Below are 57,671 nucleotides of genomic sequence, written 5' to 3'. Positions count from 1 at the left end.
CAACGCCGATACCCGAACCTGCTGCAATTTGTTTAGCTGTAGATGGTAGTGTTTTATTTGGATCGACTGGCTTTTTTGCTCCCATAAACATGGTATAAGCCACCCAAAGTAAAAATACACCGACAATCATTTGCAGATGTAAACCTGACAGCCAGCCTGCAATCCCTGCGCCTGCAAAACAGCCAATCGCCATAGACGGAGCTAAATTTTTAAATACAGGCCAAATCACAGCACCATTTTTATTGTGCGCCATCAAGGAGCTGATCGATGTCACAACAATCGTAGCCAAAGATGTGCCGAGCGCCAAATGCATAATCACATCGGGACTATAGCCCATTTGGCTAAAAACAATATAGAGCAAAGGCACAATGATAGTACCGCCGCCAACGCCAAACAGCCCCGCAGCAAAACCAGCAAATGCACCAATAATTAAGAAAGTAATGAGTTCCACAATATACCGATTTAAAATGAAGAGAAATCTTGTATAAATCAAATATGTACTATCATTCGGTGAATAATGAATGTTCCCTCTCTTTTTTAAAGGATGAGGAACATGCTCCTCATCACAAAGGGAGAAGCAACTTTTAGTTACTCATTTAAAATCACATTCTGAATGTTTTTTGACTTTGGCAAGAAATCTAATATTGATTATAAATAATTTACGAAGTGATTAAGCCAACTCCACTTGACCCACAGCATGATAAGCACGGTTGAAATACACCAAGCTTTCCTCCTGCTGACTTTGCTTGATTGCGACCACACGGCACATAAACACGCTGTGCGTACCCACTTCTTGAATCTGTTCAATCTGACAGTCAAAACTGACCAAAGCATCTTTTAATATTGGTGAACCTGTTTCTAATGTGGTCCAAGAACCCAATTTAAACCGCTCTTCCGAATTGAATTTGCTTGAAGCAAAAGCATTGGAAATCTGCTCATGCTGTGCGCCCAAAACATTGACAGACAGAACTTTATTTTCAAGAAAATGCGCATGAGAACGAGATGATTGATTCATACAAACCAGCAAAGTTGGCGGTGTATCTGTCACACTGCATACTGCTGATGCTGTAAATCCATGCATGCCTGCTTCGCCCTCAGTCGTAATCACGTTGACTGCAGTCGTCAATAAAGACATTGCATTTCTAAAATCAGTTGCTTCAATCATCTCTTCAATCTCAATGGTCTATATGGCTTATCTCTTTCTCAGGTTTGGACAATAGCAAATTTAATTTCCTTATTGCCCTTACATGAAATTGAGTCAGCTCGAATTTATGCGGTCAATTCTTGGCGAATAATGGCAGCGCCTGCGCTTAGCGCATTTAGTTTGCCTTGCGCCACGTGGCGAGGTAAAGGCGCCATACCGCAGTTTGTTGAAGGATATAGCTTGTCGGCATCTACAAATTGCAATGCTTTGCGTAATGTATTAGCTACTTCTTCTGCTGTTTCAACTTGATTGGTTGCAACATCAATTGCGCCAACCATGACTTTTTTACCGCGGATGAGTTCGATTAAATCCATTGGTACACGAGAGTTTTGGCATTCAAGTGAGATGATATCGAGCTTCGATTGTTGCAGTTTCGGGAATGATTCTTCGTATTGGCGCCATTCATTACCCAAAGTCTGTTTCCAATCGGTATTGGCTTTAATGCCATAACCATAGCAAATATGAACGGCTGTTTCGCATTTCAAACCTTCAAGCGCACGCTCTAATGTCGCAATACCCCAGTCATTGACTTCATCAAAAAATACGTTAAATGCAGGCTCATCAAATTGAATGATGTCCACGCCTGCCGCTTCAAGCTCTAGCGCTTCTTGATTGAGGATTTTAGCAAATTCCCAAGCTAATTTTTCACGGCTTTTGTAGTGACCATCATACAAAGTATCAATCATCGTCATTGGGCCAGGCAAAGCCCATTTGATCGGCTGATTGGTTTGGCTGCGTAAGAATTTTGCATCATCAACAAACACTGCTTTCTTACGCGATACTTCGCCCACCACAGACGGTACACTTGCATCGTAACGATTACGAATACGCATCGTTTCACGCTTTTCGAAATCTACACCTTCAAGATGTTCAATAAATGTGGTTACAAAATGCTGACGGGTTTGTTCACCATCACTGACAATATCAATGCCTGCATGGATTTGTTCATGCAAAGATAATTTCAACGCATCACGTTTTGCATCTAATAATTCTTCGCCTTCAAGCTTCCATGCTGACCACAGTTTTTCAGGTTCAGCCAGCCAAGATGGTTTAGGTAAGCTGCCAGCAGTTGAAGTTGGGAGTAAAATGGCCATATTCGATCTTCTATCTCTATATTCTAAATTTTGCAAAAACCAAAAAGTTATCAATTGATTATTAAATTCATATTGAAAGTCCCTTCTCCCTATGGGATGAGGAGCATGCTCCGCAAGAGGATGAGGGAATATTTCATATATATCCTCTCCCTAACCCTCTCCTTAAAAGGAGAGGGAAATTTCTTTACGAAATAAATATTGATCACAAATTAACTGATGCATGAAACATATTCTTTAAAACAGGTGCTTTAAATCACAAGTGATTTAAAATTAAGCTGCGGCTGCATTTTCAATACTAAAATTAGCCGCCCACTCATTCAGAATGTCTTTATATGGCTGGATAAAGTTCTTTTCTGTCCATTTGCCCTGTTTAACCGCCAACTGACCACGTTCAACACGGTCATACACAATACGGGTTAATGAATAATCACCGAAGCTTAAGCTTGGTTGATACACTAAACCTGCTGTCGCATTGGTATTGTAAATTTCAGGACGGTAGATTTTTTGGAAACTTTCCATGGTGCTGATCGCGCTGATCAGTTCGAAATCTGTATAGTCGCTGAGCAAGTTATTTGCCGAATAGAATGCCAATGGTGCAGTTGCATTTTCAGGTTTAAAGTAACGAACGCTTAAGCCCATTTTTGCAAAATAATCATCTGTACGGGAGTAATCATCATTAGTGTATTCCACACCTAAGATCGGATGCACATTTGCAGTACGGTAATAGGTTTTTGTCGTTGAAACACTTAAACAGATGACAGGCTGTTTTTTAAATTCAGCTTTGAATACATCTGAATTGATCAAATGTTGATATAGCTTGCCATGTAAATCACCAAAATCTTCAGGTTTTTCATTGAACTTACAGCCGAGTGCTGGTAATACCACGCTGAAGTCATAGTCACGTACATACGATGAAAAACTGTTGCCGATCATGCCTTCAATGCGTTCATTGGTTTCATGGTCGATGATGGTGCTCTTTAAAGTTTCAATAAATGGGAAAGTTTGACCATTGCCTTCCACATCGAGTTCAGCCGAAATGATGTCAATTTCAAGTGAATAACGATCTGCATTTGGGTTGTCACAAGTAGCTAAACTATTGAAACGGTTATTAATCATTGCCAAAGTACGGCGCAGATTCTCTTCACGGTGTTCACCACGTGCCAAATTGGCAAAGTTCGTTGTTAAACGTGTATTGTCAGCTGGTTTATAGTTTTCATCAAAGCGGATACGTTTGATTGAACATGCAAATTTATGACTCATGGAGATTCACTACCCTAAAATTAAAAATAATCAAAATTTCTGTATGAAGTAATTTATACGTGAAACTTAAGATGAATAAAAATGATTTAACCTCAACTAAAAGTGAGATAAATTCATGTTTAAGATTTAAATACAATGAATTTTCTTCAACTATGCATCATTCAACTGGCGATAAAAAAACTGCCACCCAGGTAGCATTTAAATTTTATTTAATGTAAATAAGGGCTTAAAAAAAATTCAATGAAAATTTTTTCATTCAAACACACATCTGAAATGTGTCGAATCGTACAGATTGGCTCAATATCTCAACTCTCAAAATTTAGCGATTTATTCATTAGGGTGAATTTTTCTAACTTTAAAATGAAAAAAGATCAAATCACTAATTGTTTTAATATTGAATCTGTAACACTAATATACTTTTGTCCTGAGCTATAAAGTTCTTAAACCTTGCCATAAATAGATAAACAAAATATGAAATAAGCATATATTCATGTCGTTTCAGCTTTTTAGTCAATATACTGAATATGACTCAACTTGTACTTAGAAAAAATCAGCATATTCGAGCTTTGATATGTCCATGAATCGCTAAAATATAAAGTTTATACTTATAGCTTATGATTATGTCTAACAAACTTGACCGTCAGAAACTGACGCTCCCAACAGGTCATGACAAGCTTTTATTGCATTCTTGCTGTGCGCCCTGTTCTGGCGAAGTCATGGAAACTTTAATTGAATCTGGTATTGATTTTTCGATCTTTTTTTACAATCCCAATATTCATCCAGTAAAAGAATATGAAATCCGTAAAGAGGAAAATATCCGCTTTGCAGAAAAACACAATATTCCGTTTATTGACTCTGACTATGACACAGACAATTGGTTTGCTCGCGCTAAAGCTATGAAAATGAGCCTGAAAAAGGCATTCGTTGCACGATGTGTTTTGATATGCGCTTCGAGCGTACTGCACTTTATGCGGCAGAACATGGTTTTAGCTTAATTAGTAGCTCACTGGGAATTTCACGCTGGAAAAATATAAAGCAGATTAATGACTGTGGTCATCGCTCCGCTTCATATTATGAAGGCATAAGTTATTGGGACATTAAATTGATGTTGTTAGCCCTGAAATTTTTACATCATTCAGGGCTTTTTTTAGCTATATTTCAACTTATTTCAGTTCTTCAACCAACGTTGGATAGATTGATCCATCGACATCCATTTCGGTTTTATAAATGCCATTGGCAACATTAAATTTGTTCACGTGATAACTCGAGCCATAAAGTGAATCAAATCCTGTACCTTTTTTAAAGACTTGTTTATTGGCAGCTAAATCCAGTAAATGTGTCCCTCCAATAAACTGTTCATATTGTGCAGGATCAACGCCAACACGGGTCGACATGATTTTCACTGCATCGGCATGCGTTGCAGGGTCGTTGATGTATTTAACCGTTTTATCCCAAACTTGAATGATTTTTTTCCATTCTTCTTTGTTGGCAGATAAATGCGTCATGTTGACGGTTAATGTGTCGTAAATCAGACCGGGTTTATCTTTCGATGTATAAATAATTTTAGAGCCAGCAACAGCTTTCAAAGCTTGATTTGCGACCGGTTGCCACACGGCAATCGCTGCAATATCAGGACTTGCAAATACTTGTGGCAGCTCATTGGTCATGGTGTTGACCAACTTCACTTCAGAAGCTTGAATTTTTGCATCATCCAAAGCCGTCGCTAAAAGCAAATGATCAACCAAGCCTTTTTCAGTCGCGACACTTTTTCCTTTTAAATCGGCAAGGCTATTGACGCCATCTTTAGCAATGATGACATCATTACCCGCAGAATAGTCCGTCGCCATAATCATGACGCCTTTCGTGCCGCCAGAACCCGTGACTAAGTTGTCGCCATTAGTGACCAAAACAGCATCCAACTGATTAGCCGCAAATGCAGATAATGAAGCTGAATAATCAAACCATTTAAAGTCCACATTGACACCGGCTTCTTTCAACCAGCCTTTTTCAATAGCAACTTGCCATGCGACAAAACCAGGCCAGTCGCTATAGCCAATTGTGATGGCTTTTGTATTGACTGTGCCTTCTGCTTGCGCGTTTGGTTCAGGTGTTTTGGCTGTATTGTCACAACCACCCAGTAAGATGGCGGTCAAAACGGATGCAGATAAGCAGGCTTTTTTGATCATAGTGCGATTTCCCCGATGGCATTACAGTTAAATTTGGTATTGGTGTACAAAAACGATGGTGTATTCGGATTACTGACTGATTTAGCATTGTGCTTTGCACGATTTGGTCTATGGTTGGCTGCAATAGCATGTGCTTGCTGTTTATTTGTGATTTGGTCTTTATGACCTTGTGATCGATATAATTGGCCCATTTTAAAACTCCTTAATTCTTTGCATTTTGCGGAATTGGCGGCATCACAGCGTCCATCAACTCCAAATGTCCTTTAATCACACTCTTAAGTGCTGAAAAATGCTGACTGATAACTTTGAGCTCTGAACTGACGCCTTGCAGAATCATGACTTCTAAAATTTTGTGGTCATCGAGTTGAATATGCAGCGAGCTCACTACTTGTTCTAAAAACTGCTGCTGTAAATCTAAAAGCTGAATACGTAGCGCCGTACTACTTGCGTCATAAAGTAAGGTAAATGTGCCGACCATCACTTCATTTCGTTGCTCCTGATCGGCAATCAGATGCTTATTGATCATGTCGACAATGGCCTGAGAACGGCTTTCATAATGCTGATCGGCAATTTTTTGATCCAAAGCATCGACTGTTTTTTCAGGTACTGTAATACTGATACGCGCCAGCTTTTGTTTAGGCACTGTTGTTCCTTATTTTTTTTGCTGAATATAGAAACCCGCACGGGCGCTCAGTAGCTCAATAAAAAATTGCTTTAATTGATGCAGAAATGTTGCAGATTGATGGCGGTTCATATGCATCTCCTGTTTAAGTAATACGAAATATTTATTTCGTAATATCGATAGAAATGCAGAAACTGTGCCAAGTGAGGAACATGAAAAATGATCGTTTTTTGGGACTCTTAACTTTCTTTTAGATTTTATTGTTCATTATTTGTGCGATAAACGCACTCCTACCGCCCCATTTGCACTAATACTGCGATGTATTATTTGATGAAGGACCATTTATTAAGGTCGTTGTTCTTAAACAAGAGCATTGACCGACATGTAACAAACTCGAAGTTCAATTTATTTCATCAACATTGAACATCATTTATACTGATTGATCATTCTATTCATCACTCAACGCCTATGAAATATTTCAGCTGCGCGGTATGTTCTAACCAAATCTTTTTTGCCAATTCACACTGTGTCAATTGTCAGACTGCGCTGGGTTATATTGCCTCTGAAAAGCAAATGGGCTGTTTTGAAAAGCACAGCACTACGCTGTGGCTTGCGTTAAATCCTGAAATAAAGGGAAAACGCTTTAAACCTTGTCATAATTATCAGCATCATCAGATATGTAACTGGATGGTGCCTGCTGACAGTGAGGAAATTTATTGTGAGTCTTGCCTGCTCACGCACACCATTCCCAACTTAGATAACCCAGACCATATTGTGTACTGGGCACGATTGGAACATGCTAAACGGCGTTTTTTGTATTTAATGCAGCAGCTCAATACCATGCCGCGTCCTAAACGCAGCCAAGATGACCGTTTTGGACTTCGTTTTGATTTTCTGATGCCAACAGAAAATACACCTGTTATGACCGGTCATGCCAATGGAATTATTACCTTGAATGCCAGTGAAGCAGATGTGATTTACCGCGAAACAACGCGTATAAAAATGGGTGAAAACTACCGTACACTTCTAGGTCATTTTAGACATGAAAGTGGTCATTATTATTTTGATTTGATTAAACATTTACACCCAGAGCTGATTGATGAATTTCGAGAACTGTTTGGTGATGAACGACAAGATTATAGTGAAGCTTTGAAACGTCATTATAATGACGGTGCTCCGCAAAATTGGGCGGATTACTATGTTAGTTCCTATGCCAGTACGCATCCTTGGGAAGATTGGGCGGAAACATGGGCGCATTATTTGCACATGATGGACACTCTTGAAACCGCCTACTATGCAGGATTAGTGGTCAAAACCAATAAGTCAGATTTGAATAATTTAGAACTGAAAGAGAACCCGATTGGCGCTCAGAATTTTGACCTCTTGCTGCAACATTGGATGACGTTGACCTTTAATTTAAATGCATTGAACCGCAGCATGGGCTTAGATGATGCATATCCATTTACATTGTCGAATCCAGTATTGGATAAATTACGATTCATTCACCACAAACTGCTCAACATGACCTTAAAAAACCAGCAGCACAATTAGATTAAATTTAATACGTGATATTGTTTGAACCTCAGATCAACTTTTCTGTATTACAGCATTCGTACATTAGCTTATAGAAAGGATGTATACGTAGTAATTTTCTTGGATTGAGCGCTGTAACACCTGCCCTATTTTTACTATTTTATAAAGGTTAAAATAACAATAAATAGATGCCTGTGACCTTTCCAATGATGCCTTTCACGCATTTACCCGCTCGTTTTATGTGTATCATCAGCCTGAGTTTGCTCAGTGGATGCCAATTGGTCAAATTACAAAAAAATCAACTCAGTGCGTCACTAAATAATAAAACAGACAGCATATTAACCCATCAAAAGCTCAGTACATTTAGCCATCAAATCCTGTTAATGGTGAATGAAAGCGACCAATCTTGTTTAAATGCGCTTGAAAGTTGTATTCACAAAATGCGTAACAATGAAACTTTAGATATTGCTCAAGTCTATGCATCAGCAAGTGAGCTGTACATGGCACGTGCTTTAAGCGCCGATCAAAATCCACAATGCAAAAAAAGCTTAAAACAACACAGCGGAAAATTAGCTTCAAGCAAAATTAAAATGTGTATGGATCAGCAGCTTGCAGACTTTGATTTCAGTCTGCGTTACAGCTATGTCTATCTATTTAAATCCGCTCAAGCCCCAGAAGAACGCTTATTTGATTTGCGTCAGGGACAAGTCCGCACCTTTTATAATGTGGCTTTATCACGTCTGATCACCTCATCATTCACCCGCTTTGACTATCAGCAAATGCCTGAAAGTTTAATGTTGGGTTCATCGCTTTATCATTTTAACTATGAACATTATCCTGAAATCAAAAATGCGGACATTGATAAATTACTGTCGAGCTATAATTTTAATTTTTCAGGCTTAAAAACCATTAACCGTCAGGAAGGCATTGGTTCTGAATTTGTCTTAGTCAAAAAAGCTACGGATCTGTCTGCTGCGCAGCCTTTTATACTAGATCCTGAACAGTATTATTCAAATAAACCCAACCCGAATATCCATACTGCACGCTATTTATCTGTTAGTGCGATCGCCGAGCCTGCCAAGACCAATAGCAGCATTAGTGAAATTTTGTCGCCGCAATCAGACTTTAAGGTTGAATTATTTAATCCCTATCAATTTAAAAAGGCAAAAATTGAATCTCAGTCCTATACCCTAACGGCCAATTATTCTGTGCCTTATGGACTTTGGTTAGCCGAAAATAAATTAGGACAATCTGGCTATTGGACACTTCTGAATAAGGAAGAACATTTGCGCATGCCACATGTGTTTATGTTAGAGCCTTATCAACCCAATAAAAAGATTATTGTCATGGCTCACGGATTAGCCAGCAGTCCTGAAACGTGGATCGGCCTGACCAATAACATTATGGGGGATCAAAAACTACGTGATCATTACCAAGTTTGGCAAGTGTTTTACTCAACCAATATGCCAATATTTGAGAGTCGTTTTCAAATCAATGCTTTACTCAAACAGGCATTTGCAACTGTTCAGCCCAATACGCCTTCGGCTCAAGATGCTGTCATTATCGGACATAGTATGGGCGGCATCATCAGTCGTTTATTGGTTAGTGATGCAGATATTTCCGCTCAAGCTATTCCACTCATGAACTATGAACAAAATACACAGTTACAACGTCATCCAATTATCCGCGATCGTTTTGTCTTTAAACCATTGAAGCCAGTTAGTCGTGCAATTTTCATTGCCGCACCGCATCATGGTACTGACTATGCAGACCGCTGGTTTACCAATTTGGCGAAAAAAATCGTGGTATTGCCTTTAAGTTTTTTAAATGATGTCAATGTTGAAATCCCAAATGCAAAAAATTCAACTATGGGTCTGATTAAGTCTGGGCCAGCAGATTTAAGTCAAAAATCACGTTTTATGCTGTTGTCTGCTGACATCATGCCAAATAAAGATATTCCCTATCATTCTATTATGGGGAATCAGACGCAAAGTACTGAACCGAGCAAAATGTCGGATGGCATTGTTCCCTATACAAGTTCTCATTTAGATGGCGCGGTGTCTGAAAAGATTTTCTATGGTGGACATTCAATTCATGAGTCTGCGGATGCCATTTTAGAGTTACGACGCATTTTGAGAGTGCATATGGACAATGAAGCGTTGAATCAATAACGATAAAATTGCTTTATGTATTTATAAATTATCTTTTAAAAGCAGTGTTTTATTGCTAAATTAGCTCCTATATTTGGGGGCTATATGACAGAAAAATTATATTATTGGGCAGAAAATTTAGAAGGCTATAATTCCGATATTGACAACGATTTTCCTTATTCAATTGAGATAAAAAGGCTCAATTTTTTTATTGGTAAAAACAATGCCGGTAAAAGCCGTTTCTTAAGAAACTTGTTCATAAATAGTACACATACGATACCAGACTTTTCTTTTCCTAATTTATCTAATTATTTTACTGAATTAAAATCCATCATTGAATCAAGTCAAGGTACTATTTGGCTTGGGGCGATGAGCTCAGGCGAAAATCGAACTACACTATTTAAATTGATAAATGATGCCATAGACTGTCCTATTTTTCCTAGAAATAGATATAAAGAGAATTATCAGCGTACAATAGATCAATTAAGTAAAGTGAGAATTGAATATACACAAGAATTTACATATAAAGTTTCTGAAATTCAGAAATATGTTAATGATTTTGAAAATAATATAGTTTATGAAAAATCAAAATCTTATATCCCTATCCTACGCGGTATGCGTCCTGTCACAGAACAAGAGAATACACAGCCTTATATTAAACGAGCCCAAAAAGATTATTTTTCAGATACGAATAAATTTAACTCTAATAATATTATTACTGGTGAATGCTTATACAATGAACTTAAAATTCATCTTTTAGGTGAACCTGAACAACGTGAACTAATTAAAGATTATGAAGAAAAATTAAGTCAATATTTTTTTGATAATGAGACTGTTTCACTTATCCCTAAGCATGATCAAGATGTTGTAAATATTAAAATTGGTAACGATCAACAATTCCCTATTTCACAGTTGGGTGATGGCTTACAACAAGCGATAATCTTAACTTATGAAGCTTATATAAAAAGTAAAGACAAAGAAGGCAAACCAGAAACGCATGCCTTTTCATAGAAGAACCAGAACTGCACATGCATGCAGGTATGGTTCGTCAATTGATGAACTTTTATCTTAATGAAACACCGCATTATTATTTTTTTACTACTCACTCCAACCATTTACTAGATATGGCAGATGAATCTGACCAAGTCATGATTCAAAAGTTCGTAAAGCAACCTAAAGAAGAAGATCCTACGAAATTTGATTTTAAAATTTACCGTTGTGACAGAGATCGAGACTTACTTGCTTCATTAGGCGTACGTCCATCTTCTGTCTATTTAGCAAATTGCACCATTTGGGTAGAGGGCATTACAGATCGGCTTTATATCACTAAATATATGGAAAAATATTTAGCTGAACTAGAGTCAGCTGATATGGAGCTTTATAAAAAATTCCGTAGATTTATGCCGAACTATCACTATACGTTTGTGGAATATGCAGGCAGCAATTTATCTCATTGGTCTTTTGATGATGATTATCCTAAAACACGGGAAGAAAGAATCGAATTTTTAAAGCAAGACCGTGGTCAAAGTGCAACTGCAGTTGCAAGTGACATGCTATTAATTGCTGATGGCGACATACAAAAAAATTCTGAAAAAATAAAGTTATTAAGAAAGGAATTAAATAAAGAAAATTTAATTATTTTGGACTGTAAAGAAACAGAAAATACTTTACCTAAAGATTCTATTCTTTATGTAGCTCAGAAAAAGTTCAGTAATATGAAAAGGAAGACCTCTCAAGGATTTAATATCGAAAAGCTAGAGGGAATTAATTCATTAGATTATTTTGATCATAAAGATTATGGCATAGGAAAATTATTGGATGATCAAATACGAAATCCAAGAACTTCTGCTGAAAAAACTGCTTTTGCCGATGGTACAGGTGTAGGAACCATTAAATATAAACTAGATTTTTGTCGTGAAATCATCAAATATTTTGATGAAAATCCTGATTGGGAACTGACACCAAAAGCAAAGGATCTATGCATCCGAATTTTCAAACATATTGAAAAGTGTAATTCTTAAATCTCCCCTAACCCATCTTTAATAAAGAGGGGAAATTCCCTCCTTTGAAAAAGGAGGGTTAGGGAGGATTTTTTAAGACACTGGCGCTAACGTAAACAACACTTGCCCCGTTTTCACCGTTTGCCCTTTTTCAATGGTAATCGCATCTACACGCATACGTTCAGGTGCAATAATTGGAATCTCGATCTTCATTGCTTCAATCACTGCAAGCGTAGCACCTTCTTCCACAATATCACCTGATGCACATTCAATTTTCCAAATACTGCCCGGCATGTGAGACTCTACCGCACAGCCACCATCAGGTATTTGAATATCACTATCATCGGTTACAGCATCTAAACTTTCAGACACATATTCTGCAAGCCCAGCTTCATGCCAACGACGACGTTCTTCATCAAAATTGGCTTGTTGGATGGATTTAAATGCTGAGATTGATTCTGCATTTTCAGTCAAGAAGTCATTGTATTCTTTTAGGTTGAGTACACCTTCTTCTACACGCAGTTTTAAACGACCTGCTTTGAAGTCCTCACGCATTTGCATAAGTTCAGTTTCAGACACTTCATAAAACTTAATTTGGTCAAAGAAGCGTAATAACCACGGCATACCTTGCTCAAAGTCAGGGTTTTTACGATAACGAGACCACATTTGCGTAGTACGACCCACGAACTGATAGCCTCCCGGACCTTCCATACCATAGACACACATATATGCACCGCCAATACCGACAGCATTTTCAGGCGTCCATGTCCGTGCAGGGTTATATTTGGTGGTCACTAAACGTTGACGCGGATCTAATGGTGTTGCCACAGGTGCACCTAAATACACATCGCCCAAACCCATGACCAAATAACTCGCGTCATAAACCACATCTTTGACCGCTTGTTTGTCTTTTAAACCATTAATACGACGGATAAACTCAATATTGTCAGGACACCATGGCGCATCTGGACGTACGGTTTGCATATAACGCTCTGTCGCTAGCTGGGTTTGTGTATCCTCCCAAGCAAGTGGTAAATACACAGTCCGTGACGGTACTTGCATTTGGGTCACATCAGGCAGTTCAGCTTCAGCGATTTGTAGCAAACGCAATAAATCCAATTGATCAAGCTTGATCGAATCAAAATGGATTTGTAACGAACGAATGCCCGGTGTGAGATCAATAATCCCTGTGATATTTTGCTTTTCAACCCATTGCATGAGTGCATGAATACGGAAACGTAAGTTCAGATCTAAAACCAACTCACCATATTCCACCAACATGTAGTTGTTGCCAGCAGGACGATACACCACATCCGGCAAGCCATTCTGACCTTTTAAAGTGTCAAGCACCGCATTTTTTAAGGTGGAAAGTTCAGGATAGAACGATTCGTCAAAAGCTACAGCCTGCGTATCAGATGCTTCTAATTGTGCATGATATTTTTCATTTAAAAGTTTCGCTTGATGATAACTCACAGGTATAAATCTGACTTTGTCTCCTGCTTTCAATTGACCAAGTTTCCAAAGCTCAGAATTAATCACCACGGCAGGACAAACAAAGCCTCCTAAACTTGGACCATCTGGACCCAAAATAATCGGCATATCACCCGTAAAGTCGATAGCACCAATGGCATAAGCATTGTCATGAATATTCGATGGATGCAAACCGGCTTCACCACCATCCTCACGTGCCCATTCAGGTTTTGGACCAATCAAACGAATACCTGTACGGCTTGAGTTAAAGTGAATCTCAAAAGTATTGGCAAAGAAGGTATCAATGTCTTTTTTAGTAAAGAAGTCTGGTGCACCATGCGGGCCGTACATCACCGCAATTTCCCATTCATGACTAAACGTTGGCACTTGTTCAGGCGCAAGCGCTGTCACTTGTTCAGATGTAAATGCCATGATTGGCAACATATCTCCAATCAATAAATTACGACCAGCATGACCACCAAACTGACCAAGGGTAAAGGTTGCTTGTGAGCCTAAATATTCAGGTACATTCAAACCGCCTTTAATGCCGATATAGGTACGGCAACCTGTGGCGATTTTTCCACATTTTAAAATCTGACCTTTACGCACATTCACGGTTTGCCACATTGGTACAGACATACCATCAAGCGTTGATGGCATATCACCACCCGCCAATACAATTTGGCTATCACAGTGGAATTTTAAACTTGGGCCTTGCAAAGTGCATTCAAGCCCTGCCGTGTTATATGCATTGCCTAACAATTGATTCGCAACATTAAGTGACAGTGGATCAATGGCACCTGATGGTGGTACACCCACATCCCAATAGCCCAAACGACCTGTGACGTCTTGCACGGCAGTTTGAATACCCGCTTGCAACACTTCAACCTTTTGAGTTTTCCACTCAAAGGTATTTAAGAAGCGTGTGGTTTGCGTGCCGGCTTTAAACACATCGCAGTCGATGATGTTTTGTAGATATTCAAGATTGGTTTCAATCCCTGCAACTGAAGTTTTCGACAAAGTGTCAAGCATGGCTTGAATCGCAGAAGCACGATCATCTGCAGTGACAATGATTTTGGCAATCATCGGGTCATAAAATGACGATACATTGGAACCTGTTTCCACCCAAGTTTCATTACGGGCATTACTATCAAACTCAACATGCGTCAGTAAACCAGCACTGGGTTGGAAGTTCTTGATCGGGTCTTCGGCATATAAACGCACTTGAATCGAATGACCTTTCGATTCAAGTTGTTCTGTTGGTGCAATCCAATCGCCACTACCGAGAGTGACCATCCATTCCACAAGGTCTACACCAAACACTTGCTCCGTTACGCCATGTTCCACTTGTAGACGGGTATTCACTTCTAAGAAATAGAATTCTTGTGTGTCGGTATCCATCACAAATTCTACTGTGCCTGCCGAACGGTAATTCACCGACTGCATCAACCCAATCGCAACCGATTGAATATAGGCACGTTGATCATCATTGATATGCGGTGCTGGGGTTTCTTCCACGACTTTTTGGTTACGACGTTGTACCGAACAATCACGCTCACCGAGTGCTAAAACTAAGCCATTGCCATCACCAAAAATCTGCACTTCGATATGACGGGCATTTTGTACGAATTTTTCGAGGTACAAGCCTGCATCTTTAAAGTTGGCTTGGGCAAGATATGAAACCGTAGAATAAGCATCTTTCAACTCTTCTTCATTCCACACCAAACGCATACCAATACCGCCACCGCCTGCGGTACTTTTCAGCATCACAGGATAACCAATACGTTTAGCTTCCGTTAAGGCTTCGGCTTCATCTGCCAAAAGCTGACTGCCCGGAAGAAGTGGTACATTGGCTTGAATTGCAAGTTCACGTGCAATATGTTTTAAGCCAAATGATTTCATTTGTGCCGAATTTGGCCCTAAAAATACTATGCCTTGAGCTTCACAGAGATCACAAAATTCTGCATTTTCAGACAAGAAACCATAGCCCGGATGAATCGCTTCTGCACCTGTTTGTTTTGCGACTTCTAAAATTTTATCGACATTTAAATAGCTTTGGCTGGCAGGACTATCACCAATAAATACTGCTTCATCAGCTAAGGTCACATGCAAAGAATCACGGTCTGCTTCGGAATACACAGCAACAGATTGAATGCCTAATTTTTTGAGTGTACGGATCACTCGACACGCGATTGCACCACGGTTGGCAATGAGGACTTTATTGAACATGGTATTACTCCTCACCGTCACGGATGATCAATTGAATTTTTGTTGGGTTATAGGCATTACATGGGTTATTCAGTTGCGGACAATTGGAAATGAGGACGATTAAATCCATTTCCGCTTTCACTTCGACATATTTACCTGGTGCAGAAATACCATCATCAAACTTTAAATGACCCTCGCTTGTCACAGGAACATTCATAAAGAAATTAATATTTGGGCCGATATGGCGCACGTTTAAGCCATGTTTTTTTGCAATCGGATGTTGTGACAACGCAATCATGAAATTATTACGGCAACTGTGCATTGGAAATTTGTCATGTGCATAGCGAACAGTGTTGCTTTCACATGAACATGCACCGCCTAAGGTGTCATGACGGCCACAATTATCGTCATGGATGGTAGCAATTTTTTTGCCAAAGTTAGTGTATAGCGCCGTGCCTTTTTCTAAATAAATCTGTTGGTTAATCGCTAAAGTATCCGTCGCGCTATAACGCTCTTCAGGGTTTTGGCTAGAGATAAATAGCGTATCCACCGCTTGATTGCCTTCGAGGTCAACGATACGGAAATATTGCCCTTTTTTGACTTCGCACATCCAAGCTTCGCCGGCAGGACATACTTCGCTTAACACTGATTTTTCAAAATTTTGTGTTGGATTTACTAATGCAGTCATGATCATTCCCCTCAAGCCGTTAAAGCGTAATAGCGTTTATTATTTTGAAAAGCACGTTGATTTTGCGGGCAAGAATCACGGCAAACATCGGTGTCTGCCAAAGGCAACGCCTTAAATAAACTTAGTTGTACATCAGCAGGGTTATATTCTTCTGCTTGAGATAATCCATGTGGTGCACTAGATAAAAAGACCAAACAATCCATTTCAAAGCGCAGTTCAATGACTTGATTTGTATTGTCCGATGCAACATAACTTAAGTTGCCATTGTCATCAGGTTGAACTTTAGAGAATAAATTTAAGGTACTGCTGAGGTCAGTTGCAGATAAGCCAAACTTGGTCATTTCAAGCAGTAAGCTATCCTTACCACTGCGGTACATATTATTACGGGCATCTTGGAAAGTTTTTGAACCAAATTGTTTTTCGATTTGTTGTGCTGTACTTGGTGCACAAAATGCATCGTTCCAATCGTGATCGTCTTTGACTATCGAGATCATGGCACGACCTAAATCCGACGCCAAAATATGCCCTGTACTTAAATACGCCGTGTGCTGCCCCTTAAGACTATCTGGCATGTTGTAACGTTCAAGCTTATCTTCACTATTTACACAGTACAGCGACACATTGGCATTTTGCCCTAGCGATTTAAGCTGTAATACTGCGCCACGCTGAATACGCGCTGACCAGTGGTGTCCACCCGGTAAAAGTTCAGTCCATAGTGCTTTATCGTCATGATAATGTGTTGTGCTCATTGCAGCCTCTGCCTAAATCTTAACTATTTACCTCCCGGGCTTTTATCCCTCCGTGCAGCTTTGCTTTGAATTAAAACGAAGCCGTGAACTCTCGGTCGCGGTCATACATGAAGATGTATCGGAACCCTAGATCACTTTATGATGTATGTAGAAATGCAAAGGCTGTGCCAATTTAGTATTACCAATTTATATAAAAGTAATACTGCTATTTATTAGACTTTTTTATAGTATTGAGCTATAGCATGACCAAATCGGGTGCAGCCCATGCACAAAATTGCTGCAAAAATTGCAAAAAAAAAAGCCCAAAATCATTTTTGGGCTTTATGTAATGCATAAAAATTATTTTACCAATATCTCATGGAACATATGACGTAGCCATTGATGGCTGGTTTTATGATGGCAAGACATATGCCAATATTGCTTCACGCCATAGGTTGGAAATGCAATCGGTGCGTCAAATATTTTTAAGTTGCCGCGCGAAAGCAATACTTCACTCAAGTAATACGGCACAGTAGCAATCGCATCAGTGTCTTGCACGACTAAGCCTACACCTAAATAACTAGGTAAACGCATCAAAATATCACGTTTTAAATCAAGGTTAAGCAGCTCATTTTCAATATGGTAGTGCCCCATCCCTGCATCAATATCAATGTGCGACTCTGATAAATATTGCTCAGTTGTAATGGTGTCACCCGTTAATCGTGGATGGTCCTTGGCTGCAATCACCACATAATATTGCTCAAACAGTTTTTGCTGATAAAAGCCGCTTTCCAAATGCGGTAAAAACCCCAGTGCTAAATCAATTTCACCATTCGCCATCTGATAACTGGTTTCAGTGGTAATCGGGCGTACATTCAGACGTATTTGTGGCGCGTGTTTTTTTAGATATTGGCTGATTTTAGGCAATAAAACCAAATGCGAAACATCGGTCATGGCCAAAGTAAATTGTTGATCTGAAATAGCTTGATCAAAATTAATCGTAAAATTATTAATGGCTTCAACTTTACTCAAGGCTTCGCTGACTAAAGGAAATAATTGACGCGATAACTCCGTAGGCACCATTTCATTGCCGATACGTAAAAATAAGGGGTCGTTATAATGCTGTCGTATTTTATTTAAAATATTACTGACTGTAGGCTGACTCATTTGCAAGTGTTCAGCAGCTTGCGACACATTTTTGTACTTATAAACATGAAAAAAAATGCTAAGAAGTTTACAGTCCAATTCAAACACGAAAGATTTAGTCCCTAATTAAATATTGCAAGTTATGCTGTGCATCATCTGCTGAATTATACAAAAAGCCAATAACGAAATATTACTTTTATTGCAGATGAAACGCCAGTTTAGCCTGCTCAGTTGAGTTCAGCTTTTCAACACTCCAATCAGTCCGCATAATAGACATAGCTCGAATTTGGATATCAACATGCTTCAAGGAAAAAAACTGGTTTGTTTTGATTTAGATGGCACACTTATCGATTCTGTTGGCGTGTGGAATCAGGTCGATGCAGATTTGATTCAACAGTTAACTGGACAAACCATCCAATTGGATTTCATTCAACGTGAACGTGACATTCAGCTGCAATTATTTAAAAACACCGCAGACCCTTACTTAATGTACTGTAACTATCTAAAAGATACTTATAAAATTGAACAACACACGGCTGATCAAATCAAACAGCAACGATATGCCATTTCACAGCATTTTTTAGAACATATCATCTTGCTTAAACCACATGCAGCGTTATTTGTTCAACAGCTCATTCAGCAAGGTATTCAGGTGGCAATTACCACCACGACCAGCTTGCAAAATATTTATCGATATCAAAAAAATATCAACATTTATCCAAAGCTGCATTTTGAAAATACTTTTGATCTGATCCTGACCCGTGAAAGTGTCAAAAATATTAAGCCGCATCCTGAAGTCTATTTACAGGCGATTGAACATTTTGCAGTAAAACCTGAAGAATGTTTAATTTTTGAAGATTCGCTCATTGGTGTAGAAGCCGCAAATGCCGCAGGCATTGAAGTCGTTGCCGTGTATGACGCATATTCAGAGCACGAAATTGAGCAAATCAAAAATAAAGCGGATTACTTTATCCATGATTTCTCTTCTGTCTTAAACTAATGACTAGTAATCAATCATTCGCTTTAGAGTTAAAAAAAGCAGCCCAATTTAGAGGCTGCTTTTGATATTTTTGCATCAATAGATAATTGATCTATTTTACTTTTTTATAAATTGATCCAGATCCGACTAAATTTCCAGTTTTTTCGTCAATTGCAAATTCAACAGCACCTGTCCCAGAGTTTAAAGCGAGTAAACCAGATTCAGCGACAGATGCAGGTACAGGATTTTTCTTTTCAGATTTACCACTTTGTTTATCTTTTAAAGTATTGGTAATGAAATAGTTTTCACCATTTTTACTAATAATCAACGCATTTTCAAGTTGCGGATCTACTGCGGTATTTTGCCATGTTCCAGCATAATCAGGCGCTGGACTTTGTTTACATGCAGTGAGGAGAACTGCGAACAACATCGCAAAAAAAAATTGAATCTTTTTCAAAATACTGACCTTCTTTGTCAATGAATTTTGCATTATAGAAAGCCTTGAACAGAACTTAAGACCGTTCGTGTTGTGCAAAAGTTTCAAACCAAGTGCTGCTGTTTTTCTTTTGTCATGTTTTGAAACATTTGTAGTCTTTCATAAAAAATAAGCCCACTTGATCATGGGCTTATTTAAAAATTTTCAATCTTTAGATTTATACGATTTGACGCATTGAACCAGTTTCTTCAAAAGTGGCATGCCAAGATAAAGCCTCTTTTAAAATATGCGGCGTTTGACCACCACGCTCACATGCGCGTTCAAAGTAGCTCAACAATGCTGCGCGATAATCTGGATGCGCACAGATTTCAATGACTTTACGTGCACGCTCACGTGGTGAAAGACCACGTAAATCTGCCAAGCCCTGCTCTGTAACCACGATATCAACGTCATGGTCAGTATGGTCGGTATGACTCACCATTGGGACTACAGATGAAATCGCACCGCCTTTTGCAATCGACTTGGTTACGAAAATGGCAATGTGCGCATGACGAGTAAAGTCTCCAGAACCACCAATACCATTCATCATTTTGGTACCCGTCACATGGGTCGAATTTACGTTTCCGTAAATATCAAACTCAAGCGCCGTATTAATCGCGATAATGCCTAAACGTCGAATGATTTCAGGGTTATTGGATAGCTCTTGTGGACGTAACACAATTTTGTCTTTGTACTGATCAAAATTGTTCATCACGCGCTGTGCGCAAGGCTCAGACAACGTCATTGAACAGCCTGAAGCAAATTTCATTTTTCCAGAATCAATTAGCTGGAAAGTACAGTCTTGTAGTACTTCTGAATACATTTCCAAATCATGAAAATTCGAATGCTCAAAACCGGCAAATACAGCGTTGGCAATCGAACCCACACCTGACTGTAGCGGGCCTAAATTTTCAGGCAAACGCCCTGCTGCGACTTCACCTTCAAAGAAATCAATCAGATGCTGAGCAATCGCTAGGGTTTCAGCATCAGGTTCATCCATTTTAAACTGGGTATCTGGCAGATCATTCAACACAATAGCTGAAATCTTATCGGGGCTGACATTGATCCCAATCGTACCGATACGTTCACCGACCTGAGTCAGTGGAATTGGCCCACGGTTTGGTCGCGCTTTCGGCACATAAATATCATGTACACCTTCTAGCACTGGGTTAATCGTATTATCAATTTCAATAATCACATGATCTGCCATTTCAATGAAATTGGCTGAGTTACCACATGAACCTGTCGGAATAATTTGACCATCTTCGGTAATTGCAGTCGCTGCAATAACGGCCACATTAATGCGCGGTAAATTATGATGACGAATATTGTCAGCCATTTCAGACAAGTGTTGGTCAATATACATGACCTCGCCAGCGTTAATGGCTTTACGTAAACCAGGATCTGCCTGATACGGATAACGACGTTCTATCGCATGTGCCGCATTGAGACGACCATCGATACTATTTCCTAAACTAGCACCCGTTGCCAAAGTGATACGAAGAGGATGTGAAACTGCATGATCTGCAAGCGCCAAAGGAACCGTCTTTGCCTCACCTGCACCACCAAAACCACTTAAACCAACCACTGAACCATCTTGAATTAACTCAATCGCTTTTTCAGCAGACATCACTTTGTCGCGAAGGGAGAGTAAGCGAATGCGATCTAAACCATTCATAATTAAATCTCAAAAAATAAATATCTCAAAATAAACATCTTTTTTCGCCATCCCAGCGAACTGAGATAGCGTTTGTTATTGCTTATCTAAAAACGTACTTATCTAAAAGCTTACTTATATAAATTGAGGCAAATTAAATCAGTTCAACCGCAATTGCAGTTGCTTCACCGCCACCAATACACAGTGCTGCGACACCTTTTTTACCGCCAGTGCGTTTTAAGGCATGAATCAGCGTCACAATAATACGTGAACCTGATGAACCTAGTGGGTGACCAAGTGAGCAAGCACCACCATGAATGTTCACTTTTGCTTCATCTAAGTTAAATCCATCAATCGCCAGCATTGTAACCATAGCAAATGCTTCATTGACTTCCCACAGGTCAACCTCTTGTGCATCCCAACCCGCTTGTGCAAGCACTTTCTCAATAGCACCGACTGGAGCAATCGTGAACTCTGACGGATGCTGTGAATTTGTGGCATAAGCAACGACTTTTGCTAGTGGTTTTAAACCACGTGCTTGAGCCGTTTCTTCTGATGTAACCACCAAAGCAGATGCACCGTCAGAAATTGAGCTGGCATTGGCAGCTGTGATCGTGCCGTCTTTTTTGAATGCAGGACGCAGTGTTGGGATTTTTTCAGGCTTAGCACTTAATGGCTGTTCATCTGTGTCAACAACGACGTCACCTTTACGGCTTTTAACAGTAACTGGCACGATTTCATTTTTGAAGAAACCGCCTTGAATCGCGGCAACGGCTTTATTGAGTGAGTTGATGGCAAAAGCATCTTGCTGTTCACGGGTATAGCCTTTTTTATCTGCCATATCTTGTGCCAGAATACCCATCGATAAACCTGTCTCAGCATCTTCTAAGCCTTCTTGGAACATGTGATCTGTGGTTTTACCATGACCCATACGATAGCCTGAACGCGCTTTTTCAAGTAAATATGGCGCATTTGACATCGACTCCATACCACCAGCAACCACAATATTAGCAGAACCGGCTTTAATCGCATCAGCTGCTTGCATCACCGCCTTCATGCCTGAACCACAAATTTTATTAATCGTGGTGGCACCCGTTGTATCTGGTAAGCCTGCTTGACGCATCGCTTGGCGTGCAGGACCTTGTTTAAGACCAGCCGGTAATACACAGCCAAAAATAACTTCGTCAATATCTGTAGGTTCTAAACCTGCACGTGCAACAACAGCCTGAATCGCTGCAGCACCTAAGTCTGGGGCTGTACAAGATGAAAGTGAACCCTGAAAACCACCCATCGCTGTACGTACGCCATCTACAATTACAATCATTTCTTATTTCATCCTGTTTTAAATCTTTTAACCCCAAGGAACCATGACTGGTTCCTCAGATTTTCCATCTTAATGTTTTTCACAGTGGTTTCGATGAAACCTTAAGATTGAGCGGTGAAGTATTCTTCAGATAGCTGCATGATAAGTTCAGAACCTGCTTTAATGCGTTGAGCACGGGCAGCAAGGTCAGGTAGAACTTTCTCAACATAGAAATCTGCGAGTACCAGTTTGTTTTGGAAGAAGCTCTCTGGTTTTGCAGCAGCAGCTTTGCTAATACGCGCAAACATATACACAAAGCTGAGTAAACCAACAGCGTGCAGGTAATCGACTGCCACCGAACTGCTAAAGTCTGGGGTGGTCTTAGATTGTTCAATAATGAATTGCGTTAATGCTTCAACTTCGTCAGAAACTTGCAATGCTGCAGATTTAACTTTTGAATCAGCCATGGTTGCAGCAAAGTCACGAATTTCAGCAATGTAATCGGCAATAAATGCACCATTACATTTCGTAGTTTTGCGTCCAATTAAATCAATCGCTTGTACGCCATTTGTGCCTTCGTAAATCTGTGAAATACGTAAGTCACGAATGCATTGCTCCATACCCCATTCACGGATATAGCCATGACCACCAAAGCACATTTGCGCTTCTAAAGTAGCTTGTAGGGCTGTATCTGTTAGGTAGGCTTTTGCAATAGGTGTCAATAAAGCCACGCGGTCATTGGCTTTTTTCACAGCAGCTTCATCAGTTGAATATTTTGTAATATCCAGTTGCTGACCAACATACACAGCAAATGCACGAGATGCTTCGTTGTTGGCGCGTACATTCAACAACATACGACGTACATCACCATGTACCAAAATAGAGTCTGCTGGTTTTTCAGGAGATTTCACACCTGTCGCAGAACGACCTTGTAGACGATCAGTCGCATACTGTGCAGCATTTTGGTAAGCAAATTCTGCAGCACCAATCCCTTGGATACCCATCGATAAACGTTCATAGTTCATCATGACAAACATCGCCGAAAGACCTTCGTTTTCTTTACCAACGATATAACCTTTGGCGCCATCAAAGTTCATGACACACGTTGCAGAACCTTTAATACCCATCTTGTGTTCAATTGAACCCGCTGAAACAGCATTGCGTTCACCGACTGAGCCATCGGCATTGACATGGAATTTTGGAACGATAAACAATGAAATACCACGTGAACCCGCAGGTGCATTTGGCGTTTTTGCTAACACAAGATGGATGATGTTTTCACACAGATCATGTTCACCACTGGTGATGAAAATTTTCGTGCCTGTAATGTTAAATGAACCATCTTCATTCGGCTCTGCTTTGGTTTTAATGATCCCCAAATCAGTCCCTGAATGTGGTTCAGTTAAACACATAGTGCCTGACCATTCACCCGTATAAAATTTTGGAAGATAGGTTTCTTTTTGCTCTTGCGAAGCACGGTCATTAATCGCCATACCTGCACCCACAGTCAGTAGTGGATACAACATAAATGATGGATTGGTACTCCAAATCATTTCGTCAGCAAGTACCGTCAACATTTTCGGCATGTTTTGGCCGCCCCATTCTTCAGAAGCGCCTAAACCAACCCAACCACCTTCGGCGAATTGTTTAAAAGCGTCTTTAAACCCTGTAGGCGTAGTAACAATACCATTACTAAACTGCGCACCACCTTCTTCATCGGCTGTACGGTTCAAGTCTAGAATAACGTTTTTAGAAAACTTAGCCATTTCTTCTAAAATAGCATTTGCAGTCGCCATATCAATATGAGCTAAGTTTTCATTTGACTGCCAGAACTCATCTGCATTGAATACATCATTTAAGATGAAGTCCATGTCCTTTAACGGCGCATTGTATATTGGCATTGTACTTTCCTTTTCTACAGGCTTTGTCAGCGTCTTTGACAAAGTACTTTTTTAAAGTTGCACGCTCCCGCACAAAATCATCAAATCAATTTTGTGTGGATTTTTTTAAAGATCTGTTTTTTCAGATAGATATCTAAAAAGAATATAGATAATGTGTTTTTACCGACAAGTGAAAAATAACCACCTGATATTTTGAGCAGCATTATTTTATTACACTTAAATAAATTTATTGAGTTGACTAAATTTATAATTGGTAATTGATTAAAACCAAACATAATAGTACCCATAATCATGTTTAATTTAGGTTGTATTAATAACATAACAACCAAGACCGTTTTGTTAAATGCTGCTTTTGTTGTAAAAGCGAAAAGACAATAAATTAAAAAAAATAAAAATGGAATTTTATTTCAAAAAAATGACCTCAAGGGTTCAGTTTTATTGACATTAATTTTATGCTATGAATTCTATATGTTTTACGCACTCTACTAATGTGTTTATTTTTAAACCAATTTATGTAATATTTGAGACCATAGTGGAATGTAAGATTCACAAGATTTAGCTTAAGCTAGGCTTGTTCACCCTCAAGATGTTTATGGAACAGTTATCATGAGTTCAGTACGCCAACAAAATTTTATCCTTCGCAAGGAAAAAATTTTAGCCATGGCAGAAACCCTGCTATTAGATAATAATCAAGACATCACCTTAAGTGAGTTAGCTTGTGAACTAGATATTGCCAAAGGCACGATTTATAAACATTTTAAAAGTAAAAACCAATTATATTTAGAACTGATTATCTTAAATGAAAAACGATTATTAGAAATTTCAAAAAAATATAATCATGATATTAAAACTTATGTTTCACAATATATGCTTTATAATATGTTGAATTCTAATAGAACTATATTATTACATGTCATTGAAGAACGCTTAACCAATAATGAACGTAAATTAAAAGAGTTATTTGAAGAGCTCTATCGTGTTCGTGAAGAACGTATTATTGAAATTAAGGATATGACCAGTGATTATCTAAAATCACTTGAAAGCGCAATGTCGATACGTGATTATTTATCTTATATTTGGACGGTCACTTATGGTGCATCCCTACTCCTCAATTCAACGCATTATCAAAAATCAATCGGTTCACGTGAACGCTTAATCAAGCTATATATTAATCAGGCGCTGATGACGCCAGATAAAATTTCAGCCGTATAGAATTGATTTATAAATAAAAAAGCCGAACAATTGTTCGGCTTTTTTTTTTCATTAAACAATATCTAGGTTATGCAATCACAGGTGGGAAGCCATCTTCGGTTAAAGCGCTAATCAATTGCTCTGCGCTAGCACTAGATTCAACGTCAACTAATTTTGTTGCTACATCAATAGTAACCGTTGCATTTTCATCTAAGTCTTTAATCGTTGCTGTCACGCTACGTGCGCAACCACCACATGTCATATTATCAATACGAAATTTCATGCTGTTCATCCTTATTTTCTAATATCAATACTATAAACCTTGCCACGATTGTAAGGTCAAGCGAGTTTAATTCTTCGATGTATGACAACACTCAGCCATGCCTGTTTCGATTTGATTTAAAATCGTACAATCGGCTTGATCATTACCCGCACAGCCATCGACAGATTGTTGCAAGAGCTCAACCATGGCCTGTAAGTCTGCGATTTTTTGATTTAAGGTCTGGATATGTTTTAACGCCAATGCTTTAACTTCTACACTTTGCCGACTTTGATTTTTCCAAAGCCCAAGTAAATCTTTCATTTGTTCAGAAGAAAAACCTAAATCACGCGCATGTCTTAAGAAACTCAAGGTTTTAATATCGGCTTCCGAGTAAATTCGATAGCCTGCATCGGTGCGCTTTGCATTATTTAACAGCCCAATCGATTCATAATAACGGATCATTTTTGCAGAAATGCCCGAAGCTTTCGCTGCTTGTCCAATATTCATCTCAAGACTCCTGAAAAACTGGCCCTTTAAATGCTTTTAAACGCAAGGCATTTGACACAACAAACACCGATGAAAGTGCCATTGCACCAGCTGCGAACATAGGTGAAAGCAATATGCCAAAGAATGGATATAACACACCTGCAGCGACAGGAATCAATGCTGCATTGTAAATAAATGCCCAAAATAGGTTTTGGCGAATATTATTCATCGTCGCTGTGCTCAGTGCGATTGCTGTCGGCACCATTTGTAAATTACCCGACATAAGCACAACGTCCGCGGCCTCTATCGCCACATCTGTCCCTGTACCAATCGCCATGCCCACATCTGCTTGAGCAAGTGCAGGCGCATCATTAATACCATCGCCCACAAAACAAACAACACCATGTTCTTTTTGCAATTGTTGTACAGATTGCACTTTTTGATCTGGCATCACTTCAGCGATCACATGATCAATTTTCAACTGTCGTGCTATGGCAGAAGCAGTATGTCGGTTGTCGCCTGTAATCATCGCCACTTTCAGTCCTAAATCATGCAAAGCTTGAATGGCTGTAAAGGTTGTGGTTTTGATCGGGTCGGCAACAGCAACAATGGCAGCAAGCTGTTGATCGATCGATACATAGAGCGGGGTTTTCCCTTCATTGCCCATGCGTTCCGCCAGTGATGAAAAGATTTGTGTATCTAAACCAAGTTTATGCATCAAATGATCTGCACCGATAAAAATGCTTTGTCCTTCAACAACGGCCTGAATCCCAGCACCAGTCACGGAATCAAAATGCTCAACCTCTAAAAGTTGCACTTGCATCTCTTTTGCAGCTTGAACAATGGCATAGGCAATCGGATGCTCAGATTTTTGCTCTACAGAGACCAATAACTGAAATACGCGATCTTTATCAAAAGCTTCAGTGACTTCAAAATCTGTCAGTTTCGGTTTACCTTCCGTCAATGTCCCTGTTTTATCGACTGCAACCACTTGAGTATTTTTGAGTTGTTGTAAGGCTTCACCTTTACGGAACAATACTCCAAGCTCTGCACCTCGCCCTGTACCGACCATAATAGACGTTGGTGTTGCCAAACCCATTGCACATGGACATGCGATGATCAGTACTGCTACAGCATTGACTAAGGCATAGGTTAAACTCGGTTCAGGTCCAACTACATACCAAACTAAAAAGGTGATCAACGCCAACGCCATTACCACCGGTACAAACCATAACGTGACTTTATCCACCAAAGCTTGAATCGGTAATTTTGAACCCTGAGCCTGTTCAACCATATGGATAATTTGTGCCAAAACAGAATCTTGACCTACCGCAGTGGCTTGTATTTTCAAGGCCCCATTTTGGTTAATCGTTCCACCGACAACTTGATCACCGGCTTTTTTCTCGACAGGAATTGGCTCGCCACTGATCATGGATTCATCAATATAACTGTTCCCAGACACTACAGCACCATCGACTGGGCAACGTTCACCAGGCCGTATTTCAATCAACATACCTGTTTCAACATCACTAATCGGCAAATCTATATAGCTACCAGATTGCTCAACACGTGCTGTTTTGGGTTGCATGCCGACTAAGTATTGAATAGCTTGCGAGGTTTTACCTTTGGCTTTCGCCTCCATAAAACGACCCAAAAGAATCAACGCCACAATTACTGCGGCTGCTTCAAAGTACACATGAACCGTACCTTGCGGTAATAATTGCGGAGCAAATGTTGCAACACAAGAAAAACTATAAGCAGATAAAGTCCCGACTGCAACCAAAGAATTCATATCTGGGGCAAGTCGCGCAAGTGCTGGTATGCCGTGCTGATAAAAGCGTCTTCCGGGTAGGATTAATACCAAAGTGGTTAATATAAACTGAATATACCAACTATTTTGTGTCCCTAAATTATGCGCAATAAAATGATGAAAAGCTGGAATCATGTGTGATCCCATCTCCAAGATAAAAACAGGAACAGCGAGTACCAATGCGATGATTAAATCACGTTTGAGTAACCGAGCTTCGTCGGCTTTTTTTTCTGCCATTGTCGGTTGTTGCTGCGTAGCAATGCTAGCACTGTATCCCGCTTTTTTAACTGCCGCGATCAATTCTTGTGTTTTTGAAGCGGGAGCCTGAACAAAGGCTTTTTCACTGGCTAAATTTACCGTTGCTTTATTGACACCGTCTACAGCGTTTAAGGCTTTTTCAACCCGTGCCACACATGAAGCACAGGTCATTCCATCAATATTTAATTCAATATTGGGCTGTGCAATATGAAAACCTGCTTTTTCTACAGACTTCGCCAATGCAGAATTTTCAACAGATGCCAATGCCGTAATCGTGGCTTTTTCAGTTGCCAAATTCACTTTTGCATCGATGACTTCTGGAACTATCTTTAAGGCTTTTTCAACACGTGCAACACACGATGCGCAAGTCATCCCTTCAATTTCAAGTTCAAGCTGCTTTTGTGCAACGCCAAAACCTGCCTTTTCAACGGCCTGAATTACAGCAGGATAATCCACATTTTTATCACTCTGAACATGTGCTGTTTCAGTGGCTAAATTCACTTGAGCATCAGTGATGCCATCGACTTTTTTTAAGGCTTTTTCCACCCGTGCCACACAAGAAGCACAGGTCATCCCTTCAATAGCAAGTGTGCCGTCAAAAAGTTTGCGTTCTGTCGAATCTGTCATGGCAACATCCCAATCATATGTGCTTGTTTTAGGCTATAGCTTAAACTTTACCACAATGGGAAGGTCAAGTTTTTCTGACTCACAGCAAGGCTTTTCTTTAAGGTATAAAGAATTGCGAAGATTTAAAAACATAATCAATAATATTGAATAATGATTATTCAATTAGTTTATTTTTCTGATATTAAAACTACACATTTCCTCATTATTCAGTAAGATAAAGATTCGTGACCACCAAACGAATTACTCTCTTTCGCATGTACAAACTGTCGAACATTTGCTTTAACTGCGCATATTTGTGTGCTTTTTTATTTTTAATTTTAAGTTGGAGTCTAGATCATATTGATGTTTGGCTCACTCAAGTGGTTATCCCTGCTGTCACGATATGCATACTCTTAGGCTTCCTGTTTAAATACATCGCTCGAAAGTTAGGACATGAACCGCCTAAACGAAAAATTAAACAACAAAATCCCAAAAACGATGATCAAGACGCGGCTTAAGACACGTACAAATAGCAAAATCATCAATAAAAAAGCCCATTCAAATGAATGGGCTTTTTTTCATGTCAAACCTATTAGTCAGCACTAATATCTTCAAATAAAACTGACGAAAGATAACGTTCACCACCATCCGGTAAAATGACCACAATGGTTTTGCCTGCATTCTCAGGACGTGCAGCAAGTTTTGCCGCAGCTGCCATTGCCGCGCCACTAGAGATACCCACTAAAATACCGTCATGAGTAGCCGTTTTACGCGCCCACTCAATTGCTTCAGCACTTTCAATACCGATCACTTCATCAACAAGGTCTAGATCTAAGTTACCCGGAATAAAGTTAGCGCCAATCCCCTGAATTTTATGCGGCCCAGGAGTCAGTGTTTCGCCTTTTTTCGCTTGGGCGATAATCGGGGATTCAGCCGGTTCTACCGCAACAGAATAAAGCGGCTGATTTTTCACTTTTTCAAAATAACTTGAAATGCCAGAAATCGTACCACCTGTACCTACACCCGATACTAAAATATCCACTTTACCACCAGTTGCTTCCCAAATTTCTGGGCCAGTGGTCAATTCATGAATTTTAGGGTTTGCAGGGTTTTCAAACTGTTGTGGTAAATAATACGTTTCAGGATGTTCGGCAACGAGGCGCTGTGCTTCTTCGACCGCACCTTTCATGCCTTTAGCAGGTTCAGTCAATACGAGATTTGCACCAAAAGACTTCAACACCTTACGGCGTTCGATACTCATACTTGCTGGCATGGTTAATGTAATTGCATAACCTTTCGCAGCTGCAACAAATGCCAAAGCAATCCCTGTATTACCACTTGTAGGTTCTACAATATGCATACCCGGTTTTAATAAACCTTTTTCTTCTGCATCAGCAATCAGAGCTGCACCTACACGACATTTCACTGAAAATGCTGGGTTACGGCTTTCAACTTTAGCCAAGACCGTTGCATCTGACTGAATCGCACGATTAATACGAACTAAAGGTGTATTACCAATCGCTTCAGCGTTATTACTATATACTGCGATACCTAAATTACTCGTTGCTGGAAAAGCTGAATCTGTTGTCATGACTATTTATCCCTTGTGTATTTATTGAATACGATCTTTAGATGATACAATTATTTTCAAAGTGTGCATGATTTTTTAAGCTAATGTCTTATATTTATGTGCATTTTGTGAAAGCTTGCACTAAAATCAAGCAATAAATTTAACTGATTAACTAAATTTAAACTTATAAAAATTAATGATATTTGATTTCATAAAAAACCATAGAAATTGTCTTATTTATTCAATGTATTAAGCCGTGATATCCGTATACTTGAGCTGTTGTTAATCGTATGGACATATCCAATGAATACCGATCTGGAAATCACTACTATGCGTGATTCTGCCGAATTAGTCGTGGGCGTTTTAAAGTCGCTGGCAAATACGGATCGTCTACTAATTTTATGTCATCTAGCACAGCAAGAATTGAATGTGTCTCAGATTGAAGAAATCACTGATATTAAACAGCCAACCCTCTCACAACAACTGATGATGTTACGCAAAAGTGATGTTGTGACCACGCGTCGTGATGGAAAGCAAATTTATTATTCAATTAAAGATGCAAATTTAGTTCAAGTTCTCAATACTCTTTACCAATTGTATTGCAACCAATCTTATAAATAACACTCAGTTATTTTAAAATTTCAAGCCAGACATGCTGTTCTTGCACCACTATAGATGAATTATCGCAATGGGCAGCAATTCAATATCTCAATTTACCCTCCAAACTTCTTCAAAATATCTATATTTATATCGAATATCCAAAGCTTTAAATCAGCTCATACTTTTCATTAATTCATTTAAAATGATGGCTTCTTAAATATCCCCTTAAATTTCCTGCAATGTTGTACGCTCAAAATTTATTGCACAAGACTTCTTAGCATTTTTTATGCATAATATATATGAAATTGTGATTTAGATAAGTTTATGTCAGATTTAAAACCTCATTTCTTACAGAAATTTCCTGCTTGGCAGTGGTTACAGCACTACAGCACTGTGAAATTTAAATCTGATGTACTTGCTTCGCTAATCGTGATTGCCATGTTAGTCCCTCAAGGTATGGCGTATTCCATGCTGGCAGGTTTACCCCCAATCATGGGTTTATATGCCAGTATTTTACCTATGATTGTCTACGCCCTCATTGGTGGAAGTTCAACCTTATCGATAGGCCCTGTGGCAATCATTTCGATGATGACCTTCGCCACGCTCAATCCGCTATTTGAAGTTGGTTCGCCTGTTTATATTGAAGCCGCTACACTTTTGGCCTTAATGGTCGGGCTGATTTCTCTGCTGCTAGGTGTACTACGTTTTGGTTTTTTAATTCAGCTGATCAGTCATCCTGTCATTAAAAGCTTCATTATTGCCTCGGCTCTGCTCATTGCGCTCGGTCAGTTTAAGTTTCTTGTCGATGTCCCGCTAAAAGCCAACAACATCCCTGAGTTTGTTTTAAGTTTGTGGGAATACCTGAGTTTGACTCACTTTGCTTCACTCATTTTTGGTGTGCTGGCCATACTGTTTTTAATCTATGTACCAAAAATGTTGGCCACTCAATCAATTCAATCTCGATTCGGCTCTACTGCCTTTCTAAGTAAAGCACTTCCATTGATACTCGTGGTGATCTCAATTGCATCGGTGATGTTATTTGACCTGCAAAATGTCGGCATTAAAACCGTCGGTGAAATTCCTTCAGGATTTCCACCCTTAAGCTTTCCACATTGGAACTGGGAACTGGTACAAACCTTACTGCCCGGTGCAACAATGATTGCCATGATCAGTTTTGTTGAGTCACTGTCTATTGCCCAAGCCACTGCCTTACAACAACGAAGCCAACTCAACAGTAACCAAGAGTTGGTCGCTCTAGGTTTAGCCAATCTAAGCGCTGGGGTTAGCTCTGCCTTTCCAGTGACGGGTAGCTTATCTCGTACGGTGGTTAATGCAGATGCAGGTGCAAAAACCCCGATGGCAGGTGTGTTGTCGTCATTGCTGATTATCGTTGTCAGTCTCTACTTCACTGGTTTTTTCCAAGACTTACCTTTAGTGATCTTGGCGGCCACAATTATTGTTTCCATTTGGAAATTAGTCGACTTTAAACCTTTTGTGGATACATGGCGTTATTCAAAAGCTGACGGGATTGCGATGTGGGTGACCTTTTTCGGTGTGGTGTGTATCGATATTTCTACAGGTCTCATTATTGGCATCATTTCTACTTTTATTCTGTTGTTATGGCGCATCAGTCGTCCACACATTGCGGTGATCGGTTTAGTCGAAGGCACACAGCACTTCCGCAATGTACAGCGTCATCATGTCTATACCGCACCACATATACTCTCGCTCCGTATAGATGAAAATATCTCGTTTTTAAATGCCAATACGCTTAAAGGTTTCCTGATCAATGAAGTCAGTCAAAATATTGACCTAGAGCATGTTGTTATCAATTGCTCAAGCGTCAGTTCAATTGACTTAAGTGCCTTAGAAATGTTGGAAGAGTTAAATGCTGAATTATCAAAATTAGATATTCGACTGCATTTTTCTGAAGTCAAAGGTCCTGTCATGGATAAATTGCAGCACTCAAAATTACTCACTCATTTGAGTGGTCAAATTTTTCTCACCCATTATCAAGCCATGACAGAGCTTGCTACAGCCAGTTCTGAATACCAAATTTAAAGGTGTATTCGCTCACTGTTTAATCAAACCAAATTTGATAAACAGTGAGTTTTGAAAGGCTTACATTTTAATACACAAAAATAGATTATAAAAAACAAAGATTTATTTTTAAATAAAATTATTTTATAAGCATTCTATATTTTCGTATAAAATACAGCACTAATTTTCATCATTTTGTCATTGTAATTCTGACAAGGCTCTCCTATGTTTTCAGCATTTACACGCTTGAGTTTAGTAACCCGAATTATTATCGCCATTATTTTAGGTGTATTGGTTGCTGTTGTGGCTCCGGGCGTTGCACCCTATTTAAGTTTGCTTGGTGATTTATTCATTAAGGCATTGAAATCCGTAGCACCGATACTGGTCTTTGTACTTGTACTGTCATCCATTGCAAATTTCAAAGTGGGTAGCAGTAATTCTTACATTAAACCGATTATGTTGATGTACGCTATTGGTATGTTCCTTGCTGCTTTAAGTTCAGTAGTAGCAAGCCTTTTATTCCCTAGTACATTAATTCTTGATGTTGCTGCAGAAAACCTTGTGCCGCCAGGCAGTCTTGCTGAAATATTGAAAAACTTATTATTAAGTTTTGTCGCAAACCCTGTTACAGCAATTTCTGAAGCAAATTTCATTGGTATTTTGGCTTGGGCTGTTACCTTAGGTATTGCATTTCGTCATGCATCAGAGAACACCAAAGTCTTTTTATCTGACGCTGCTGATGCAGTGAATAAAGTAATCCGTTTAGTGATTAACTTTGCACCTGTCGGTATCTTTGGTTTGGTTGCTGTTACATTTGCCGACTCAGGTTTGAAAACACTGATCAGCTATGCACACTTACTTGCGGTCTTAATTGGTACCATGTTCTTTGTTGCCTTGGTCATCAATCCACTAATGGTGGCATTTATGACCCGCTCAAATCCGTTCCCATTGGTTTTCCAATGTTTACGTGAAAGTGGTATCACTGCATTCTTTACGCGTAGTTCTGCTGCAAACATTCCTGTAAACCTTGACCTTGCAAAGCGTCTTGGTGTACCAGAGTCAACTGCAAGCGTAGCGATTCCTTTAGGTGCAACTGTCAATATGGCAGGTGCATCGGTCACAATTACAGTCCTCACACTAGCAGCAGTTCATACTTTGGGCATTTCTGTTGATTTCAGCACAATGTTGATTTTATCAGTCGTTGCTACCGTTTCTGCATGTGGTGCTTCAGGTGTTGCTGGTGGTTCATTGCTGCTTATTCCAGTGGCTTGTGGCCTGTTTGGTATTTCAAGTGATATCGCGATGCAAGTTGTTGCCATTGGTATGGTTATTAGCGTACTTCAAGATTCAACTGAAACAGCTTTAAACTCTTCGACTGACGTATTATTTACAGCTGCAGTCGACCGTGGTTTAAGATAATATCCTGATATTGGATACTTTTTAAGGCGAGGCCATGCCTTTTCAGACTTTACCGCTTTGGATACAACTGGGTGCTTTTTTTCTCGCAGTGAATGCAGGAATGATTAATGTACTCGGCCTGGTGACGATCTTGCACCAGTCGGTATCTCACATGACGGGTAATGTCAGTATGTTAGCCATGGCCTTCATTGCATGGCAGCCGGCTACAATTATTTATTTGATTTTAGTGTTGCTCTGTTATGTGATTGGCTCATTTTATAGTGGGCTAATTCTAGGAAATAGTCACTTTAGCTTAACGCGACGTTATGGCGTCCCATTAAGCTTGGTGGCTTTTTTTATTGTCCTGTGTTGGCTGCTATTACCCTATTTTCCACGTTATGCTTTGCTTTGGGCATGCGTGGCGATGGGTGTACAAAATGCAATGGTCAGCCACTATAAAGGCACCATTATTCGTACCACACACCTCTCTGGTGTTTTGACGGACTTAGGTTTGGCTTTGGGTTATAAAGCTCGTGGACTTTCGGTTGAGTCTAAACGTGTGGTCTTACATTTATTAATTTTAGCGGGATTTATCGTCGGTGGCATACTTGCCAGTTGGCTTTATCCTTATTTAAAATTAAACGCATTCCTGATTCCTGCCGCACTCAGTTTAGTCATGAGCGCAGTATATTGGATCATCTATTTTCATTATCGACATATACACGATTAGTTGGAACGTACTATGGTTAAAAATGCATTACAGGCGCAACTGCTTAAAGCAGGTCTGGTCGATAATAAAAAGGCAAAAAAATTGTCTAAACAAGCCGTACATGAAAAACGTACCGGTGAAAGTAAAGATGCTGAAATCAAGGCGAAAATTGAGCAAGATCAGCAGCAAAAAATCGCAAAAGATCATGCTTTAGAGCAAGATCGTAAAGCAGTGTTGCAAGAAAAAGAATTAAAAGCTGCCATCATGCAAATGATTAATCAGCATAAAATTCGTGATACCGATGGCGAATCGACCTATCAATTTATCGATGATGCCAAGATCAAAAAGCTTTATATCAATCAGCAAATTTATAATGCCTTGGTTGCTGGCAGTCTTGTTATTGCACGGGAAAATAGCAACTATGCTTTTTTACCAAAAGAATTAGCCGACCGTATTAATGCGAAAATGGAAGGCTTTATTATTGTGAATAATTCTGAAGTGAATGAACAAACCACGGATGAAGAAGATCCGTATGCAGCTTATGTAATTCCTGATGATTTAATGTGGTAAGCACTTCAAATCGCCAATGAAGCTCCCGATTCGGGGGCTTTTTTTTATCAACATTAATCTTTTTCAGTCCATAAATATCGGTTATACCTTCAAAAAATCATTCCTTAGCACCCAATAAGTAACATTATGGACTATACATGTCGTAACTCCGTAAATTTTACGAGTATAAAATTGCTTATATAATCACCACAATTACAATAGTTTGATCATTAACCCTTTCATTTACTTCAATAAGAGTAGGATAATTTTGGAAAAATTTCAGTTCATTAAAAATATTCAAGATTGGTCAGATCAATACCCTTGGTTAGAAATGCTGACATCGCTCAGTTTCATTATTATTTTTGCCATCATTGCAAATTTTATCGCCAAGCAAATTGTGGTACGTGGTATTCGTAAGCTCGTGTCTAAAATGGCCTTTAGCCACAGTCAAATTTTGTCAGAACATAGTGTGATTAAACGCTTTGCCAACATTGTTCCAGCAATTGTAATCTTAAATGGCATAACCACAGTCCCACATTTATCTGTGAAGTTTATCTCAATCGTTCAAATGGCTTGTCAGGCCTTTATCTTCCTGACCATTGCTTTAGCCATTTCTGAATTACTAAATATTTTTAATCTGATTTATCAACGTAATCCAAAATCTAGAAACAAACCAATTAAAGGCTATTTGCAGTTGGTCAAATTGATCATCTTTTTGGTTTGTGGCCTAATGATCTTAGGTACTTTTCTGAAAAAAGATGTATTTACATTACTCGCAGGCTTCGGTGCTATGGCGGCTGTACTGATGTTGGTCTTCCAAAATACCATTTTGTCACTGGTCGCTTCGGTACAAATTTCTTCTTATGATATGGTGCGAATTGGTGACTGGATTGAAATGCCCTCGCTCAATGCGGATGGCGATGTCATTGATATGTCATTACATACTATTACCGTGCAGAACTTTGATAAGACCTTTACCACGATTCCAACCAATAAACTGGTGACTGACACCTTTAAAAACTGGCGTGGTATGGCACAGTCTGGTGTGCGCCGCATCAAACGCTCGCTTTATATTGATCAAAGCTCTATTCATTTCATGACTCAGGATGAGCAAAACAAACTCAAAGAATTTTTATTATTAGATCAATATCTTGATCATAAGCATGAAGAGCTTGCTCAGTTTAATCAGCAACTTTCAAATCAATCGAAATATAATCAGCGCCGTTTAACCAATCTTGGGACCTTTCGTGCCTATGTAGAATTCTACTTACAACAGCATTCAGGCATTGCCCAACACCAAACGATTTTGGTGCGTCAGTTACAACCCACGAGTGAGGGCATACCTTTAGAGATTTATGCTTTTAGTAAAACCATTGCATGGAAAGATTATGAAGCGATTCAATCTGATATCTTTGACCATCTGATTGCAATCACACCTGAGTTTGGTCTTAAAATCTATCAAGCCCCTTCTAGTGCCGATTTTAAAGCCCTCGTTCAACCAAATGTTGATAAAAGCTAAGACTTAATTGCGCATCTCCCCATGTATATTTGAAGAAGAAATTCTTTAGGTTAAAGAATTCACAATGTCGATTGAATATATATTGGGGGCGTTTTCTTTAAAAGCTATTCGACATCTGCTAGTGCTTGTTTATCGCGCAATGCAAGGATTTAGAGCAGGCTAGATAAATGCGCTGATCGTATAATTTCCTAAAAATATAATGCATCTGAAACAACTAAAAATAATTAACTGATGTTACGCACATAACAGTAATTTCACATTTTAAAAATGATTTTTAATTCTATTCGACGGAGTCTTACATCTAGGGGGTGAATAAAGGGATTAGCCTTCGGCTGGAGGTACTTTTGTTTTGGCAAAAGCACCCAAAACCATTGTCATCCGCAAAACTCGTTCACTAGCGTCAAATTATTCAAAGTATCGCAAAAACATTTTTGATTAGAAGAAGTGCTGTCTCAAACACTTGCGGATGACGTTACCGCGTATCATACTTTTATTTAAATCAAATTACGCTTCTGGTGTTACTGCGTAACATCAGTAATTAAAAAAACCCAAACAAATACTATACAAATGTAGACAATTTTAGATACTATTTGTTAACAGTTGCATAAAAACGCTTCTAAAATAGGAACTTGATCATGGAAGGCCCCAATCAACCTTCTCGGAAATCAGTTAAAAACGAATCACAATTACTCATAGAATCGATGAATCGCACTTCTGCCAAACATACGCTCATACAGGCAGAAGCATGTGACCTAGAGAATCGTGTTCGTATTGAGCGTGCTTTATCCGACCCGATTGCACGTATTCCGGCACAGTTTAAAAATGCTTATTACAAATTTTTGTACTACAACCAAAAAGACTATTTAAAGCAGGTCAACTACTTCGCCCAATTGGCATTTTTAATCTATTTTTGGGCAGATCGCTATGTTCTGCCTGACATAGAAGTACTGTCAGGTGTGATCCGTATCATTGCCATTATTGCTGCATTTGGTCTGAATTATGTTCTGTTTAAATATATCAGACAGATTAAATTGCTCGATTTGATTTTACCACTCGCCACTTGCCTTTCAGCGATACTCTGGTTTGAGATATTACTTCAGTCGCAAAATGAACTGGTTCATAGCTATCAATATGCTGCCATTATTTTGATTGTATTAGGTAATTTGAGTATACATGTACATTTTCGCCCTTCGATCATGACCTCTGCCATGATCTCGGCAGCGATACTTTTTGGTGCTTGGCGTATTAATGATTTTGGTGATTTTACGATATTTTTATTGGTTTATATTCCAGTGCTGTTGTTCAGTATGTATATCTGCTGGAACTCTACGCTAAACTCTCGTAAAACCTTTCTGAGAGCGCTGTTAGATGACTGGAACTTTCATACCCTGCGCAAAATTGCCCATACGGATGAATTAACCCAGTTAAGCAATCGTCGCCAATTTGTACATGCCGCCAATAAAAAAATCCAAGAAACCCCAATGACCGTCTGTACCAGTCTTTTGATTTTTGATGTCGATCATTTTAAAGCGATTAATGATCGATATGGACATGATGTCGGCGACCAAGTGTTATGCCAAATTGCTGAAATTGCGCGTAAAGAAATGCGTTTTTACGATATGTTGGCACGTTTTGGGGGTGAAGAATTTATTGTACTTTTGCCTTTTACCGTCCCAGAAGATGCATTAAAAATTGCTGAACGGTTAAGACATAAAATGGAACAACATCAGTTTTATATGGATAGTCAATTGGTGAAATTTTCGATCTCCATTGGTGTTTCAAAAATTGACCCTGACCACGCCAAACTCGATCAGTTAATTAAACAAGCCGATATTGCTTTATATGAAGCAAAACGCCAAGGTCGTAATCGGGTTGTACATTTTAATTTTATGAATTTTTGCAGCCAAGCTTTTTAATAAATAAACAAATCAAAATGGAGAAAAACCAGCGAATCCATTACACTCAGAGCGGAAGAAAGAAAGATTAATTACAGTAAAATTCTCAGGTTATCTGCATGCTTAAATGGTTTGAAAACTTAGTTGACGCTTATCCTGAACAGGACTTGAATAAACCATTGCCGACAAAATTTTTCCCCTTTGTATGGCAAGCTGCAACGGGTGTAAAAAAATACCTATTGATATTGGTACTCTGTACAGCTGGTGTAGCGAGTTTTGAAGCACTGCTTTATGCCAAAATTGGTGAATTAGTCAATTGGATCAGTAAGTCTCAACCTGAAACCTTTTTACAGCAGCACCAGACCAATCTGACCATTTTAAGCTTTATTTTATTGGCAAATATCTTCTTTTCTTGCCTTCAAACCATTATTAAACATCAGATTTTATATAGCACCTTTCCAATGCGTCTACGTTGGAGATTTCATAACTTATTACTGAAACAAAGTTTAGATTTCTTCCACAACGACTTTGCAGGTCGTTTATCTGCCAAAGTCATGCAAACTTCACTGGCTGTACGTGAGTTTTGGATTATTCTTGGGGATATGTTGGCCTATGTCTTCATTTACCTGATTTCGATCACCGTCATTTTAGGTGCTATATCGCCACTGTTGATTGTTCCGTTATTACTTTGGCTGGCTTTATTTATTGGTTCTGCATGCTATTTCATCCCCAAATTGAGCAAAATTTCAAATGAACAAGCCAATGCACGCGCAGTAATGACTGGTCGTGTCACCGATGCTTACACTAATATTCAAACGGTAAAATTATTTGCCCATGCGGGCCGCGAAAGCCAATATGCCAAAGCCTCAATGAAAGAATTTATGGTGACGGTGTATAAGCAAATGCGTCTTGCAGCAAAATACAACATCGCGACGAATTTGCTGATCATTGTTTTATATGGTGGCGTACTTGGAACAGCCGTTTGGCTTTGGATGGATGGTCAAGCTGAGCTTGGGGTCATTGCAGCAGCGACCGCTATGATTTTAAAACTCAGTAGTATTTCCGAGTTTATGATGTGGCAAACGTCTGCCCTATTTGAAAATGTCGGGACCATTCAAGATGGGATGAAAACCATGGGCCGCCCAATTCATATTCAAGACAAAGCTGATGCAACCGACTTAAAAGTACCGCAAGGCGAAATTAAATTTGAGGACGTCAGTTTTGCTTATAATGATAAAAATGTCATCGATCAATTTAATTTAACCATTCGACCAGGTGAAAAAATCGGTATTGTCGGGCGTTCGGGTGCCGGAAAATCAACATTAATTCAACTTTTACTCCACTTTTACGATATCAACCATGGTCGTATTTCGATTGATGGCCAAAATATAGAAGATATTACTCAAGATAGCTTAAGAAAAAATATTGCATTGGTGACCCAAGACACCTCGTTATTGCATCGTACAGTTGAAGAAAATATTAAATATGGTCGCCCGAATGCAACCGATGAAGAAATGTATGATGCAGTGCGTAAAGCGAAAGCTGACGAATTCATTCCTCAATTGATCGATTTACGTGGCCAACGTGGCTATGACGCATTTGTCGGTGAACGTGGCGTAAAATTATCAGGTGGTCAGCGTCAACGTATTGCGATTGCTCGGGTATTTTTAAAAGACGCACCGATTTTAATTTTAGATGAAGCCACAAGTGCGCTCGATTCAGAAGTCGAAGCCGCGATTCAATCGAGTTTAGATGATTTGATGCAAGGCAAAACTGTGATTGCCATTGCGCATCGACTTTCAACCATTGCGCAAATGGATCGCTTGATTGTCTTGGATCAAGGACGTATTGCTGAGCAAGGCACCCACGAAGAGCTTGTTGCTTTGAATGGTATTTATGCACACTTGTGGCAGCGTCAAACCGGTGGATTTTTAATAGAACAACATAAAGTAGAATCAAAGGAAGATGAAAATGCTGTATCTGGAAGACCTTAAAGTTGGTGATCACTTTAGCAGTCGTGAATATGAAATGACTGTTGAAGAAATCAAGCAATTTGCCAACGCTTATGATCCTCAGGAATTTCATACAGATGAAGTCAAAGCCCAACAGCACCCGATCTTTCAAGGATTAGCGGCAAGTGGTTGGCATACCGCTGCTGTAACGATGCGCTTATGGACTGAATGTTTCCCTGTGGCTTATGGCTTAATTGGCTCTGAGTCAAGTCTGCGTTGGCCATGCCCAACACGTCCGGGAGATAAAATTCGTGTAGAAGTTGAAATATCTGCAATTACTCCGTCGAAAAGTAAGACAGACCGCGGCATTGTGACCTATGTTACGCAAGCGCTTAATCAGCACAATGACGTTCTTTATATGTCTACGACCAAAATTGTGGTCTTTTCCAAAGATTTTAAACCGAATTAATCCTTAACGGCCTACTTTACAACGCTAAGGTAGGCCGCTATAAATAGTTGAGCCTAGTCAGTTTGTCCAACAATTTTTGTGGGATACAACACGGAATCATGCCAATATAACCTTGAACAGAAGAAAAACCCGCATTGCAACGGAACGCTATGAAAACAATTAATTCCCGTCAGGATCAGGGTATTCCCGGAGTGTATGGATTGCTCCTTTTAGATGTGGTCTCTCGATGGGGCTACACTGCAGAAACATTATTTAGTCCCTTCGGATTAAACAGCGAACAATTGGCTGAACCAGATTTCCGTATTCCAACACCCATCGCCAATCAATTGGTAGAGCACGCACTACGTTTAACTGGTGAGCCAACATTAGGTTTTCATTTAGGCAACCAAATGCGCATCTCGATTCATGGTTTTATTGGCTATGCCATCATGACGGCGAAGGACATAACCGATGCCTTAGTCTTGGCAAACCGTTTTATTCAGCTACGCATGCCCTTTTTACAGCTTTTTTTCTCGACTTTTGGAACCAAAGCGACTGTTCAACTACAAACCGACGTTACGATAGAGCCTTTACGTACTGAGATTTCAATTGCCTTAATTTTTGGCATGATCAGCATGGGCAAAGCAATTACCGGTGTGGATTATTCTGCTGGTGAAATTGATTTTGATTTCCCTCAACCTGAAGGTTTTGAGCGGTTTATTGCCAAATATCCACGGCACCAATTTAGATTTGATCAGCCACACCTTTTACTCAGTTTTGATAAGCAATATTTAACCAATAAATTGGTCCATGCAGACCCGATTGCCAGTCAAATCGCGATTAATCAATGTGAAGCTGAACTCTCCGCTTTGGGCGAACGTCACCGTATTGCCATGCGCGTTCGTGACATTTTAACCAACTCCGAGCAGCACTATTTAAGTATCGAAAGTGTTGCTGAACGGCTACACATGTCCGATCGAACCTTAAAACGCCAACTTGCTGCTGAAGGTACCTCATTTTCAACGTTAGTCGACGAAGTTCGTTACCGTCATGCCACATCGCTCCTGTCACGGACTGACTTTACCTTAGAGCAAATTGCTGATGAATTGGGCTATAGCGATGTTGCCAATTTTAGCCGTGCATTTAAACGCTGGAGTGGTCGTAGCCCAAGCAATTGGCGTAAAGATCCGTACTTATAAGTCTTTTGTTTTACTTAAAAAGCATGTATAACTCATGCCAAAAATGAATTTAATGGATTTAAGGAGTTATCAATGAATCATCCTTCAGATTTAAAGTACGCAAGTACACATGAATGGGTGCGAATTGAAGGTGACCTTGTTGTTACAGGCATTTCTGATCATGCACAAGACGCATTGGGTGATTTAGTTTATGTTGAAGCACCAGATGTGGGTCAACATATCACTGCTGGCGAACAAGCGGGTGTGGTTGAGTCGGTAAAAACCGCTTCTGATATTCATGCTCCAGTTTCTGGTGTAGTTGTTGAAGTCAATCCGGACCTTGAAGATGATCCAGATTTTGTAAACGATGCGCCTTATAGCAAAGGCTGGATTTATAAAATTAAACCAGACAATATCGCTGATGTAGATGCTTTGTTGACAAGCGAGCAATACGAAGCTGGTCTGTAAATATTTCTAATATCAAAAAAATCAGCCCTCAGGCTGATTTTTTTATTTCAATATGATAGCTGAATTGGCTTATATACCATTTGCATAAATATCCAGCTTATATTTCTTCCGAAGCTTCGGTACTTTCAGGTTCTTCTTTCTTTTCTTCAACCATACTAAAAGATTGCGCAGCCGCTGAAGTACCATTTGCACGTGAACTTTTCAGTTTAATTTGCAAACGTAATTCATTAGTTGAATCGGCATTTCTTAAAGCTTCTTCATAAGAAATAGCGCCGTCATTATATAAATCAAATAAAGCTTGGTCGAAAGTTTGCATCCCAAGTTCACGAGATTTTGCCATAATCGCTTTTAGTTCATGAAACTCACCTTTCAAAATCAAATCTGAAATGAGCGGCGTATTTAACATAATTTCAACGGCTGCACGGCGTCCTTTACCATCTTCAGTCCGGATTAATCGCTGAGAAACAATCGCTTTCATATTGCTCGATAAATCCATAAGCAATTGATTTCTTCGCTCTTCTGGGAAGAAGTTAATGATTCGATCTAGGGTTTGATTGGCGTTATTTGAATGTAGCGTACCTAAACATAAATGTCCTGTTTCAGCAAAGGCAATTGCATGTTCCATAGTCTCGGTGTCACGAATTTCACCAATTAAAATCACGTCTGGTGCTTGTCGCAAGGTATTTTTTAAAGCGTTATGCCACGAATGACTGTCTACACCGACTTCACGATGCGTAATCATTGATTTTTTATGCTTATGCACATATTCCACTGGGTCTTCAACAGTGATGATATGCCCTGCGCTGTTTTCATTTCGATAATCAATCAGCGCCGCTAAAGAGGTTGATTTTCCTGAACCTGTACCTCCAACCACTAAAACTAAACCACGTTTTTCCATAATCACGTGCTTAAGCGAAGCCGGTAATTTAAGCTTTTCAAAATTTGGAATTTCTGCCGTAATGGTACGAATGACCATACCCACATGTAACTGTTGCTGAAATACATTGACACGAAAACGCGAAACGTTTGGCACACTAATCGCAAAGTTACATTCTAGTTCTGTTTCAAACTCTTTGCGCTGCTTCTCATTCATCAAACTATAGGCGAAAAGCTTTGTTTTCTCAGCATCAAGTTCTTGCTGTCCAAAGGGTTTCATCATGCCTTGATGTTTAATACTTGGTGGAAAATCTGCCGTAATAAATAAATCAGAACCACCATATTCAACCACTTTGGTTAACATGTGGAACATAAAACGGCGTGCTTCTTCCAGCAATTCAGCAGTGTACATCAACTTCCCCAATATAAAATTTCAAACACCCAAGCACAGATTGTCATTATTTCTGGCGCTGTATTGAGCTTAGACATTATTGTGCATAAAAAATTTGATTCACTCAAACATAAAACACTGAATTATCAGTATATATTTTAAAATATAGGCCATATTTCAATTTTTGTATTGAAGTAAGCAACAAAGGATTTTTCAAAATAAAAGCCTTAGAACAATCAATGTTCTAAGGCTTTGGGGTAAATCAATTCAGACTGAGTATGCTCTGGATTGTTAAGCACTACGTTTAATTTGTGATGCACGAAGTTCATTCGTAACCTGTTGAATCAAAGCAATGGTCTTATCCCAACCTAAGCATCCATCTGTTATAGATTGACCATAAATCATGTCACAACTAATTTTTTGATTTCCGTCCACCAAATGACTTTCCAACATCACGCCACGCACTTGGGTATGCTCACGCTCCGCTACAATAGTGCGTAATACTTCAGGTTGCTTCATTGGGTCTTTATGGCTATTACCATGACTACAATCGATCACTAAAGCCGGTAAATCGCCTTTTACTTTACTACGAATTTTGTCTATTTCAGCCAAACTATAATTTGGACCTGTATTGGAGCCACGTAAAATCAAATGTGCTTGTGGGTTGCCAACAGATTCTAAAATACACGGTAAGCCGGCTTGACTCATACCTAAGAACTGGTGTGGATGGGATGCAGATTGAATGGCATCTAGAGCAATTTGGATTGAGCCATCTGTTCCGTTTTTGAAACCAATACTGTATGGCATATGACTCGAGATTTCACGATGAATTTGTGATTCGCTGGTACGCGCACCGATTGCACCCCAAGCCAAAAGGTCATCAAAATAACCCGTCGCCATTGGGCTTAAAATTTCAGAGGCAATTGGCAAACCCATTTCAATAATTTGTAAGTACAGCTCACGTGATTTTTCTAAGCCCAACTGCATATTAGATGAACCATCTAAACTTGGGTCATACATATAGCCTTTCCAGCCCACTGTAGTACGTGGTTTCTCAATGTATGCGCGCATCACAAGAAAAATTTGATCTGAAACTTGTGTCTGTAATTGTTTTAATTTTTCGGCATATTCCAAAGCAGCAATTGGATCATGAATTGAACATGGGCCTGTAATAATCATTAGACGCGGATCTTGACCCGTCAAAATATTTTGAATCGTTACACGATGTGCAGCAATTTGTTCCGCTGATTGAGCAGATAAAGGTAATTGTTGTTTCAGTTGATGAGGCAAGCTCAAAAGTATTTCTTTCGACTGCGTAGATTTCTGTTGAATTTCTGAATTTTGAGTTTGTTGTAAAGCTGTATTTAGCGCATTCATTGGTTTTATTCCTTTGGACTGTGTACACAAACAGTCCGATCTTTTATCTGAGCGTTATGGGACTTTGGGACTTCAAGGCTTTAGACATAGACTGACTAAAGTAAAACCAATAACCGTTGCTAAAATATGAATTTTTTACTGTAAACATGAGATTTCTCCAAAAATATTATAAAAATCAAGACATAAAAAAACCTGATCAGGGTTGCCGATCAGGTATAAACTTGGTGGGCAACCTTTTTCATGCCCGAACGCGTTCAGGCAATTATCTAAACTGCCAAAAGTAATAATATGCGTTTGAGATTAAAGGTTGCTTTAACATCTTGATTTCATCAAAAAGTATCTATCTGAAAACCAAAATACGCTGTATTCATCGGTTTGACAATAGTTTTTTGCTATTTTGTTGTATTAAATAACTCTGCTGTCAATTATTGCGACCTATTTTTAAAATTTGATGTATTGATTAATAAATAAACATTTATTAGACTGCACAACATTATTCCGCAGTTTCAACCTTTTTTCATTTATTTTTTAATTCGAGTATTTGCCAATGAAGTAAGCCCTGTTTTTTCATCATCAAATCCATTTTTTTGATGTGCAAACACATGGCTAATGACTTTGACTGCATTTTCTCAAATATTGTCTTTTTTATAAAATAAAATTAGTTATTTGTATTGCGCATCTTTGCTATTGCAAGGTGCATCTATGACTCAAACAGCTTGTACAATTTCCCAATTAAGCTTGGAATTTCCCTCTAAAACACTTTTTAAAAACCTGAAATTTAACCTCAATCAACAGCAGCTTTCGGCATGTATTGGTCGCAATGGTTTAGGAAAGTCCTGCATCCTTAAAATCTTACATGAACAAAATCTGAAAGATCTCCCCTATGAAGGTGAAATTTCATGGAATGTACCACATGCCTATTTATCACAATTTTCTCGGCTAGAAGCTGACACGATTGCTTCTGCACTCGGTGTGGAAGATTTATTTAGCGCATTTCAACGTATCGAAATAGGCAATGCCAGTTTTGAAGACTTTGAGCTGACTGAAAACCAGTGGCACCGTCCTGCATTATGGCAGCAACAACTTAAGCAGACGTCACTTCCGACAGATTTAAATTTCCCTGTCGCTCAGCTGAGTGAGGGTCAAAAAACCAAATTGGCTTTGTGTGCATTATTTTTAAAAACCGACCATTATTTACTTTTGGATGAACCTAGTAACCATTTAGATGCATCCTCACGCTTATGGCTCATCGATCGTTTAGAAAACCATCCTGCCGGTGCATTTATTGTCAGTCATGATCGAGAGTTACTGCAACATGTAGAGCATATCTATGCTTTAAATGAGTTTGGACTCACACATGTTACTGGTAACTATGAAGACTACTTTCAACAAAATGATCTGCAAAATAAAGCCTTACAGCGTAATGCTTTACAGCATCAGCGTGAGTTAAAACAACTCAAATTACAGCAACACGAAACACAGATGAAAGCGCAAAAACGAGAACAACAAGGGCGTGTCCTACGCAAGTCAAGCACCCAAGCCAAAGTGTTACTCGATTTAAAAAAGGAACAAGCCGGTCAAAGCCTCGCTTCAGTTCAAACGCAACAGCAGAAGCAATTGGAAGAAAAGAGATCTCAACTGATTCAGTCACAGCAACAACTTGAGCATGTCAAAGAGCAGCAATTCGTTTTTCAACATCACGCTGAAAAAACAGGAGAAATCTTAAGAGTTAAACATTTTCATCGCAAAACATCTCAGCACCAGCCTTTCGACTTGGCCTTACAGGCAGGTGAAAAAATTCATTTAAAAGGAAAAAATGGTATTGGTAAATCTACATTTCTAAAGTATTTGAGTCAGACCACATCACAGTCTAGCCATGAAACGTTTTTGTCTGTGCATACCCTGTATTTAGATCAAAACTTGAGTAATTTATCACCTGAACTGAGTGTTTTGGACAATTTGGCAAAGTTTAATCCTGAGGTTTCGTCAACGGAATGGCGTAATCAACTCGGTCAACTTAGAATCCGTAGTCAAAAAGCGGAACTGCCATTTCACTGTTTAAGTGGTGGTGAGCGTTTAAAAGTAACCTTGTTGGGCTTAAATTATTTAACACCGAATATTGAGCTTTTATTGTTAGATGAACCTGAAAATCACTTAGATATAGAGTCTAGAATGTTATTGGCTCAAGCCATTCAGCATTATACAGGTGCGGTGATCCTCGTTTCACATGATGCATATTTTGTAGAATCTTGTGGCATTCAGAATAGCGTGCAATTTGTTGAATAACTCTCGCTCGCTAGATATATCTAAAAAAGCCAAAGTAGATGAACGCTACTTTGGCGAATTTAATGCTTTAGAAATCATCCATTGGAAGCATTAAGGGCAATATTGCTAAACAATACTGTATTTTAACACCCGATTTTCTTCATGATTTTTTGTTTAAGGCGCTGCTGAAGTGTAGCTGAACGTTCCTTAAGCTCGGCACGCCAGTCATTCGGCACTGAGCATTTCGCGAGGCGAACCCAAACGCTGGCAAACTGTTTGATGAAACTGGCTTCATTATAGTGAATACCATATTCCTCACAAAGTGCTTTAATTTTAGGTGCGGCTTCTGCATAGCGGTTTGCAGGCATATCAGGGAATAAATGGTGTTCAATTTGGTGACTCAAATTACCACTGAGTATATGTAACCATTGCGTTCCACTAAAATTACTTGAGCCACGAATTTGACGGAGATACCATTCTGCTCGAGTTTCATTTTCGGTATTGTCCATCTCAAAGTTTTCCGCATCTTCAGTAAAATGTCCATTAAAAATGACAGCGGAAGTCCATAAGCTACGAATCACGTTGGCTACAGCATTTCCTGCAAATACAGGAATCGCATTGGGACCTGCAATAAGCGGGAAAAATACATAATCTTTAATCACTTGGCGCTTAATTTTCTGACGTACATCGGCCGCTTCATGCCATACATCTTTCCAAGTTTTGGTTTTATACGCAATAACATCTTCTAAATGTAAACGTTGAATGCCGACATACCACTCAAAGAAAACCATGAGTTGGGCAGCCAGTGGAATATTAAAAAGGAAACGTGGCTCCCACTTTTGCGATTCACTCACACGGATTAAGCCATAGCCGACATCATGGTCCATCCCCACAATATTAGTATAGGTATGATGCACATAGTTATGGGTATATTTCCAGTCTTGGCCTGTGGCAATGGTATCCCAATCATAGTTAGCACCATTTAAGCTTGGGTCATTTAACCAATCAAACTGACCATGCATCACATTATGACCGAGTTCCATGTTCTCTACGACTTTAGAAATACCCAATAAACCAGTACCCAGTAACCACACTGGTGGAATCCAACCTGCAAACATCAACATGCCACGAGAAGCAATCTCGCTATGACGGACAAAATTGCGAATTTTATAAATATACGCTGCATCTTTTTCACCTACACTCTGCATGATTTCACGGCGAATTTGCTCAACTTTTTCGCCAAATTCAGCAGTTTGTTCGGGTGATAAATAACGTGACTTACTATTCGGACTAATATATATCGATTGATTCATGATGATGCCCCTGATTTGTTTTTATGCGGCTTGGGTTAGAGTTGAATACGTACAGGTGAAATTGCCTGAGAGACACATAATTTGATTTGTGTGTTATTCGCATGATCCATTTCGCCAGTGAGTAAGTTTTTCACTGAACCCTGTAATTTGGTACACGAACAGGTATTACAAATACCCATCCGACAGCCATGCGCAGGTTTTAAACCGGCTTTTTCAGCACTTTCCAGTAAATTTCCCTCTGCCAAAAAATCTTGCTGGGCTAAACTAAAAGTAACAGGTTGAGCAGGTACTGAATCATCAGCAATCATCTGAAAATATTCAGTATTTAAATATTCTGAAAGCCTTAACTCACGATACAATTGCTCAATGCTTTGCATCATTGGCGTTGCACCACAGGCATAGCAATCTCGCAGCTTAAAATCAGGGACCATGTGATTTAGCACCTCTGGTGTGATATGCAATTTGGTTTTCAGCGTATTAATCCCATGTAAATGTGCATGGTTAGATTGCTTCGCCAGTTGAATCAATTCATCCAAATAAGCATCATCTCGATTGAAATAAATCAGGTCAACCGTACGCCCAAGCTGAATTGCTTGTTTAAACAAAGCCATGATTGAGGTAATGCCACTACCAGAAGCAAGCAGCAAAATTGGTCGATCCGAATTTAGCTTTAAGCCAAACTCACCTTGCGGTTGCGATAATTCAACAACCTCACCTTTTTTTGAATGAGTTAAGCAGTTGGACACTTTGCCTTGTTGTTTGACTGCGATTACTACATGACCAGATGTATTGATTTCGACGATGCTATAGCTACGTTGATGCCGTACACCATCCTTTACAACTGTCACCAGAACACATTGGCCTGGTCGATAATTTTCTGCATTAAAGTTGTGATTCGCTAAAAAACTCAGTTCATAAAACCCGATCCCCACACAACGTGATTTGACTAATTGTGCTTTTACACGTTTGTAGGCCCAAATTGCATCAAATTTTTCTGCAATAAAATCAATAAAATCTTCCCGAATCCACTCAGGCTTGTAACTTGTAGTTGTCATTTTTTGCCTCGGATAATGCATTAATATACATTTGTTTTTTAAATTATGCTTACATTAAGTTTAGTGCTAATTCCCCACCATGTGAATTCGGGACAAAATCTATCATTTGGCATTTTTTATCATTTTATGTCTAACAATCTGTCACTTTTTGCAAATCCTAATTTGACGTTTTGATTTTTTATAACGACACAAATAAAAAAAACTAGGCCAAAGCCTAGTTTTTAAAAAAGTGAAAATTAACGCATTAATATTTAAATGATTAGTCGTTTAATCAAAAATATTTAAATCAATGTTTAATCTTCAAAATGTACAACAGAGCGAATTGATTTACCTTCATGCATTAAATCAAAGGCTTCATTGATTTTATCCAGCCCCATGGTATGGGTCACGAATGGTTCAAGTTTGATCTCGCCTGACATGGCTTCTTCTACCATACCCGGTAATTGTGAACGACCTTTAACACCACCGAAAGCAGTGCCTTTCCAAGTACGACCTGTAACCAATTGGAATGGACGGGTTGAAATTTCTTGACCTGCACCTGCCACACCAATAATCACAGATTGCCCCCAACCACGGTGAGCACATTCCAAAGCAGAGCGCATCACATTGGTATTGCCAATACATTCAAATGAATGGTCGACGCCCCAACCCGTCATTTCTACAATCACTTCTTGAACTGGACGATCATAATCTTTTGGATTAACAAAATCTGTAGCGCCAAATTCTTCAGCCAGTTTGAATTTGTCAGGATTGGTATCTACCGCAATGATACGACCTGCTTTGGCTTTTTTAGCACCTTGTACCACAGCCAAACCAATTCCGCCTAAACCAAAGACTGCAACTGAGTCACCTTCCTGAACTTTAGCGGTATTTTTAACTGCACCTAAGCCTGTAGTTACGCCGCAACCCAACAAACATACATGTTCGTGGTTCGCTTCAGGGTTAATTTTTGCCAAAGACACTTCTGCAACCACTGTATATTCTGAGAATGTTGAACAGCCCATATAGTGATAAATCGGCTGACCATTATACGAAAAACGTGTTGTGCCATCTGGCATTAAACCTTTCCCTTGTGTTGCTCGAACAGATACACAAAGATTTGTTTTACCCGATTTACAGAATAAACATTCACCACATTCTGCAGTATAAAGTGGAATAACATGATCACCTGGTTGCACTGAAGTCACACCTTCACCGACTTCAACCACAACACCTGCACCTTCATGCCCTAAAATTGCTGGAAATACGCCTTCAGGATCATCACCCGACAATGTAAATGCATCTGTATGACACACACCTGTATGGCTAATTTTGACTAAAACCTCACCTGCTTTAGGTGGAGCCACATCAATTTCCACAATTTCTAAAGGCTGACCCGGTCCAAAAGCAACGGCTGCACGTGATTTCATGTCTAAAAACATCCTGTATGGCTTATATTAACAGATGAGTTACAGTAACCTCTTTTTAAGCCTAGATACAACCTTAAAACATGATGTTATGATGAATTTTTCAAGGAATGATTAATGCTATTCGAATGATACAATTACGTGAAATAAGTTGTACTGTCGGTTTAACTGTTTCGATCAGCCTATTAACTGGATGCAGCTTACCTAGCAATCAGTCAAAAAAAGATGTCCCTATACAATCGCATGCAGACAAATGGATTACATCAGCTACAGACTTAGAAAAATTACAACAAAAACAAACGGCTTATTTAGCCTTAGATGATGCCTTCTTAAGCATTGCTTCTCGCCTACATTTGATTCGAAATGCAAAATACACCATCGATTTGCAATATTATATTTGGGAAAATGATGCTATTGGGCATCTGATGTTTCAAGAGTTACTGCATGCCGCTGACCGAGGGGTAAAAGTAAGGCTATTAATTGATGATCAAAACGGGACGAAACTCGATCCGACCTTACAATCCCTTTCAGCCCATCCCAACATTTCTATCAAACTATTTAATCCATATAAATTCAGAAAATTACGTGCCATTGATTATGCATTTCGCTTAAAGCACATTAACCATCGTATGCATAATAAATTAATTATTGCCGATGGTTTTATGGGCGTAACTGGCGGTCGTAACATCAGTAATGAATATTTTGATGCCAGTGAAAGTTTTCAATTTACAGATTTGGACATCCTTTTCTATGGGGAAGCCATTCAGCAAGCCAATCAGGTGTTTTTGAACTTTTGGAATGATGATTTAAGTTATTCTGTCCAGCAATGGATTGGTGCAGGTACAAAAGAAGAATTAAATCAATTAAGACAAACGTACCAAGAAAACTCTACAACGTTGACTAAAGATCAGCAGCGTATTAACTATGCACAGCAACAACTGGCGGCTCAGCTTAAACTAAGACCGGTGAATTGGGCCGAAGCACATTTCATTGCGGATAGTCCGAATAAAATTCGTGGTGAGGCTAAAGAGCAAGAATTAATTTATAACCAATTTGCGACCTTGATGGGACAGCCCAAGGAACGCATGGAATTGGTTTCAGCTTATTTTGTTCCCATGCAACAAGGAACTGACTTTCTAACGGGTCTTGCAGGTAAAAATGTAAAAGTCCGTGTGTTAACCAATTCATTTTTAGCCAATGACGTCGCTGTCGTTCATGCGTTTTATCAAAAATATCGCAAAGACTTACTCGAATACGGCGTGAAACTATATGAATTTAAACCTTATATAGAGCGTTCAAAACGCACATGGTATGAGGTCATAACTGGAAATATCATCCCTGCAAAAGGCAAAAATGCCTCTAGTTTGCATGCAAAATTTTTCGATATCGACGGAATGGTGTTTATTGGATCATTTAACTTTGATCCACGTTCCGCAAATTTAAATTCGGAAGTTGGCCTTGTCGTTAAGTCTGATCGATTACAAAACGATATTTCTGCCGCATTAAACCAATATTTACCGCAAATTGCGTATGAATTAAAACTGGATGAAAACGGCGAAATCATTTGGTTAGAGCATCAAAAAAATGGAAAAACCAAAACCTATACCCATGAACCTGAAACAACTCGATTCCAACGATTTAGTATAAAAGCAGTGTCATACCTCCCGATTGAATGGATGATGTAATGACAACGTACTGCTAAATGATTGAATTGCCCTCGTCGAGGCTATTTATTGAAATAATCTGATAAGTTCGATCAAGTCAAAAACGGTCTTAGTCTGTCTCGTTCATATGAGTGCTGGCTTTTGAAAAGAACCAAACCATTGACTTCACCCAGACATTCCACTTGGCCATAATTGGCTGCTTTCAGCGCGGCTAAATGTTCCTCAACTGACATATACAACTCATGATTTTGCTGTGCATGTGGTGCATATAAATGATCACATACAAAATACACGCCTTGTGTGTTTAACAACGTTTTTACAGTCCGATGAAACTCTGCTGCATACGCCTTATGCCTCAATTCATGTAAGGCCTGATGAATAATAATCACATCAAAGGTGCTGTTTTGATTGAAGTGAAGTGATTCTTCCCAAGCAGATTGTTTGAAATCCCCTGTTATAAAATTACATTTTAAGCGTTGCGCTGCACTTAGTTTTCCTTTTGCCAAGTCATGCATAGCTTCGGAAAAATCAAATGCTGTGTAATCTATATTTGGACAATGATTGATTAAAAACTCTGCCAAATAGCCTGGGCCTGAACCGAGTTCAAGCACGTGCGCATTCGGGTTTAAAGCCAAAATAGAGTCGACATACATTTGAAAGATGTCATAACGCCACGGTCGTTTAAGATTCACTTCAGCGGCCCATTGTTTAGCTTCGATTGGATCTTTTAAGTCTATAGGGCTGGGCACATCGTTTATGTGTATATTATTTTCGCAATGCATTTTTCTTAGACTTAATTTAGATAGATTGAATGCTATTTATACATAAAATATCTCAATAAAAGCAAAGGTTTTACTCATACTTGATGATGCTTTAACATCCACCTCTTATTTTGTTTTATCTCCCTCTAAAGTTTTCTAATGCAATTTTTTGATTTAAGCCGCCAATTTAATTTAAGTGATATTTTAACGCCTTTTACAACGCTCTCTGACCTTGGTCATCAAGAATGGTTTTTGTCGAAAGTTCGGGTTGAGCATGACTGCTTATCTGACAATGACATGATTGAAGGCCAAGCTGTACTTAAATCTAATCACAATATCCAAATTGAGTTGGAATGGTTAATTCAAGATACAGGTCATGAATTACAGCTTTTATTTAAAGGCATTGAAACTGCAGCTAGCGAAGAAACTTTGGTGATCGTCAAAGGTGCGCAAATTGTAGATGATGCAAACAAAAAAGTTTCATCTCAGACACTGAGTTTATGGATCGATGGCACTTTACTACCTATGCTGCCTCATATTCGCAAAGAAATTAAAGCGCGTTTAAACCTTTGGGATTATGTTGAATATGATGGCTAAGGAATTGGTGTTTATCCATTATTAAGATGCCACCTTTTAATCATTGAATGTTTGCCTGTTTAAATGAGACATAAATTTCAAGGTATCTCACAATAACGCAAACTTCCCTAAAGTAAGCCTATATCTTTAAATAAGCTTTGATAGGCTTCGGCTTTTTTTTCCAGTGCTAGTGGATAAGCTCTAGATGATGATGGCATACGGTATAAAGTCAAATCTCTGCCTGCAAATTCGGTATGAACAGCATGCCCAATGTGTGGTTTTTCCGTATTTTCTGGCATAGAGAGCATTAAAGTATCAGTCGCTTTGTCTCCTGTCGTCATAATACTATGGCAATTAGGCATCTGCGTAAGAAGCTTCGCAATGTCGGTTGGCTGATAGATATGTAAAAACTTGTCTGATGCATTGCCTTTCAAACGAATCACTTGATAGGCCGTATCAAAAATGCCTATGCCTGTTTCATTTAGAAAATCTCGAATGAGCTGTTCTTTAAAAGTTTTGCTCTCTAGATTGAGAAAATGATTTTTATCCTGAAAAAAACATAGGCCAAAGATTTTCCACATGTCATTTTGGAAATTTGGATAATAAAAATCCATCTTCCAGCGGGTTTTTGGAGGTGGAAAACTCCCTAACATCAAGAGTTTCCCATTTGATGGCAAAAATGGCGCTAAAGGATGTGTTTCGATTTGCGGATTCACGCCTGAAATATCTTTGCTCATGTAAATTTAACTTCGCCCAGTGGTTGAATCATAAAATGTCTATGAAAATTGTTCAGTGATTTGTTTTGCTATTTTTTCAGCCCATAACTGATAAATTTCTTTGCTCGGGTGAAAGCCGTCTTTTGCCATTTGTAAATTTTTTTCACGATATTCTTGTAAATCGTATTCAATTAGCCTCGTATTAGGCTTTGTTTTAATAAAATTTTTTAACAGCGCATTCATCTTCTGAGAATATTGTCCAAACAGCCATGACAATGGAAACGGTAAAGCTGGAAACTCATCCATTGGTGGCACACCTGAAATGATCAATAGCTGTGGTTGAAACTTTTCCTCGACAGTTTGATATAAACGCTGCTGGAGCTTCAACCACTGGTCTGGTTGTTTTAATGCTGTGACATCATTGACACCAACAGAGCTGATCACGACATCAAAGTTCTGCGTTGTGACATTATCCAAAGCATTGATGATTTGCTGGCTGTTAAGCCCCGTTGTGGCTTCAAGGCAAAAGTGAACTTGATAATCAGGCGATAAAATTTTAAGCAATTGTCCCAATAGCGCATCTGACTGATGCTCGACGCCGACACCTGCTGCTGCTGAATCACCTAGTATTAATAGCGATAATGGTCGATTACCCTGACCACTCATCCCACAACGTTCTCCCATCGGTTCTGCTAAACGTGGGGTATTTTTTTTCACACGGTAACCTTGGATCAGTAACGCAGGTAACAGCAGCAGTGTTGATACTTTGAGTAGCATAATATTTGGGTAATGAATTAAAGCTTGTCGTCTTCATTATTTTAAATAGTTTAAGAAACAAAGCATTGACTCTATTGTTATTTTTCTACATTTTCTTTTGTTAAAAGCATCATTCTGCGGCATATTGCTAGTTTTTTATATTAATAATGATTATCATTTATTGGTTTTCATCCTACCTATTTTATTATTTCAATGAAAAAACTTTCCCCACTTTTTTTAGCTTGCTCTATTAGCATTGCTGTTTCTTCTGCTTTTGCCCAAACTCAAAATTCACCCGCTTTAACCGATACAATAGAAAAAAACATTTCCCCTATGCTGCTGCATGTGAAGATGTTAAAGCGCGAAGCCAAATATTATTAAACCTACAACATCAGTTAGATCAAAATCCAAAACAACATGCTCAAATTCTCGAAGATTTTTGGAAGCGTGTAGAGCTTATGGGTACACCAATCATTGAAAACTATGATGAAAAACATGACCGTATAATTTTTTTATGGAAAGGTGCGCAGCATAATGTTCGCCTTATTGGTGGCCCAAGTAATGACCATGAATGGTTAACACGCCTACCAAATACCGATATTTGGTTTAAAGAATCGATTATTGATCATCGTTATATTGGCAGTTATAGCTTTGCTGTCGATTTACCGAACTTAGAAGGCTATCTGTCAAATTATTGTCCGCATCTGAATCCTAAACTTAAAGAATCAAGAATGCAGCGTCGTGCTGTGATACAGGTACAACGGATTGATCCTTTCAATAAAAAGACTTATCTCGCAAGTGATGACACGTCAGGCTTGCGTAATGAAAATTTAGTGGCGCTTAAAGATGCCCCGCCTTTTATTGATTCAAAACAATATCCAAATGTGAAACAGCCCCAATTACAAGAGTTTGTTCTAGACAGCAAAATTTTGAATAACTCACGTAAAATCCAAATTTACCAATCTAAAGCTA

At 39.1% G+C, this 57,671-nt stretch carries 46 protein-coding genes, 3 pseudogenes and 1 riboswitch (2 of these 50 cut by a window edge); of the genes and pseudogenes, 21 read left to right on the top strand and 28 right to left on the bottom strand.

What is annotated here, in order from left to right; all coding sequences use genetic code 11:
- The 4 genes from FTV11_RS09820 to FTV11_RS09805 form a co-directional block, all read right to left on the bottom strand.
- Window positions 1-451: the 5' portion of a sulfite exporter TauE/SafE family protein gene (locus FTV11_RS09820; protein ID WP_180008836.1), read on the bottom strand. Its footprint begins 350 nt before the window's first position; the window shows 451 of its 801 coding nt (coding positions 1-451); the start codon lies at window positions 449-451; the stop codon falls past the left edge of the window.
- 219 nt (window positions 452-670) lie between these two features.
- Window positions 671-1,165, bottom strand: coding sequence for a flavin reductase (locus FTV11_RS09815; RefSeq protein ID WP_111884696.1), 495 nt, complete (start codon window positions 1,163-1,165; stop codon window positions 671-673).
- 104 nt (window positions 1,166-1,269) lie between these two features.
- Window positions 1,270-2,298: a methionine synthase gene (locus tag FTV11_RS09810; RefSeq protein WP_106984404.1), complete on the bottom strand. Its 1,029-nt coding sequence runs from the start codon at window positions 2,296-2,298 to the stop codon at window positions 1,270-1,272.
- A 270-nt stretch (window positions 2,299-2,568) separates the two neighbouring features.
- Window positions 2,569-3,558, bottom strand: coding sequence for a putative oxygenase MesX (locus FTV11_RS09805; protein WP_180073917.1), 990 nt, complete (start codon window positions 3,556-3,558; stop codon window positions 2,569-2,571).
- Window positions 3,559-4,172: 614 nt separating this feature from the next.
- Here FTV11_RS09805 and FTV11_RS09800 point away from each other — a divergent pair.
- Window positions 4,173-4,804: pseudogene (locus FTV11_RS09800) on the top strand (epoxyqueuosine reductase QueH).
- On the opposite strand, the gene FTV11_RS09795 reads toward FTV11_RS09800, so the two are convergent.
- Genes FTV11_RS09795 through FTV11_RS09785 form a run of 3 tightly spaced genes read right to left on the bottom strand, consistent with a single transcriptional unit; the run spans window position 4,722 to window position 6,387 of the window.
- On the bottom strand, window positions 4,722-5,744 hold the full coding sequence (locus FTV11_RS09795; protein WP_180008840.1) for an ABC transporter substrate-binding protein: 1,023 nt from the start codon (window positions 5,742-5,744) through the stop codon (window positions 4,722-4,724). The pseudogene FTV11_RS09800 and the gene FTV11_RS09795 overlap by 83 nt on opposite strands.
- Window positions 5,741-5,935, bottom strand: coding sequence for a hypothetical protein (locus FTV11_RS09790; protein WP_180008842.1), 195 nt, complete (start codon window positions 5,933-5,935; stop codon window positions 5,741-5,743). The genes FTV11_RS09795 and FTV11_RS09790 overlap by 4 nt, the downstream gene beginning before the upstream one ends.
- 11 nt (window positions 5,936-5,946) lie before the next feature.
- Entirely contained in the window at window positions 5,947-6,387 is a 441-nt protein-coding gene (locus FTV11_RS09785; protein WP_180008844.1) for a ribbon-helix-helix protein, CopG family, read from the bottom strand.
- Window positions 6,388-6,834: 447 nt separating this feature from the next.
- Here FTV11_RS09785 and FTV11_RS09780 point away from each other — a divergent pair, with 447 nt between their 5' ends.
- The 3 genes and pseudogenes from FTV11_RS09780 (at window position 6,835) to FTV11_RS09770 (ending at window position 12,070) form a co-directional block, all read left to right on the top strand.
- Window positions 6,835-7,917 carry a putative zinc-binding metallopeptidase gene (locus FTV11_RS09780; protein ID WP_180008846.1) on the top strand — a complete coding sequence of 361 codons (1,083 nt, stop codon included), beginning with the start codon at window positions 6,835-6,837 and terminating at the stop codon, window positions 7,915-7,917.
- A gap of 188 nt (window positions 7,918-8,105) precedes the next feature.
- The gene (locus tag FTV11_RS09775) at window positions 8,106-10,070 is read left to right on the top strand and encodes a triacylglycerol lipase (protein WP_180073916.1); all 1,965 of its coding nucleotides are present in this window, start codon (window positions 8,106-8,108) and stop codon (window positions 10,068-10,070) included.
- 84 nt (window positions 10,071-10,154) lie between these two features.
- Window positions 10,155-12,070 (top strand): annotated as a pseudogene (locus FTV11_RS09770) (AAA family ATPase).
- A 72-nt stretch (window positions 12,071-12,142) separates the two neighbouring features.
- On the opposite strand, the gene uca reads toward FTV11_RS09770, so the two are convergent.
- From uca to FTV11_RS09750, 4 genes are all read right to left on the bottom strand, one after another.
- The gene (uca, locus tag FTV11_RS09765; RefSeq protein ID WP_180073915.1) at window positions 12,143-15,748 is read right to left on the bottom strand and encodes an urea carboxylase; all 3,606 of its coding nucleotides are present in this window, start codon (window positions 15,746-15,748) and stop codon (window positions 12,143-12,145) included.
- A 4-nt stretch (window positions 15,749-15,752) separates the two neighbouring features.
- Window positions 15,753-16,415, bottom strand: a complete 663-nt coding sequence (locus FTV11_RS09760) for an urea amidolyase associated protein UAAP2 (protein WP_180073914.1) — start codon at window positions 16,413-16,415, stop codon at window positions 15,753-15,755.
- An 11-nt stretch (window positions 16,416-16,426) separates the two neighbouring features.
- Complete coding sequence (locus FTV11_RS09755; RefSeq protein ID WP_180073913.1) at window positions 16,427-17,164, bottom strand: urea amidolyase associated protein UAAP1; 738 nt, start codon at window positions 17,162-17,164, stop codon at window positions 16,427-16,429.
- Between the two features lie 29 nt (window positions 17,165-17,193).
- A riboswitch (guanidine-I (ykkC/yxkD leader) is annotated at window positions 17,194-17,305 on the bottom strand.
- Window positions 17,306-17,503: 198 nt separating this feature from the next.
- Entirely contained in the window at window positions 17,504-18,397 is an 894-nt protein-coding gene (locus tag FTV11_RS09750; RefSeq protein ID WP_078190935.1) for a LysR substrate-binding domain-containing protein, read from the bottom strand.
- A gap of 190 nt (window positions 18,398-18,587) precedes the next feature.
- Between FTV11_RS09750 and FTV11_RS09745 the strand changes: the two genes are divergently transcribed.
- On the top strand, window positions 18,588-19,289 hold the full coding sequence (locus FTV11_RS09745; protein WP_180008858.1) for an HAD family phosphatase: 702 nt from the start codon (window positions 18,588-18,590) through the stop codon (window positions 19,287-19,289).
- A gap of 91 nt (window positions 19,290-19,380) precedes the next feature.
- Here FTV11_RS09745 and FTV11_RS09740 read toward each other — a convergent pair whose 3' ends face one another.
- The 4 genes from FTV11_RS09740 to FTV11_RS09725 form a co-directional block, all read right to left on the bottom strand.
- Window positions 19,381-19,698 (bottom strand): hypothetical protein, encoded by a 318-nt coding sequence (locus FTV11_RS09740; protein ID WP_180048939.1) that lies wholly within the window; start codon window positions 19,696-19,698, stop codon window positions 19,381-19,383.
- Window positions 19,699-19,921: 223 nt separating this feature from the next.
- The gene (locus FTV11_RS09735; RefSeq protein ID WP_180008859.1) at window positions 19,922-21,421 is read right to left on the bottom strand and encodes a succinate CoA transferase; all 1,500 of its coding nucleotides are present in this window, start codon (window positions 21,419-21,421) and stop codon (window positions 19,922-19,924) included.
- A 133-nt stretch (window positions 21,422-21,554) separates the two neighbouring features.
- Complete coding sequence (locus FTV11_RS09730) at window positions 21,555-22,724, bottom strand: thiolase family protein (protein ID WP_180008861.1); 1,170 nt, start codon at window positions 22,722-22,724, stop codon at window positions 21,555-21,557.
- Window positions 22,725-22,825: 101 nt separating this feature from the next.
- Entirely contained in the window at window positions 22,826-24,604 is a 1,779-nt protein-coding gene (locus FTV11_RS09725; RefSeq protein WP_180027128.1) for an acyl-CoA dehydrogenase C-terminal domain-containing protein, read from the bottom strand.
- 606 nt (window positions 24,605-25,210) lie between these two features.
- Between FTV11_RS09725 and FTV11_RS09720 the strand changes: the two genes are divergently transcribed.
- Window positions 25,211-25,816, top strand: a complete 606-nt coding sequence (locus FTV11_RS09720) for a TetR/AcrR family transcriptional regulator (RefSeq protein WP_078190941.1) — start codon at window positions 25,211-25,213, stop codon at window positions 25,814-25,816.
- Between the two features lie 67 nt (window positions 25,817-25,883).
- Here the strand turns inward: FTV11_RS09720 and FTV11_RS09715 are convergent, their stop codons facing one another.
- The 5 genes and pseudogenes from FTV11_RS09715 to cysK form a co-directional block, all read right to left on the bottom strand.
- Window positions 25,884-26,078, bottom strand: coding sequence for a heavy-metal-associated domain-containing protein (locus FTV11_RS09715; protein ID WP_078190942.1), 195 nt, complete (start codon window positions 26,076-26,078; stop codon window positions 25,884-25,886).
- A gap of 66 nt (window positions 26,079-26,144) precedes the next feature.
- Entirely contained in the window at window positions 26,145-26,564 is a 420-nt protein-coding gene (cueR, locus tag FTV11_RS09710) for a Cu(I)-responsive transcriptional regulator (RefSeq protein WP_180073912.1), read from the bottom strand.
- 1 nt (window position 26,565) lies between these two features.
- Window positions 26,566-29,049 (bottom strand): copper-translocating P-type ATPase, encoded by a 2,484-nt coding sequence (locus FTV11_RS09705; protein WP_373685416.1) that lies wholly within the window; start codon window positions 29,047-29,049, stop codon window positions 26,566-26,568.
- A gap of 27 nt (window positions 29,050-29,076) precedes the next feature.
- Window positions 29,077-29,184 (bottom strand): annotated as a pseudogene (locus tag FTV11_RS17325) (cation transporter); the annotation flags it as partial.
- A 625-nt stretch (window positions 29,185-29,809) separates the two neighbouring features.
- Complete coding sequence (gene cysK / locus FTV11_RS09700) at window positions 29,810-30,808, bottom strand: cysteine synthase A (protein WP_078193800.1); 999 nt, start codon at window positions 30,806-30,808, stop codon at window positions 29,810-29,812.
- A 282-nt stretch (window positions 30,809-31,090) separates the two neighbouring features.
- Here cysK and FTV11_RS09695 point away from each other — a divergent pair, with 282 nt between their 5' ends.
- From FTV11_RS09695 to gcvH, 11 genes are all read left to right on the top strand, one after another.
- Window positions 31,091-31,408, top strand: coding sequence for a helix-turn-helix transcriptional regulator (locus FTV11_RS09695; RefSeq protein WP_078193801.1), 318 nt, complete (start codon window positions 31,091-31,093; stop codon window positions 31,406-31,408).
- 303 nt (window positions 31,409-31,711) lie between these two features.
- A complete protein-coding gene (locus FTV11_RS09690; RefSeq protein WP_180073910.1) occupies window positions 31,712-33,448 on the top strand; it encodes a SulP family inorganic anion transporter in 1,737 nt (578 codons plus the stop codon).
- A 204-nt stretch (window positions 33,449-33,652) separates the two neighbouring features.
- On the top strand, window positions 33,653-34,846 hold the full coding sequence (gene sstT, locus FTV11_RS09685) for a serine/threonine transporter SstT (RefSeq protein WP_180073909.1): 1,194 nt from the start codon (window positions 33,653-33,655) through the stop codon (window positions 34,844-34,846).
- Between the two features lie 34 nt (window positions 34,847-34,880).
- Window positions 34,881-35,555 (top strand): YoaK family protein, encoded by a 675-nt coding sequence (locus FTV11_RS09680; protein WP_180003692.1) that lies wholly within the window; start codon window positions 34,881-34,883, stop codon window positions 35,553-35,555.
- Between the two features lie 12 nt (window positions 35,556-35,567).
- Window positions 35,568-36,104, top strand: a complete 537-nt coding sequence (locus tag FTV11_RS09675) for a DUF2058 domain-containing protein (RefSeq protein WP_180011723.1) — start codon at window positions 35,568-35,570, stop codon at window positions 36,102-36,104.
- Window positions 36,105-36,351: 247 nt separating this feature from the next.
- Entirely contained in the window at window positions 36,352-37,602 is a 1,251-nt protein-coding gene (locus FTV11_RS09670) for a mechanosensitive ion channel family protein (protein WP_180073908.1), read from the top strand.
- Between the two features lie 635 nt (window positions 37,603-38,237).
- Window positions 38,238-39,518 (top strand): GGDEF domain-containing protein, encoded by a 1,281-nt coding sequence (locus FTV11_RS09665; RefSeq protein WP_257223232.1) that lies wholly within the window; start codon window positions 38,238-38,240, stop codon window positions 39,516-39,518.
- Window positions 39,519-39,616: 98 nt separating this feature from the next.
- Window positions 39,617-41,491, top strand: coding sequence for an ABC transporter ATP-binding protein (locus FTV11_RS09660; protein ID WP_168377532.1), 1,875 nt, complete (start codon window positions 39,617-39,619; stop codon window positions 41,489-41,491).
- Window positions 41,469-41,918 carry a MaoC family dehydratase gene (locus FTV11_RS09655; protein WP_180054813.1) on the top strand — a complete coding sequence of 150 codons (450 nt, stop codon included), beginning with the start codon at window positions 41,469-41,471 and terminating at the stop codon, window positions 41,916-41,918. Before FTV11_RS09660 ends, FTV11_RS09655 begins: the two co-directional genes overlap by 23 nt.
- Window positions 41,919-42,067: 149 nt before the next feature.
- On the top strand, window positions 42,068-43,096 hold the full coding sequence (locus FTV11_RS09650; RefSeq protein WP_078190954.1) for an AraC family transcriptional regulator: 1,029 nt from the start codon (window positions 42,068-42,070) through the stop codon (window positions 43,094-43,096).
- Between the two features lie 72 nt (window positions 43,097-43,168).
- Window positions 43,169-43,543 (top strand): glycine cleavage system protein GcvH, encoded by a 375-nt coding sequence (gene gcvH, locus FTV11_RS09645; RefSeq protein WP_180027118.1) that lies wholly within the window; start codon window positions 43,169-43,171, stop codon window positions 43,541-43,543.
- Between the two features lie 97 nt (window positions 43,544-43,640).
- Here gcvH and FTV11_RS09640 read toward each other — a convergent pair whose 3' ends face one another.
- Together FTV11_RS09640 and FTV11_RS09635 are read right to left on the bottom strand one after the other, a co-directional pair.
- Window positions 43,641-44,831, bottom strand: coding sequence for a PilT/PilU family type 4a pilus ATPase (locus FTV11_RS09640; protein WP_078190956.1), 1,191 nt, complete (start codon window positions 44,829-44,831; stop codon window positions 43,641-43,643).
- Between the two features lie 270 nt (window positions 44,832-45,101).
- Window positions 45,102-46,187 (bottom strand): 3-deoxy-7-phosphoheptulonate synthase, encoded by a 1,086-nt coding sequence (locus FTV11_RS09635; protein WP_180027117.1) that lies wholly within the window; start codon window positions 46,185-46,187, stop codon window positions 45,102-45,104.
- A gap of 702 nt (window positions 46,188-46,889) precedes the next feature.
- Between FTV11_RS09635 and FTV11_RS09630 the strand changes: the two genes are divergently transcribed.
- Complete coding sequence (locus FTV11_RS09630; RefSeq protein ID WP_180027116.1) at window positions 46,890-48,473, top strand: ATP-binding cassette domain-containing protein; 1,584 nt, start codon at window positions 46,890-46,892, stop codon at window positions 48,471-48,473.
- 122 nt (window positions 48,474-48,595) lie between these two features.
- Here FTV11_RS09630 and FTV11_RS09625 read toward each other — a convergent pair whose 3' ends face one another.
- The 3 genes from FTV11_RS09625 to FTV11_RS09615 form a co-directional block, all read right to left on the bottom strand.
- Window positions 48,596-49,765 (bottom strand): acyl-CoA desaturase, encoded by a 1,170-nt coding sequence (locus FTV11_RS09625; RefSeq protein WP_180027115.1) that lies wholly within the window; start codon window positions 49,763-49,765, stop codon window positions 48,596-48,598.
- Window positions 49,766-49,800: 35 nt separating this feature from the next.
- Window positions 49,801-50,820, bottom strand: coding sequence for a flavin reductase family protein (locus FTV11_RS09620; protein ID WP_180027114.1), 1,020 nt, complete (start codon window positions 50,818-50,820; stop codon window positions 49,801-49,803).
- 293 nt (window positions 50,821-51,113) lie between these two features.
- Entirely contained in the window at window positions 51,114-52,229 is a 1,116-nt protein-coding gene (locus FTV11_RS09615) for an S-(hydroxymethyl)glutathione dehydrogenase/class III alcohol dehydrogenase (RefSeq protein ID WP_078193885.1), read from the bottom strand.
- A 125-nt stretch (window positions 52,230-52,354) separates the two neighbouring features.
- On the opposite strand from FTV11_RS09615, the gene FTV11_RS09610 reads away from it, so the two are divergent.
- Window positions 52,355-53,911 (top strand): phospholipase D family protein, encoded by a 1,557-nt coding sequence (locus tag FTV11_RS09610; protein ID WP_180073907.1) that lies wholly within the window; start codon window positions 52,355-52,357, stop codon window positions 53,909-53,911.
- Window positions 53,912-53,982: 71 nt separating this feature from the next.
- Here FTV11_RS09610 and FTV11_RS09605 read toward each other — a convergent pair whose 3' ends face one another.
- Window positions 53,983-54,648, bottom strand: coding sequence for a class I SAM-dependent methyltransferase (locus FTV11_RS09605; protein WP_180073922.1), 666 nt, complete (start codon window positions 54,646-54,648; stop codon window positions 53,983-53,985).
- Window positions 54,649-54,810: 162 nt separating this feature from the next.
- Between FTV11_RS09605 and FTV11_RS09600 the strand changes: the two genes are divergently transcribed.
- The gene (locus FTV11_RS09600; protein WP_180073906.1) at window positions 54,811-55,248 is read left to right on the top strand and encodes a hypothetical protein; all 438 of its coding nucleotides are present in this window, start codon (window positions 54,811-54,813) and stop codon (window positions 55,246-55,248) included.
- 107 nt (window positions 55,249-55,355) lie between these two features.
- Here the strand turns inward: FTV11_RS09600 and FTV11_RS09595 are convergent, their stop codons facing one another.
- Together FTV11_RS09595 and FTV11_RS09590 are read right to left on the bottom strand one after the other, a co-directional pair.
- The gene (locus FTV11_RS09595) at window positions 55,356-55,964 is read right to left on the bottom strand and encodes a uracil-DNA glycosylase family protein (RefSeq protein WP_180073905.1); all 609 of its coding nucleotides are present in this window, start codon (window positions 55,962-55,964) and stop codon (window positions 55,356-55,358) included.
- 39 nt (window positions 55,965-56,003) lie between these two features.
- Complete coding sequence (locus FTV11_RS09590) at window positions 56,004-56,720, bottom strand: SGNH/GDSL hydrolase family protein (RefSeq protein ID WP_180073904.1); 717 nt, start codon at window positions 56,718-56,720, stop codon at window positions 56,004-56,006.
- 437 nt (window positions 56,721-57,157) lie between these two features.
- Between FTV11_RS09590 and FTV11_RS09585 the strand changes: the two genes are divergently transcribed.
- A protein-coding gene (locus FTV11_RS09585; protein ID WP_257222551.1) for an alpha/beta hydrolase-fold protein crosses the window boundary here: on the top strand, window positions 57,158-57,671 show its beginning. It continues 641 nt past the right edge of the window; the window shows 514 of its 1,155 coding nt (coding positions 1-514); it begins with the start codon at window positions 57,158-57,160; its stop codon lies off the right edge, out of view.

The sequence above is a fragment of the Acinetobacter sp. YH12231 genome, assembly GCF_013417755.1.
Lineage (GTDB): Bacteria > Pseudomonadota > Gammaproteobacteria > Pseudomonadales > Moraxellaceae > Acinetobacter > Acinetobacter amyesii.
This window is presented reverse-complemented; position numbering and strand designations above follow the sequence as displayed.

Bases quoted from the DNA above. Each gene is read 5' to 3' on its own strand.
- FTV11_RS09815 (WP_111884696.1), bottom strand. From the start codon at position 1,165: ATGATTGAAGCAACTGATTTTAGAAATGCAATGTCTTTATTGACGACT.
- FTV11_RS09810 (WP_106984404.1), bottom strand. From the start codon at position 2,298: ATGGCCATTTTACTCCCAACTTCAACTGCTGGCAGCTTACCTAAACCA.
- FTV11_RS09805 (WP_180073917.1), bottom strand. From the start codon at position 3,558: ATGAGTCATAAATTTGCATGTTCAATCAAACGTATCCGCTTTGATGAA.
- FTV11_RS09795 (WP_180008840.1), bottom strand. From the start codon at position 5,744: ATGATCAAAAAAGCCTGCTTATCTGCATCCGTTTTGACCGCCATCTTA.
- FTV11_RS09790 (WP_180008842.1), bottom strand. From the start codon at position 5,935: ATGGGCCAATTATATCGATCACAAGGTCATAAAGACCAAATCACAAAT.
- FTV11_RS09780 (WP_180008846.1), top strand. From the start codon at position 6,835: ATGAAATATTTCAGCTGCGCGGTATGTTCTAACCAAATCTTTTTTGCC.
- FTV11_RS09775 (WP_180073916.1), top strand. From the start codon at position 8,106: ATGATGCCTTTCACGCATTTACCCGCTCGTTTTATGTGTATCATCAGC.
- uca (WP_180073915.1), bottom strand. From the start codon at position 15,748: ATGTTCAATAAAGTCCTCATTGCCAACCGTGGTGCAATCGCGTGTCGA.
- FTV11_RS09760 (WP_180073914.1), bottom strand. From the start codon at position 16,415: ATGACTGCATTAGTAAATCCAACACAAAATTTTGAAAAATCAGTGTTA.
- FTV11_RS09755 (WP_180073913.1), bottom strand. From the start codon at position 17,164: ATGAGCACAACACATTATCATGACGATAAAGCACTATGGACTGAACTT.
- FTV11_RS09745 (WP_180008858.1), top strand. From the start codon at position 18,588: ATGCTTCAAGGAAAAAAACTGGTTTGTTTTGATTTAGATGGCACACTT.
- FTV11_RS09740 (WP_180048939.1), bottom strand. From the start codon at position 19,698: ATGTTGTTCGCAGTTCTCCTCACTGCATGTAAACAAAGTCCAGCGCCT.
- FTV11_RS09735 (WP_180008859.1), bottom strand. From the start codon at position 21,421: ATGAATGGTTTAGATCGCATTCGCTTACTCTCCCTTCGCGACAAAGTG.
- FTV11_RS09730 (WP_180008861.1), bottom strand. From the start codon at position 22,724: ATGATTGTAATTGTAGATGGCGTACGTACAGCGATGGGTGGTTTTCAG.
- FTV11_RS09725 (WP_180027128.1), bottom strand. From the start codon at position 24,604: ATGCCAATATACAATGCGCCGTTAAAGGACATGGACTTCATCTTAAAT.
- FTV11_RS09720 (WP_078190941.1), top strand. From the start codon at position 25,211: ATGAGTTCAGTACGCCAACAAAATTTTATCCTTCGCAAGGAAAAAATT.
- FTV11_RS09715 (WP_078190942.1), bottom strand. From the start codon at position 26,078: ATGAAATTTCGTATTGATAATATGACATGTGGTGGTTGCGCACGTAGC.
- cueR (WP_180073912.1), bottom strand. From the start codon at position 26,564: ATGAATATTGGACAAGCAGCGAAAGCTTCGGGCATTTCTGCAAAAATG.
- cysK (WP_078193800.1), bottom strand. From the start codon at position 30,808: ATGACAACAGATTCAGCTTTTCCAGCAACGAGTAATTTAGGTATCGCA.
- FTV11_RS09695 (WP_078193801.1), top strand. From the start codon at position 31,091: ATGAATACCGATCTGGAAATCACTACTATGCGTGATTCTGCCGAATTA.
- FTV11_RS09690 (WP_180073910.1), top strand. From the start codon at position 31,712: ATGTCAGATTTAAAACCTCATTTCTTACAGAAATTTCCTGCTTGGCAG.
- sstT (WP_180073909.1), top strand. From the start codon at position 33,653: ATGTTTTCAGCATTTACACGCTTGAGTTTAGTAACCCGAATTATTATC.
- FTV11_RS09680 (WP_180003692.1), top strand. From the start codon at position 34,881: ATGCCTTTTCAGACTTTACCGCTTTGGATACAACTGGGTGCTTTTTTT.
- FTV11_RS09675 (WP_180011723.1), top strand. From the start codon at position 35,568: ATGGTTAAAAATGCATTACAGGCGCAACTGCTTAAAGCAGGTCTGGTC.
- FTV11_RS09665 (WP_257223232.1), top strand. From the start codon at position 38,238: ATGGAAGGCCCCAATCAACCTTCTCGGAAATCAGTTAAAAACGAATCA.
- FTV11_RS09660 (WP_168377532.1), top strand. From the start codon at position 39,617: ATGCTTAAATGGTTTGAAAACTTAGTTGACGCTTATCCTGAACAGGAC.
- FTV11_RS09655 (WP_180054813.1), top strand. From the start codon at position 41,469: ATGCTGTATCTGGAAGACCTTAAAGTTGGTGATCACTTTAGCAGTCGT.
- FTV11_RS09650 (WP_078190954.1), top strand. From the start codon at position 42,068: ATGAAAACAATTAATTCCCGTCAGGATCAGGGTATTCCCGGAGTGTAT.
- gcvH (WP_180027118.1), top strand. From the start codon at position 43,169: ATGAATCATCCTTCAGATTTAAAGTACGCAAGTACACATGAATGGGTG.
- FTV11_RS09640 (WP_078190956.1), bottom strand. From the start codon at position 44,831: ATGTACACTGCTGAATTGCTGGAAGAAGCACGCCGTTTTATGTTCCAC.
- FTV11_RS09635 (WP_180027117.1), bottom strand. From the start codon at position 46,187: ATGAATGCGCTAAATACAGCTTTACAACAAACTCAAAATTCAGAAATT.
- FTV11_RS09630 (WP_180027116.1), top strand. From the start codon at position 46,890: ATGACTCAAACAGCTTGTACAATTTCCCAATTAAGCTTGGAATTTCCC.
- FTV11_RS09625 (WP_180027115.1), bottom strand. From the start codon at position 49,765: ATGAATCAATCGATATATATTAGTCCGAATAGTAAGTCACGTTATTTA.
- FTV11_RS09620 (WP_180027114.1), bottom strand. From the start codon at position 50,820: ATGACAACTACAAGTTACAAGCCTGAGTGGATTCGGGAAGATTTTATT.
- FTV11_RS09615 (WP_078193885.1), bottom strand. From the start codon at position 52,229: ATGAAATCACGTGCAGCCGTTGCTTTTGGACCGGGTCAGCCTTTAGAA.
- FTV11_RS09610 (WP_180073907.1), top strand. From the start codon at position 52,355: ATGATACAATTACGTGAAATAAGTTGTACTGTCGGTTTAACTGTTTCG.
- FTV11_RS09600 (WP_180073906.1), top strand. From the start codon at position 54,811: ATGCAATTTTTTGATTTAAGCCGCCAATTTAATTTAAGTGATATTTTA.
- FTV11_RS09595 (WP_180073905.1), bottom strand. From the start codon at position 55,964: ATGAGCAAAGATATTTCAGGCGTGAATCCGCAAATCGAAACACATCCT.
- FTV11_RS09590 (WP_180073904.1), bottom strand. From the start codon at position 56,720: ATGCTACTCAAAGTATCAACACTGCTGCTGTTACCTGCGTTACTGATC.